This window comes from Pseudaminobacter soli (ex Li et al. 2025), assembly GCF_029892515.1.
Lineage (GTDB): Bacteria > Pseudomonadota > Alphaproteobacteria > Rhizobiales > Rhizobiaceae > Pseudaminobacter > Pseudaminobacter soli_A.
This window is the reverse complement of the sequence record NZ_JARXVF010000001.1, coordinates 1,806,597-1,863,635: the sequence shown is the minus strand read 5'-3', so window position 1 is coordinate 1,863,635 and position 57,039 is coordinate 1,806,597. Positions and strand designations below refer to the sequence as shown.

Genomic DNA, 57,039 nt, shown 5'->3' with positions numbered 1-57,039 from the left:
CCGCCGAGATGCGCTGAACGGCGCGCGCCGGGCGGTTGCCGGTCTTATCGAGGGTGCTGTAGAGCGACGGGCCCACGGCCTCGGGATCGGGAAGTGCTGCGAGGGAGATCGAGGCCCGCTCGATCGCCATCGGTGTTTCGTTGGCGATGCGCAAGCGGCTGACGCGCGCCACCAGTTCCTTCGCCGACAGGCCGAGGATCATGATCTCGTCAGGCGAGGGCGGGTAGATGCCCTTATCCAGCCAGATGGAACTGGCCGACATGCCGCGCCGGGCCATGTCGTCGGTGAACGAGGTGAGCCGCGAAAGGGACTGCTCGACGCGCTCCATGCGCGGCGCCACGAAGGTGCCCGAGCCGTGGCGCTGCACCAGTATGCCGTTCTTGACGAGGTCCTGCACCGCCTTGCGCACGGTCACGCGCGAAATGTCGGCTTTGATCGCGATGTCGCGTTCCGAAGGCAGCGCATCGCCTGGCCCGATGACGCCGCGCTGAACCGCATCCTCGATGTTCTTCTTGAGCTGCAAGTAGAGCGGCGCGCCGCCGTCGGACGCCTTGACGAGCGAGAAGATGCTTTCGGCCGCCTCAGACATGGGCCGGCGCCCTCACGGTGCCAAACAGCTTTGCCGCCATTGCGACTGCGCCGCCCAGCGCGTCCTGTTCGGGCGCATGCAGCATAGGCTGGTATCTTGCCGACAAATGCGGGCCGATCAGGCCGGCCAGGCCGCCCAGCAGGCAAAGCCACTGATCGGGCGAAAGTTTCAGCGCATCCAGCGCTTCCTCGATGTCGCGCGCGGCGCGCGCCAGAACCACCTTGGCCACCGCGTCGCCTTGTGCGGCGTAGTCGAAAACCATCGGCGCGAAAGTGCCGAAATCAGCCGGCTTGGAGGCGGCCGCGAATTTGACTATCTCGCGCGCGTCGCCGGCGAAGCGCTGCAGCACGGCCTGGGTCAGTTCCGAGCTGGGGTGGATGTCGTCATGGGCGAGCAGCGTCTCCTGAAGCAGGTCGCGCCCGATGCGCGCTCCGCCACCGAGATCGCCGAGCATGAAGCCCCAGCCGCCGATCGTCTGCATCGCCGAGCCCTTGCGCGACATGAAGATCGAGCCGGTGCCGATGATGGCGATGGCGCCGTCATGGTCGCCGAGCGCGCCGTTGAGGGCAATCAGCGCATCGCTTTCGACGAGGCTGCGGCGGAAGGGCAGGATGTCGAGAAGCTGCTGCTTGTAGCCGCCGACATTGGTGCCGGCGAGGCCGAGAACGGCATCGGTATCGGGGATGAGGGCCGGGTCGCGGCCGGCATCGACGAAAGCCAGCCGTGCCGCGTCGACGATGTTGTGACGCGCGCCCTCAAGGTCGGTCATGATGTTGGCCGGACCGCTCTTGCCGCGGCCGAGGACGACACCGGACGCGGTCGCCAATGCGGCCCTGCAGCTCGTGCCGCCGCCATCTATCCCAAGCACCAGATCCACTGTGAAATCTCCCTCGCGAGCAATGATACCAATAAAATACCAATAGCCAAGGGGTTAATTTTCCCAAGGCGGGTTCTGGTCGAAGACCCTTTGAATGCAAGGCATTTTAACGAGTTTTGGAGGGGCGCTCCGACAAAGTCGTTAACGCGGGTGGACAAGTGGTATTTTTTTGGTATCGTCACCGGCAAAGGGGGGATTTCAATGGCCGAAGCTGCGCGCTCATGCCTCGACTTGCGGGAAGCGCAGTCCTGCTCGGCCATGTTTCATCCTTTTGCAATGATCGAAAAAGCAGTCGTCCGCATGCGGGCGGCTGGAGCCGAATTGTCCGATGCCGCGGGGGAGCTTCCGGCGCGCGGCATCGGGAATCCGAGGGGGAGCGGGAGGGCGTCAGCCTGAACTCTCACCACAATCGAGCCTCAACGGTTCAACAGGGAGAAACGAAATGAAGACCCAGGCACTGACTGCGCTTCTGATGGCATCCAGCATCCTCGGCTCGGCGGGCATGGCCCTTGCCGACACCACGCTGACCATCGAAAGCTGGCGCAACGACGACCTCTCGATCTGGCAGGAAAAGCTGATCCCGGCCTTCGAAGCCAAGAATCCCGGCATCAAGGTCGTGTTCTCGCCCTCCGCGCCGACCGAATACAACGCCGCGCTGAACGCCAAGCTCGATGCGGGCTCCGCCGGCGATCTCATCACCTGCCGTCCGTTCGACGCCTCGCTGGAACTCTACAACAAGGGTCACCTGGCCGACCTGACGGGCCTCGCCGGCATGGAGAACTTCTCCGACGTCGCCAAGTCCGCCTGGACCACCGACGACGGCAAGGCCTCTTTCTGCGTGCCGATGGCTTCGGTCATCCATGGCTTCATCTACAACAAGGAAGCCTTCGAGAAGCTCGGCATCACGCCGCCCGCCACCGAGGCCGAGTTCTTCGCGGCCCTCGACAAGATCAAGGCCGACGGCACCTATGTCCCGATGGCCATGGGCACCAAGGATCTCTGGGAAGCCGCGACCATGGGCTACCAGAACATCGGCCCGACCTATTGGAAGGGCGAGGAAGGCCGCAATGCCCTCATCAAGGGCGAGCAGAAGCTGACCGACGCGCAGTGGGTCGAGCCCTTCGCCACGCTCGCCAAGTGGAAGGACTATCTGGGCGACGGCTTCGAAGCGCAGAGCTATCCGGACAGCCAGAACCTGTTCACGCTCGGCCGCGCCGCCATCTATCCGGCCGGCTCGTGGGAAATCTCGGTGTTCAACACCCAGGCCCAGTTCAAGATGGGCGCCTTCCCGCCGCCGGTTAAGAATGCCGGCGACACCTGCTACATCTCCGACCACAACGACATCGGCATCGGCCTCAACGCCAAGAGCAAGAACGCCGAAGCCGCCAAGACCTTCCTGTCCTGGGTCGCCTCGCCGGAATTCGCCACCATCTATGCGAACGCCCTGCCGGGCTTCTTCAGCCTGAACTCGGCTGCGGTGAAGATGGAAGATCCGCTGGCGCAGGAATTCGTCTCCTGGCGCGAGAAGTGCAAGCCGACCATCCGCTCGACCTACCAGATCCTGTCGCGCGGCACGCCGAACCTGGAGAACGAGACCTGGGTCGAGTCGGCCAATGTGATCAACGGCACCTCGACGCCCGAAGCTGCGGCCAAGAAGCTGCAGGAAGGCCTCGAGAGCTGGTACAAGCCGGCAAAATAAACGCATAGCATGCATATTCCGGGCCGCCATCGGCGGCCCGGTTCCTTTATCCGGGGACAAGACAGCGCATGGCGGTAGAAACTGAACGCAAACGGCGACGCTGGCACATTGCCGTGTTCCTGGCGCCGGCTGTCCTCGTCTACACTGCGATCATGATCCTGCCGCTGTTCGGCACGCTGCAGCTTTCACTGTTCACGTCAGACGGTCAGGCGCGCGTCTTTGCCGGACTTGCCAATTTCCGCCAGCTGTTCTTGGACCCGCGCTGGTCGGCGAGCTTCTGGAATGCGCTGGGCAACAATTTCTGGTTCTTCATCATCCATATGCTGGTGCAGAATCCGATCGGCATCCTGCTCGCCGCACTGCTTTCCAGTCCCAGGCTGCGTTTTTCGGCCTTCTATCGCACCGCGATCTTCATCCCGACCATCCTGTCATTCGTCATCGTCGGCTTCACCTGGAAGCTGATCCTGTCGCCGCTCTGGGGTGTGGCGCCCAACCTGCTCGACCTCGTCGGGCTGAAGAGCCTGTTCGTGCCGTGGCTGGGCAAGGAGCAATATGCGCTCACCACGCTCGGCCTGATTTCGGTGTGGCAGTTCATCGGCATCCCGATGATGCTGATCTACGCCGCGCTGCTGTCGATCCCCGACGAGGTGATCGAGGCGGCCGAATGCGACGGCATCACCGGCATGGCGCAGTTCTGGAAGATCAAACTGCCGCTGATCCTGCCCTCCATCGGCATCATTTCGGTGCTGACCTTCGTGGGTAATTTCAACGCCTTCGACCTGATCTATTCGGCGCAGGGCGCGCTCGCCGGACCGAACTATTCGACCGATATTCTCGGCACCTTCCTCTACCGCACCTTCTTCGGCTTTCAACTGCAGACGGGCGATCCCTATATGGGCTCGACCATCGCCTCGATGATGTTCTTCATCATCCTCGCCGGCGTGTGCGTCTATCTCTTCGCCATCCAGACGCGCCTGCGTCGCTACCAGTTCTGAGGCGCGCGATGAGCAAGGCGACCAATTCTCTGCCCCGCACCCTCGCGGCCCATGCGATCCTGCTGCTTTACACCCTCATCGCGCTGGCCCCGGTGGTGGTGATCGTCATCAACTCGTTCAAGTCGCGCAACGCCATCTTCCGCACGCCGCTGGCGCCGCCCACCGCCGAGACATTCGACCTGATCGGCTACCAGACTGTGCTCGGGCAGGGCGACTTCCTGCTTTATTTCCAGAACAGCTTCATCGTCACCGTCGGCTCGCTGTTCCTGGTGCTGCTGTTCGGCGCCATGGCGGCCTTTGCGCTGGCCGAATACCGCTTCAAGGGCAACACGCTGATGGGGCTCTATCTGGCGCTGGGCATCATGATCCCGATCCGCCTCGGCACGGTGGCGATCCTGCAGCTCATGGTGGCGAGCGGGCTGGTCAACACGCTCACCGCTCTGATCCTGGTCTATACGGCGCAAGGCCTGCCTCTTTGCATCTTCATCCTGTCGGAATTCATGAAGCAGGTTTCCGACGACCTGAAGGATGCCGGCCGCATCGACGGGCTTTCCGAATACCGCATCTTCTTCCGTCTCGTGCTGCCGCTGGTGCGGCCGGCCATGGCGACGGTGGCGGTGTTCACCATGATCCCGATCTGGAACGATCTCTGGTTCCCGCTGATCCTGGCGCCATCCGAGTCGACCAAGACCATCACGCTCGGCGCCCAGCTGTTCATCGGCCAGTATGTCACCAACTGGAACGCCGTGCTGGCGGCGCTGTCGCTCGCCATCCTGCCTGTGCTCGTCCTCTATGTGATCTTCTCGCGGCAATTGATCCGCGGCATTACCTCCGGAGCCGTCAAGTGAGTGGAAACAACGAAAAACCCCTGCGCGTTCTCGTGGCCGGCCTCGGCAATATGGGACGCAGCCATGCGCTGGCCTATCACCGCAATCCGGGCTTCGAGATCGCCTCGCTGGTCAACCGCTCGCAGGTTGAACTGCCGGAGGAGATGACCGGCTACGAGATCCGGCCGTCCTTCTTCGAGGCGCTGGCCGAGCTGAAGCCGGATGTCGCCTCCATCAATACCTATTCCGACAGCCACGCCGACTATGCAGTCGCCGCACTTGAGGCCGGCTGCCATGTGTTCGTGGAAAAGCCGTTGGCAACCACCGTTGCCGATGCGGAGCGCGTCGTCGCCGCCGCCAAGGCCAATGGCCGCAAGCTGGTCATCGGCTATATCCTGCGCCACCACCCCTCCTGGGTGCGCCTGATCGAGGAAGCGCGCAATCTCGGCGGGCCTTACGTGTTCCGCATGAACCTGAACCAGCAGTCGAGCGGCCACACCTGGGAGACGCACAAGCAGTTGATGAAGACGACCTCGCCGATCGTCGACTGCGGCGTGCATTATCTCGACGTCATGTGCCAGATCACCGACGCCAAGCCGGTCGAGGTGCGCGGCATGGGCCTGCGCCTGTCCGACGAGGTCGCGCCCGACATGTACAATTACGGCCATCTGCAGGTGCTGTTCGAAGACGGCTCGGTCGGCTGGTATGAAGCTGGCTGGGGCCCGATGATGTCGGAAACCGCCTTCTTCGTGAAGGACGTGATCTCGCCCAATGGCTGCGTCTCCATCGTCATGGACGAGAAGGCGAAGTCGGACGACGTCGATTCCCACACCAAGACCAATGTGATCTGCCTGCACCGCGCCGCGACCGGGCCGGACGGCCGCTTTGCCGCGCCCGACGAAAACCTTTCCATGACCGGCGAGCCGGGCCATCAGGAGCTGTGCGAGCTGGAGCAGGCCTTCCTGCTCAAGGCGATCCGCGAGGACATCGACCTCAATCGCCACATGAGCGATGCGGTGAAGTCGCTGGCCGTCTGCCTCGCCGCGGACGAAAGCGTGCGGACCGGCAAGGCGGTGCGGCTGTGATGCGCGAAAAAGCGGTCTTTTCTATCGGGAGTAGCGCATGGGCTCGCTGAAGATCGAGAACGTCAAAAAATCCTTCGGCAATGTCGATGTGCTGAAGGGGATCGACCTCGAGGTGAAGGACGGTGAGTTCGTCGTCTTCGTCGGCCCCTCGGGCTGCGGCAAGTCCACGCTGTTGCGTGTCATTGCGGGGCTTGAGGACGCGTCCTCGGGCAATGTGCTGATCGATGGCCGCAAGGTCGACGCGGTACCGCCGGCCGATCGCGGCATCGCCATGGTGTTCCAGACCTATGCGCTCTACCCGCACCTCACCGTGCGCAACAATATGAGCCTCGGCCTCAAGCAGGCGAAGACGCCGTCCGACGAGATCACGCGGCGCGTGACGACGGCTTCCACAATGCTGTCGCTCGATCCGTACCTGGAGCGCCGGCCGGCGGAACTGTCGGGCGGCCAGCGCCAGCGCGTCGCCATCGGCCGTGCGGTCGTGCGCGAGCCAAAACTCTTCCTGTTCGATGAGCCGCTGTCCAATCTCGACGCGGCATTGCGCGTCAACACGCGACTGGAGATCGCCCAGCTGCACCGGCGCCTGTCGGCGACGATGATCTATGTGACGCATGACCAGGTCGAGGCGATGACGCTGGCCGACAAGATCGTGGTGCTGAATGGCGGCCGCATCGAGCAGGTCGGCAGGCCGATGGAGCTCTACAACGCGCCGGCTAATGAATTCGTCGCCGGCTTCATCGGCTCGCCCAAGATGAACTTTATCGATGGCGCACGGCTGAATGAGACGAAGGCGAAGACCGTCGGCGTGCGGCCGGAGCATCTTACCGTGGATGCCAAGTCGGGAACCTGGAAGGGCACGGTGGTGCATGCCGAGCATCTCGGCGCCGACACCAACCTCTATCTTGACACAGAGCAGGCAGGCTTGCTGACCGCCCGCATCTTCGGTGTGTACGACGCCAAGCCGGGCGCGACGCTCTATGCCACGCCGCATCCGGAAAAGACCTATCGTTTTGGGGCGGATGGCCGGTCGATCTGAGGCCCGGAGCTTCCCGACGGAATTTTCGGGAAGCTGATACGGCTCAGCCCAAAAACCGCTTCAGCGTTTCGCGGGCGCCGATCCGCCACAGCGTCTTGAGATGGTCCGCAAAGGCTTCGGCAAAGAGCGGGCTGCGGCCGACCTCGCCATAGATGTCTTCCATGGCGAGCCAGGCGGAGGGATCGTCCTTGGCGGCGCGGGCGGTGGCCTGCATGCGGTCCCAATTCGGGTCGTTGGGCTCGATCACCGCGCCGGAATCGGTGGTGCCATGGCAATAGCGGCACCAGAGCGCGGATTCGAGTGCCAGGCCCGTGATGCTCTTGCCCGCTTTCAGCCGGTCGGCGATCGTCGGGATGATGAATTTCGGCTGGCGATTGGAGCCGTCGAGGCAAAGCCGGCGCACCGTGTCGCCGATCTTCGGATTTGAAAACCGCCGCTGGATCAGCGCGAGATAGTCCTCGAGCACGACGCCGGGCACCGGCGGCACGGTTGGGATGATCTCTTCGCGCTCCAGTTTTTCCAGGAATGCCGTGATCAGCGGCTCCTCCATCGCTTCGTGGACGAAATGGATGTCCATCAGCCCCGCCGGATAGGCGATCACCGCGTGGCCGCCATTGAGAATGCGGATCTTCATCTGCTCGAAGGGCGAGACGTCATCGACGAAGGTCACGCCGACCTTCTCCAGCGCCGGCCGCCCGGCTGGAAACTTGTCTTCCAGAACCCACTGGCGGAACGGCTCGCAGAACACCGGCCAGGCGTCCTCGATACCGAATTCCTCGGCGAGGAATTTTCTCTCGCGGTCGGTCGTGGCGGGCGTGATACGGTCGACCATGCCGTTCGGAAAGGCCACGTTGTGCTGGACCCAGTCGGCCAGTTCCAGATCGAACAGCCGCGCCAGCCCGATGACGGCGTCCGCAGTGACGCGGCCATTGTGAGGGATGTTGTCGCAGGACATCACGGTGAATGGCGGCGTGCCGGCTGCCCGCCGGCGAGCGAGCCCGGCAAGCACCAGTCCGAACACAGTCTTCGGCGCTGAGGGGTTCTTCGCGTCGGCGACGATCTCGGGGCTTTCCGGATTGAACTTGCCGGACGCCGGATCGATGAAATAGCCGCCCTCGGTGATCGTCATCGAGACGATGCGGATTTCGGGATCAGCCAGCCGTGCAAGAATTGCCTCGACATTTCCGGGCACCAGGTAATCCAACATCGCCGATGTCACCCGCGCCGCTACATGGCCACTGTCCTGCTCGACAACGGTGGTCAGCCAGTCCTGGGCCTTCAGTTTTTCACGCGCGTCAGCGTCGGCCGGCAGCACGCCCGCGCCGACGATGGCCCAATCATGATCGAGCCTGGCGTTGAACAGATCGTCGAGATAGACCGCCTGATGCGCTCGATGGAAATTGCCGACGCCGAAATGCACGATGCCCGGTTTGAGCTCGGCCTGGCGATAGCCGGGGCGCGCGACTTGCTCGGGGAGTTTTGCGAGATTGGCGGAGGAAAGTTTGACGCTCATGGGAAGTCATTCCTTGCGGATGTATGGCTGCCGGGCGCCTATGCCCGGCATGTCGGGCTCCAGCCCTCAGCTCATCCAGTTGCCGCCGTCGACATTGTAGGTCTGGGCGACGATGTAGTCGGCCTCGGGCGTGGCGAGGAAAATCGCCATGCCGGTCAGGTCTTCGGCCCGGCCCATGCGGCCAAAGGGCACTTCCTGCCCGACAAACCGCTTCTTCTCGCCGATCGGCCGGTTCTCGTATTTTGCGAACAGCGCGTCGACGCCGTCCCAGTGCTCGCCCTCCACCACGCCGGGGGCGATGGCGTTGACGTTGATGCCGTGCTTGATGAGATTGAGGCCCGCCGACTGGGCGAGGCTGATGACGGCCGCCTTCGTCGCGCAATAGATGGCCACCAGCGGCTCGCCGCGGCGGCCGGCCTGGCTTGCCATGTTGATGATCTTGCCGCCCTTGCCGCGCTTGATCATCGAGCGCGCCGCCGCCTGCAGCGTGAACAGCGTGCCCGCGACATTGATGGCAAAGAGCTTGTCATAGCTCTCGCGGGTGATCTCGACGATGGGGGCAAGATCGAACAACGCGGCATTGTTGATGAGGATATCGATGCCGCCGGTCTTCTCCTCCACCGCGAGGATGGCGGCGTCGATGGAGGCCTGGTCGGTCACGTCGAGCGGAACCGCATAGGCCGCAGGCCCGATCTCGGCGGCGGTCTTCTTCGCCGCCTCGAAATTGATGTCGCCGATGGCGACCGTCGCGCCCTCGCGAACATAGGCCTCGGCAAATGCACGGCCGATGCCACGCGCCGCGCCGGTGATGAGGGCGGATTTGCCCTTTAGTCTCTCAGTCAAAGTGCTCTCCCGTCGGCACCGAAACGGTGCAGCTTGGTTTGATCGGGGGTGAGGTAGACGGTCTCGCCATGGGCAAGCCCGACCTCGCCGTCGGCACGCACCGTCAGGGGGCCGATGCCGTCGGCCTGGACATGTAGGAACGTGTCGGAGCCCAAATGCTCGGCAACGCCCACCGTTCCCATCCAGTCGCCAGCAGTTTTCGAGACGGATATGTGCTCGGGGCGCACACCGATGGTCTGCGCCGCCTTGGCGTCGGCAGCCGGCCCCTCGATGAGGTTCATGCGCGGCGAGCCAATGAAGCCGGCGACGAACAGGTTGGCGGGCTTACGGTAGAGCTCCAGCGGCGAGCCGATCTGCTCGACATTGCCGCCGTTCAGCACCACGATCTTGTCGGCCAGCGTCATCGCCTCGACTTGGTCGTGGGTGACGTAGATCATGGTCGTCTTGAGCTGATGATGCAGCTCGCTGATCTCCAGCCGCATCGTGCCGCGCAGGGCGGCGTCGAGATTGGAAAGCGGCTCGTCGAACAGGAAGGCGGTGGGCTGGCGGACGATGGCGCGGCCGATGGCGACGCGCTGGCGCTGGCCACCGGAAAGCTGGCCGGGCCGCCGCTCGAGATAGTCGACAAGGTTCAGCACGCGGGCCGCGTCCCGCACTTTCTTGTCGATCGTCTCCCTGCCTTCGCCCGCCATCTTCAGCGGGAAGCCGATGTTGTTGTAGACGCTCATATGCGGATAGAGCGCATAGGACTGGAACACCATGGCAAGCCCGCGCTTGGCGGGCGCCACGTGTGTGACGTCGCGCCCGTCGATGGAGATCTTGCCGCCGCTCACATCCTCCAGCCCGGCGATGAGCCGCAGCAGCGTCGACTTGCCCGATCCCGATGGGCCGACGAAGACAACGAATTCCCCGTCCTCGATCTCCAGGTCCACCTTGGGGATGATGACTGTGGCGCCGAAGGATTTTGTCACGTCGTCGAGCTTGATGGTGCCCATGGGTCTTGGTCCCCTCTTATCTAACGCCCGCGCCGCGCATCACTTCACCGCCCCGAAGGTGAGGCCGCGCACGAGCTGCTTCTGGCTGAACCAGCCCATGATCAGGATCGGCGCGATGGCGAGCGTGGAAGCGGCGGACAATTTTGCCCAGAACAGCCCCTGCGGGCTCGAGAAGGAGGCGATGAAGGCCGTGAGCGGCGCGGCATTGGCCGCCGACAGCCGGATCGTCCAGAAGGATTCGTTCCAGGCGAGAATGATGTTCAAGAGCATGGTGGAGGCGATGCCCGGCACCGCCATCGGCGTCAGCACATAGACGATCTCCTTCAGCGTGGAGGCGCCGTCCATGCGAGCCGCTTCAAGGATTTCGCCCGGGATCTCGCGGAAATAGGTGTAGAGCATCCACACCACGATCGGCAGGTTCACCAGCGTCAGCACGATGGTAAGGCCGGTCCTCGTGTCGAGCAGGCCGGTGTCGCGGAAGATGAGATACATCGGCACCAGCACGCCCACGGCCGGCATCATCTTGGTGGAGAGCATCCACATCAGGATGTCCTTGGTGCGCTTGCCCGGCGAGAACGCCATCGACCAGGCGGCCGGCACCGAGATCAGAAGCGCGATCAGCGTCGAGCCGAGCGAGATCACCACCGAGTTCAGGAACGGCCTGAAATAGTCGCGCTGCGCCTGCACCTCGACATAGTTCTCGAATGTGCCCGACGGGATGAGGCTGATGCCGGCAATCGCCTCCGGCTCGGTCTTGAACGAGGTGATGATGGTGTAGAGGATCGGGAAGAAGATGATCAGGGCGACCAGCCAGGCCACCACGGTCGTCACGGTCTTCCTGCGTGTCGAAATTGCGCGCGCCATGATCGCCTCCTACCGTTCCAGGTTTCTGCCGACGGCGCGCATCAGGAAGATGGCGACGATGTTTGCCAGCACCACGGCGATGACGCCGCCGGCCGACGCCCCGCCGATGTCGTAGGACAGGAGCGCGGTGCGGTAGATGAGGAAGGCGAGGTTGGTCGTGGCGTAGCCCGGCCCGCCATTGGTGGTGACGAGGATCTCCGCATAGACCGCGAGCAGGAAGATGGTCTGGATCAGGATCACCACCGTGATCGCGCGCGCCAGATGCGGTAGCACCAGATAGCGGAAACGGTTGAAGAAATTGGCGCCGTCCATCTCGGCCGCCTCCTTCTGCTCCTCGTCGAGTGACTGCAGCGCGGTGAGCAGGATCAGCGTCGCGAAGGGTAGCCATTGCCAGGAGACGATGATGATGATCGACAGCAGCGGATATTGCGCGAACCAGTCGACGGGCTGCAGCCCGAGCGATCTCGCGACATCGGCCAGCACGCCGTAGCCGGGATGCATGATCATGTTCTTCCAGATCAGTGCGGCGACCGGCGGCATGACGAAGAAGGGCGAGATGACCAGGATGCGCACGATGCCCTGGCCGAAGATCGGCTGGTCGAGCAGCAAGGCCAGCAGGATGCCGCCGATGACGGTGATCAGCAGGACGCCCACCACGATGGCCAGCGTATTGGCGATCGACTCGAAGAAAGCGGGATCGGTGTAGAAATAACGGTAGTTATCGAAGCCGGCAAAGCTGCGCATGACCGGGTTCAAGAGATTGAAGTTCTGGAACGAATACCACAGCGTCATCGCCAGCGGCACGATCATCCAGATTAGAAGCAGGATGACCGAGGGCGTCAACATCAGGCGGGCCAGCGAGCGGGTCTGTCGTGTTGCCATGGCTGTCTCCGTGCCGTGCGCAGTCGACTTGCGGAAAAGGCGGCCGCCCGAAGGGGCAACGGGCAGCCGAGGCTCGGGAGGAAGCCTACTTGATGTAGCCGGCGCGGGTCATTTCGCGCACCGAGACCTTCTGGGCTTGGGCAAGCGCGTCATCGACCGACGACTGGCCCGCAACCACTGCCGAGAACAGCTGGCCGACCGTCGTGCCGAGGCCCTGGAACTCGGGGATCGCCACGAACTGGCCACCCGTATAGGGCACCGGCTTCACTGAAGGCTTGGTGATGTCGGCCGTATTCATCGCCTCGAGCGTCGGGGCGGCAAAGGGGGCTGCCTTCAGATAGTTCTCGTTCTTGTAGAGCGAGGTGCGGGTGCCCGGCGGCACGTTGGCCCAGCCCTCCTTCTCGGCGACCAGTTCGGTGTAGTGCTTGCTGGTCGCCCAGGCGATGAACTTCTGCGCGGCTTCCGCCTTCTGGCTGCCTGCCGGCACGCCAAGGTTCCACGACCATAGCCAGTTGCCGTGGTTGTCGACGCCTTCCTTGTTCGGGAAGATCGCATAGCCGACCTTGTCGGCGACGGTCGAATCCTTCGGGTTCGAGACGAAGGAGGCCGCGACGGTGGCATCGATCCACATGCCGCACTTGCCCTGCTGGAACAGCGTCAGGTTCTCGTTGAAGCCGTTGGAGGAGGCGCCGGAGGGGCCGGCATCCTTCATCAGGTCGGCATAGAACTGCAGCGCGTTCTTCCACTCAGGCTGGTCGAACTGCGGGTGCCACTTCTCGTCGAACCAGCGTCCGCCGAAGGAATTGTTCATGGCGGTCAGGAAGGCCATGTTCTCGCCCCAGCCGGCCTTGCCGCGCAGGCAGATGCCGCTGATGCCGGCATTGCGGTCAGTGATCTTGCGCGCGGCTTCGCCGATGAATTCCCAGGTCGGCTTTTCCGGCATCTTCAGCCCGGCCTTCTCGAACAGGTCGGTGCGATACATGATCATGGCGGATTCGCCGTAGAAGGGCGCGGCATAGAGCTTGCCGTCCATGGACAGGCCGCCGCGGATCGACGGCAGCAGGTCGTCGACATCATAGTCGGCGCCGAGATTGTTCAGCTCCAGCAGCCAGCCCTGCTTGGCCCAGATCGGCACCTCGTAGTTGCCGATGGTCATCACGTCGTACTGGCCGCCCTTGGTAGCGATGTCGGTGGTCACGCGCTCGCGCAGCACGTTTTCCTCGAGCGTCACCCACTGCAGCTGGATGTCCGGGTTCTTGGCGGTGAAATCGTCCGTCAGCTTCTGCATGCGGATCATGTCGCCATTGTTGACGGTGGCGATGGTCAGCGTTTCGGCATGCGCGGCAAAGGCGAGCGCGCTCGCCGAGCACAGCCCGATAAGGAGCGTGGTCAGTTTCATCAAATTCCTCCCATGACCAAGTTGAGCATTTGCCTTGGCTGTGAGCAATTATTCATTCAGGCGGAATTATGTCAAGCCGCAAACCTTGTTGCAGCGCGGCGCGCGCCACAGCCGTCCCGGCATGGAAACGCTCGGCGCCGGCATTTCGTTGCGAAGCCGGCACTCCGACAAAAGGTGTAAATGAGGGCTTATGCGCCCTGCGGGCCGAGCGAGGCGGCGAATGCGGCGAGGAGCCAGTCGCGGAAGGCGCGGATCTTGGGCACGTTGCGCCGTGCCTCGGGATAGACCAGCCAATAGGAGTTGCCGTCATTGGCGACGAGGTCGAAGGGCTGGATCAGCCGCCCGTCGGCGAGTTCGTTCGGGAACATTGCGGCGGTGAGGATGGCCACGCCATGCCCGGCCATGGCGGCATTGGCCTCATAGGCCTGGGCTCCCATGCTGCTGCGCGGCCGGGCGGCCAGCGCGTCGGTCGGCACGCCCACAGCGGCAAACCACTCCCGCCACCACGGATCTCCGGGGTCGAGGATCGGCAGCCGCAGAAGGTCGGCCGGCTCCTTCAGCCCGCCGATGCTTGCGGCCAGCTTGGGGCTCAGCATTGGGCTGAATTCGGTCTTGAAAAGGAAATGCCTGGCAAGGCCGGGCCAGTCGCCGCTGCCGGAACGGATGGCAACATCGACATCCTCGCGGGCGAAATCGATCAGCCGGCTCGACGTGTCGACCCGTACCGCAAGCGAGGGGTGCTGGACCTGGAATGCGCCGAGATTGCGCGCCAGCCAGCTGGAGGCGAAGGTCAGGATGGTGCTGACGCACAGGACGCCTTCGGCACCCGAACGGGCCTGGGCATAGGCCTCGCCGATCAGCGAAAAGGCTTCGGTGAAGGCTGGCGCCAGGCGCTGGCCGACTTCGGTGAGCGTCACCTGGCGCGGCTTGCGCAGAAACAGCGGCGCGCCGACGCGCTCTTCCAGAACCTTGATCTGGTAGCTGACGGCTGCCTGCGTCATGCCGAGCTCTTCCGCAGCCTTGGTGAAGCTGCCATGGCGGGCGGCTGCCTCAAAGGCGCGGACGGCGGGCAAGGGCGGCAAGGGCAGGGTCATTATGGATTAATACAGCTTATGCATCCCAATCGACGTTCGATTGGAAAATATAGCTTATCTGCCGCAATTAGAAGGCCAATCCATAAATCGGGAGCGGTTCTCTCCAGGAGAGGCCGATTGGTGCGATGGCATATGCTTGGCTTGCTTTGACCTCCAGCCGTGGGCGGCCGTCTCGCCGCCGCCCGTGGTTTGCATGGCTGCTTTCCCCGCGGCGGCCCTGCCTCGATGTTCGGACGCTGCCCCATCATCTCCAGCGCGACATCGGCTATCTGGACGGCCACGATCCCGCCGGCCGGCGCGAATAGCTTCTCCGGTCCCCGATTTTTCGCGTGAACTGCCTTCTGCCCGTGATTCCGAGCGCTATTTCAGGCCGCAACGCACAGCCTTCGACCCAAGGCCCGTGCGTTGCGGCTGTTTGGGGCCCCGCAAGGGGATAGCGCGGCTGCTTATCGATCAAACTTCAACCAGGGAGTTCGCAAGATGAGCATGATCACGACCAAGGACGGCACGATGATTTATTACAATGACTGGGGGAGCGGACAGCCCGTGGTGTTCAGCCATGGCTGGCCACTTTCCGCAGACGCCTTCGAAGACCAGATGTTCTATCTCGCCCAGCACGGCTATCGCTGCATCGCGCATGACCGCCGCGGCCACGGGCGCTCCAGCCAGCCGTGGCAGGGCAACGACATGGACACCTATGCCGACGATCTGGCTGCCTTGGTCGAGGCGCTCAACCTGAAGGACGCCATTCATGTCGGCCATTCCACTGGCGGCGGTGAGGTCGCTCGCTATATAGGCCGGCATGGCACCAAGCGGGTGGCCAAGGCGGTGCTGATCAGTGCGGTCCCGCCGGTGATGCTGAAATCCGACAAGAATCCCGGCGGCACGCCGATGGAGGCATTCAATCAGATCCGGGCCAATGTCCTGGCCGACCGGTCGAAATTCTGGATGGACCTTTCCATGCCGTTCTACGGCTACAACCGGCCCGGCGCGAAAGTGTCGGAAGGCGTCCGGGAGTCCTTCTGGATGCAGGGCATGATGGCGGGACTGCCGGCGAGCTATTTCAGCGTCAAGGCCTTCTCCGAAACCGATATGACGGAAGATCTGAAGAAGATCGACGTGCCGACGCTGGTCATGCATGGCGACGACGACCAGATCGTTCCCTTCGCCGACGCCGGCGCTCTGTCGGCCAAAATCGTCAAGGGAGCGGAATTGAAGGTCTACAAGGGCGCCCCGCATGGCATGTGCACCACGCTGAAGGACGAGATCAGCGAGGACCTGCTGGCCTTCATTCGCAAGTGACCGATCAATGCCGGCCGGCGCCCAACCGGCCGGCTAAAGCATTTTGCAGCCAGACGGGATCGTCTGGCGTCGCACAAATGCGGCTAAGAAAGCGGATAGAGCGGCGGAATAGCATTCGTTAGAATGCCCGTCGCTCTAGCGTTCGACGAAGGCGCGCAGCCGCGACAGCGCGTCGTCCCACTGCCGGGAGACGCTGTCGAGATAGGCCTTTGCCTCGGCAACGGCTTGCGGCTGGAACGCAAAGCGGCTTTCGCGGCCGGTGCGGCTGGACTTCACCAGCCCGACATTTTCCAGCACATGCAGATGCTTGGTTATGGCCTGCCGGGTCAGTTGCGTGTCGGCCGAAAGGCTGGCGATCGAGCGGCTTTGCCCATCGCTCAGCCTGGTCAGCAAGGACAGTCGCGTCGGGTCGCCAAGGGCGGCGAAAATCGGGGCGGGGTCTGCCCCGTGGAACTCAAGCAGCGACATGTTCCTCGATGTTCTTCATTTGCTCGGCCCAGCCGCCGTCATTCATGCGCAGCGCGTCCGACCTGCGATGCGGGGGCAGGGCGCCGAAGCCCGATTCGGTAACCGTCAGCCGCGTCCCGCTGCCAGTTGGCGCAAGCCTGAATTCGACCAACGTCGGCGTCTCGCCGGAATAGTCGACGTCGGGATCTACGGCATAGGGATGCCAGGTGAAGGAGAAGTAGTGCGGCTCGTCCATGCGCTTGACCGTGGCTTCCCAGCGCACATGCTCGTAGCCGGGGTAGGTGATGTGGCCGCGCGAAACCTCGCCCGGCACGAAGGGCCCGTCCAGCTTTACGCGAAACCACGTGCCGAATTCGTTGTGGTCGGTCAGCGCGGTCCAGACGCGCTCGACGGGGGCATTGAGTTCAACGCTTTTCTCGATGCGATCGGTCATGATGCAACCTCCTGGTTGCCTTTTACCATGCCAGCCTTGCGCCAAATGGGCAACCAAAAAGTTGCCGATTTGATAATGTGTGCCCCTCGGGGCGCTCTAGCGAGTTTCCAGCAGCGCCGCGGCTGTGCGCTCGTCGGTGATGAGCCCGTTGACCAGCCGGCGGGTGATCGCGGCCTGAATGGCGGGCAGCTTGCGCTCGCCCATGGCCAGCGCAATCACCAGCGATTTTTCGCGCGAGGGGATCGGGGCCGAGGCCACTCGCTCATTGGTTATGCCGTCGATCATGCGGCCGTCGCGGTCGAAGCTCCAGCCGACGATCTCGCCCGCCGCGCCTGCCTTCTGCAGCGCCTTGAGCTCGGCGTCGGTGATGAAGCCGTCCTCGTAAAGCGGGGCCCTGGGCCCAAGATCGCCGATGCCGACAAAGGTCACGTCGGCGCGCGCGGCCAGCGCCAGCGTCTGCTGGATCATCGGCTGGCCGAGCAGCATTTCACGCTCCTCGGGCGAGGAGGCGATGACCGGCAGCGGCATGGGAAAGCTGCGCGCCTTGATCCTGTCGGCCATGGTGAAGATGACGTTGTAGAAGGCGGCTGAGCCGTCCGGCGAGATATTGCCGGTCAGCGACACGACCTTGTGCTGCGGGCATTCCATGGGCGGCAGTTGCTCGATCGCCGCCTTCAGCGTGCGGCCGGTGCCGATGGCCATGACGATGGGATCGGTCGAGCGCAGCCGTCGCTCGATTTCCGCCGCCGCCGCTTCCGCAATGCCGATGGTGGTGGAGGTCGAATCGGGATCGCTCGGCACGACTTCGACGAGATCGAGCGCAAAGCGCGACTGCAGCCGCGCCGCAAGATCGAGGCAGTTGGCGATCGGATGATCGACCCGGACCCTTATCAGCCCTTCCGAAACCGCGAGCGACACCAGCCGCTGCGCCGTCTGGCGCGAGACGCCGAGCTTGCCGGCGATCTGGTCCTGGGTATTGCCGGCGACGTAATAGAGCCAGCCAGCGCGCGCCGCATCGTCGAGCCGTCCGCTGCCGTGTTCCTGCCGGGTATTCATCTTCGTCCGTTCTGCGAAAGCTGTTCAGGGGAGCACTGTCGCAGGCTTTTTTGTCATGCGCAATTGCTATCGCCGCAAGCAATTGTTCACAGAGTGGAACGGGCAAAGGTGCTTCGTGCGCAGGTGTAAAGCTGGAACAGCCGAATAAGATGGGTCAAACTTGTCGCTGGCAGTCACGCCGAGATTTCGCCGTTATGAAGACGCACTAGTTCTGGGTTATCGTCGCGGCCATTGACATCGGCCGCATCGTCCTCCACGTCAGGCGCAAATGTCTTTCGCTCTTTTGCAAAGAGGCTGCCGGCAATGACCGGGTACTTTTCCTCTCCCTTCTCCCGCCGCAAATCGGTCGGCGTCGATGTCGGCGGCGTGATCGTCGGCGGCGAAGCTCCGGTGGTCGTCCAGTCGATGACCAATACCGACACGGCCGATATCGACCAGACGGTGGCACAGGTCGCCGCCCTGCATCGCGCCGGCTCGGAGATCGTGCGCATCACGGTCGACCGCGACGAGAGCGCGGCGGCCGTGCCGAAGATCCGCGAGCGGCTGGAGCGGTTGGGCATCGATGTGCCGCTGGTGGGCGATTTCCACTATATCGGCCACAAGCTGCTGGCCGATCACCCGGCCTGTGCCGAGGCGCTGGCGAAGTATCGCATCAACCCAGGCAATGTCGGCTTCAAGGACAAGAAGGACAAGCAGTTCGCCGACATCGTCGAAATGGCGATCCGCTACAACAAGCCGGTGCGCATCGGCGTCAATTGGGGCTCGCTGGACCAGGAACTGCTGACGAGCCTGATGGACGAGAACCAGGCCAAGGGCTCGCCCCTGACCGCGCAGGAAGTCACCCGCGAGGCGATCGTGCAGTCTGCCTTAATCTCGGCAGACCTCGCAGAAGAGATCGGCCTCGCGCGGGACAGAATAATTTTGTCGGCCAAGGTCAGCCAGGTGCAGGACCTGATCGCCGTCTACACCATGCTGGCGTCGCGCTCCGACCATGCGCTGCATCTCGGCCTCACCGAGGCGGGCATGGGCACCAAGGGCATCGTGGCCTCTTCGGCTGCCATGGGCATCCTTCTGCAGCAGGGCATTGGCGACACGATCCGCATCTCGCTGACCCCGGAGCCCGGCGGCGACCGCACCCGAGAAGTGCAGGTGTCGCAGGAACTCCTGCAGACCATGGGTTTTCGGCAGTTCATCCCGATTGTGGCGGCGTGCCCCGGCTGTGGCCGCACGACGTCGACCGTGTTTCAGGAGCTCGCGCAGAACATTCAGGCCGATATCCGCAAGAACATGCCGGTGTGGCGCGAGAAATATCCGGGCGTCGAGGAACTGAAGATCGCGGTCATGGGCTGCATCGTCAACGGGCCGGGCGAGTCGAAACATGCCGACATCGGCATCTCGCTGCCCGGAACGGGCGAGACGCCGGCCGCCCCGGTCTTCATCGACGGGCGCAAGGCCACCACGCTGCGCGGACCGCACATCGCCGAGGACTTCGAGAAAATGGTCGCCGACTACGTCGAGCAGCGCTTCGGCCGTGGCGGCAAGCAAGCGGCCGAATAGACCGTGCGGGCCCTCGCCAAAGCGGCAGTGCTGCTTTGTGCGATGGTGTGGAGCGATGTTGCGTTAGCCGATCCGCCGGGGCGCTCGCTGCCGGTCACCATCGGCCGCATCTGCGACCTCATTGAGAAGGAAGCCGACCGCAACAGCGTGCCGCGCAATTTCTTCGCCCGGCTGATCTGGAAGGAAAGCCGTTTCGACGCCAATGCGCTCAGTCCCGTCGGGGCGGAGGGCATAGCCCAGTTCATGCCGGGCACGGCCAAGCTGCGCGGCCTCGACGACCCGTTCGATATCGACCAGGCCATTCCCGCATCGGCAAAATATCTGAGCGATCTCAAGCAGAATTTCGGCAATTTCGGCCTGGCCGCCGCGGCCTACAATGCTGGCGAGAACCGCGTCTCGCGCTGGCTGTCGGTTGGCGGCTTCCTGCCGCTCGAGACGGAAAGCTATGTGCTCGACATCATGGGCGAGCCGGCCGACACCTTTACCAATCGCGACTATGCCGGCAGCTTCCCGCCGCTGAAAGCAGGCAAGCCCTTTGCGGAGGCCTGCCGGATGCTGCCCATCATTCGGTCTGCCACCATCCCAATGGCCGCCATCGAGATAAAGCCCTGGGGCGTGCAGGTGGCCGGCAATTTCCGCCGTGCCGCGGCGGTCAACCAGTGGCAAAGAGTGCAGGCGCAGTTCCCGGCATTGCTGAAGTCCTATGAGCCGGTGGTAAGTCGGGTACGCACGCCGATCGGGCGCGCCGGTATCTACGCCGTGCGCATCGGCGCGGACAATCGTGGCGACGCCAACAACATCTGCAACAAGCTGCACACCGCTGGCGGTTTCTGCGTGGTTATGCGCAACCGCTAGCGCCTCCTCCAATCACGTCTCTCCAGGCCGGGCTTGCAAAGAGCGGCGTTTGGTATTAGATAGCGAGTAGATAATTAGCTTCCTACATATATGGCAACTACCTAATGACGGCAATTCCGGCACGTGACCTGCTTCTTGACGAACTCTCCAAGGTTGGCCGCAAGATGCGTACGCTTTTCGACGCCCGCGTTCGCGAACGCGGGCTGACCCTGGCGCGGGCGCGCACCCTGATGCGCATCTCAGATTGCCAGGCCGTCAACCAGAAGGAACTCGCCGAGGAACTGGAGATCGAGAACGCGACCCTCGTGCGCCTGATCGATGGCCTCGAAACGCAAGGCCTGATCGAGCGCCGCGCGGTCGACACCGATCGCCGTGCCAAGCAGGTCGCCATGACGCCGGCAGGCGAGGCCGCCGCCGATCTCGTCATGGAGATGGCTCGCGGGCTGAGGCGCGATCTCTTGGCCGGCATCGAAGATGCCGACCTCGATGTCACCCTCGATGTCCTCCGTAGGATGGCACAGAACATTGAGGGGTCAGGCATAGCCAGACCGTGAACGCATAGATGAACATGTCCGCGCAAATAGCAGCGACCGCTGACGCGCCGGCAGAGCCGGAAACACCACCCGCCCAACCTGCCGAACCCGCTCAACCAGCCCCTACGCCCGCACCCCAGTCGACGGTTCTAACCATGCCGCCCTTGCGGGCTGCAGCCTACATCACGGCCTCCTTCCTGCTCGCCATGACGCAGGGCCTCGGCATGAACATGCTGTCGGCAAACATTCCGCAGATCCAGGGTTCGCTCGGCGCCACCAATATGGAAGCAACCTGGCTGGTGGCGGCCTATATGGCGCCGAATGTCAGCATGTCATTGGCGCTGATCAGGATCCGCAACCAATACGGCCTGCGCAATTTCGCGGAGCTCAGCATTCTCGGCTTCGTGCTGGTCTGCGGGCTGCATTTTTTCGTCTCGGACCTCAACAGCGCGATCATTGTGCGCTTCTTCAGCGGCGTCGCCGCTTCGCCCATGTCGTCGCTGGCGTTCCTCTATATGCTCGAGCCGTTCGCGCCGGCCAAGAAGCTCAATTTCGGGCTCTGCCTGTCGCTCACCAACACGGCAATCGGGGCGCCTCTGGCGAGGCTGGTTTCGCCGGGCCTGCTGGATATCGGCCTCTGGCACGGGCTGTTCACCTTCGAATTGTCCTTCGCGCTGATGGCGTTCGGCGCCATCTACCTGCTTCCGCTGACGCCGCAGCCGCGCGCCAAGGTCATCACCAAGCTCGACATCGTGAGCTATCTGTTCATCGCTTTCGGCTTCGGGTCGGCGGCCGTGGTGCTGGTTATGGGGCGTCTTTACTGGTGGACCGAGGCCCCCTGGCTCGGCATGCTGCTGGCGTTCTCGATCGTCTGCCTGACCATCGCTGCGGTCATCGAACTCAATCGCCAGACGCCGCTCATCGATATTCGCTGGTTGGCCAGCCCCGAGATCGTCCACTTCACGGCTGCCTTGCTGACCTTCCGCATGGTCCTTTCAGAACAGTCGTCGGTGTCGACCGGCCTCTTCCAGGCGCTGGGGCTGCAAAATCAGCAGATGGCGATGCTCTACTGGATCATCATCGGCTCGTCCGTCGTGGCAGGATTTGCCTGCGCATTGGTCCTGAAGCCGGGACGGGAGCCGGCAATCCATGCCGTCGCGCTCGGCCTGCTGATGGTCGGCGCCTATATGGACAGCCATTCCACCAACCTCACGCGACCGGCGCAGATGTATCTCAGCCAGGCGATGATCGCGATGGCCGGCGCCCTGTTCCTGCCGACCGCGATGGCTGCGGGACTGACGAACGCGTTCAAGAAGGGACCGAACTATATCCTCTCCTTCATCATCGTGTTCCTGACCACGCAGAGCATAGGCGGGCTTCTCGGCTCGGCGGTGTTCACCAGCTTCGTCACGCTACGCGAAAAATACCATTCGAACATTCTGGTCGAGCGCATCAATCTCGGCGACCCCCTGGTTGCCCAGCGCGTCGCCCAGCTTGCCGGCGCCTATGGCAAGGTCCTCACCGACAAGACCCTGCTCAACGCCGAGGGCCTGGCCTTGCTCAACCAGCAGGCAACGCGTGAGGCCAATGTGCTGGCCTACAACGACGCCTTCCTGATGATTTCGATCATCTCGTTCATCGCCCTCGTGGCGCTGCTTATCCACATGGCTGCGATCCATCTTGCGCCGGCTTTCACAGCTCGCGCGCAGGAGGCTCCGCAGGCTGCCTGATTCACAATTGCCAAGATTGAAAGATGTTCAAGTTTATTCGTTCCACCGCCACCGTGCTTGCCGTTGTTCTAGGTATTGCTGGCCTAGTTCTGGTTCTTTACTCATGGCGGCTGCCTCCGTTCACCGGGGGCGCACAGGTCACCGAAAACGCCTATGTGCGTGGCTACGTGACGATCGTCAGCCCCCAGCTCAGCGGCTATGTCACCGAAGTTCCGGTGAGCGACTATGAGACGGTGAAGGCCGGGCAGCTGCTCGTCCAGCTCGACAAGCGCATTTTCGAGCAGAAGCTCGATCAGGCGCAGGCTACCGTCGCGAGCCAGAAAGCGGCACTCGCCGGCTCGACGCAGCAGGAGCTATCGGCCAGAGCCAGCATCCACGTCAGCGAAGCGCAGCTGGAAAGCAGCAAGGCGGCGCTTATTCGGGCGCAGGCCAACTGGAACCGCGTCGAGCCGCTGGTGAAAAAGGGCGTGTCGACCGTAAGCGATGCGGACCAGGCCCGCGCCGCGCTGGATCAAGCCCGCGCCGCCGTCAGCCAGGGGCAAGCCGCGCTTGAAGTTGCCCACCAACAGTTGGAGACGATCCTCGTGAACCGGGGCTCGTTGCAGGCGGCGGTCGCCAGCGCCGAGGCCGCAGTCAGGCTGGCGGACATCGACCTGCAGAACACGCGGATCGTGGCGCCGCGCGACGGCCGGCTCGGCGAGGTGGCGGTGCGGATCGGCCAGTACGTTGCGGCCGGAACCCAGCTGATGACCATCGTGCCTAGGGACGCTTGGGTGATCGCCAACTTCAAGGAAACGCAGATCCACGGCCTGACGATCGGTCAGCCGGTTACCTTCACCGTCGATGCGCTGCAGAACAGGACGATGCGCGGTCATGTTGAACGGCTGTCGCCCGCCGCCGGCTCCGAGTTCAGCGTGCTGAAGCCCGACAATGCGACCGGCAACTTCACCAAGGTGGCGCAGCGCATTTCCGTGCGCATATCGGTCGACCCCGACCAGGATCATGCTGCCGATCTGGTGCCGGGCATGTCGGTGGTGGTGAGCGCCGGCAGCTGACCCGCCTGGCGCCTAAGCCGTCTTCGCCAGTTCCGTCGTCTCGCTCAACCATGCACCGATCTTGCGGCCGAGCCGGTCGGGCGACACGGGCTTGGGCAGGTAATCGTCCATGCCGGCCTCGATGCATTTTTCGCGATCGCCCTTCAGTGCATGCGCGGTCACGCCGATGATCGGGGTGTGGGTGCCGTTCTTGGCCTCGATCTGGCGAATGGCCTGGGCCGCCTCATAGCCGTTCATCTCGGGCATCGAGACGTCCATCAGCATGAGGCGCGGCTTGAAGCTGCGATACATCTCCACCGCCGTGCGGCCGTTGCCGGCGATCTTGTAGCTGAGGCCGAGACCGTCGAGGATCTGGCCGAAAACGAGCTGGTTCACTTCATTGTCTTCGGCCACGAGAATGTCGAGTGGAGCGGCGGTAGCTGCCACATGCGGGGCTTCGCGCTCCGGGGCGGCCGTGCGCAGCAGCGTCAGGGTGGGGGCAAGCTCCTGCCGCTGGGCCGCCGGCTGGACCGGTTGTGCGGGCTGCGCCGGCTCGCGCACGAAGGCGGCCTTGCCGGCCTGCACGCGCGCCTTCTGGATGGCCCCGATGACGGTGCCGAGCAGCACGGCCGAGCGCGCCGGCTTGGTGAGATGGGCGGCGATGCCGAAGTCGATGACGAGGCGGCCGAAGTCGATCTGGTCGACCGAGGTCAGCAGAACGACAGGGATGGACGACAGCCGGCTGTCGGACGACATCGCCTTGGCGACGTCGGCGCCGTTCATGCCGGGCATCTGATAGTCGAGGATGACGCAGTCCACCCGCGCACCGAGCTGGAAGGCTCGGTCGAGGAAGGCGAGACCCACCGCGCCGCTCTCGGCCGCGGCGCAGTCGAAGCCCCAGCTGCGCAGCTGTTCGAGCAGGATCTCGCGGTTGACTGGATTGTCGTCGATGACGAGCACGCGGGCGCCGGTCACGTCGGTCGGCACGTTGTCGTTGCTGTCGGTCAAGGCATGGACCGGCAACGGCACGGCGAACCAGAACACCGAACCGCGACCGACCTCGCTTTCGAGGCCGATCTTACCGCCCATCAGGTCGACCAGGCGGGCCGCGATCGCGAGCCCGAGGCCGGTGCCTTCATGGCGGCGCGTCGAGGAGCCGTCGACCTGCGCGAACTTTTCGAACACGGTCTGGAGCTTGTCGGCGGGAATGCCGATGCCGGTATCTTCGACCCGCACCCGAAGCTGGACGACGTTGTGGACCGTCTCGCCGCTCACGTCGATCAGCACATGGCCCTTCTCGGTGAACTTCACCGCATTGCCCAGCATGTTGGTGATGATCTGGCGGAACCGCCCGACGTCGCCGACGACACCCGCCGGCAGGCGCGGGTCGATGCGCACGATAAGCTCGAGGTTCTTTTCAGCCACGCGCGCGGAGATCAGCGTGGCCACATCCTCCACCGCTTCCGCGATGTTGAAGGGCGCCGGATCGAGCGTTAGCTGGCCCGCATTGATCTTCGAGAAATCGAGGATGTCGTTGATGATCGTCAGCAGCGCATTGCCCGATTTCACGATCACGTCGGTGAAGGTCTTCTGGCGGGGCGTCAGCTCAGTACGGGCCAGCAGTTCGGCCATGCCGAGCACGCCGTTCATCGGGGTGCGGATTTCATGGCTCATATTGGCCAGGAATTCCGACTTGGCGCGGTCGGCCGCCTCGGCCTGCGTCAGCGCCCGTCTGGATTCGGCGAATGCGCGGCGGATCGCTTTTTCCATCGGCCGGAAGATCCAGAAGCCGACCAGCGCCAGCACCGCGATCATCAACACGCTGGCATAGGACAGGACCTGGTCGCTGCGCCGCTCGGCAAGTGCACGCTCCTGGTCGAGGGCTGCGCGGGCGCGGATGAGCATGGGCTGGACGAACAGATTGTTCTGGTTGCGGATCTCGCGGCCGCTCCACTCGTCGATCTTGCTGATGCCGGCGAGCAGGCCGAGGTTGCGCACCATGTCACGGGCCGACCAGAACAGGTCGCCGTTGACCGAGGCGCCTTCGAGGCTGTCGATGGTCGCGACCGAAAGGTCGGGCCGGATCACGGCCAGCGCATCGCTCAGGGCCTCGATCTGCGCGGTCAGCCGCGTGGCGTGGCCGCTGGCTGCGTTGCCGAGTTCCACCCGTGTGTTCTCGCGCCACGCGCTCGTCGTGGTCTCGGCGAACGCGGTGGCATTGTGCAGGTCGCGTGCCAGGCTGGCGAGGTCGCCGCTGATGCGGTCGATCTCGTTGCGGAAGGCGTTCATGCTGCTTATCGCGTAGAGGATAACTCCGACGGCCAGCGCGAAAACCAGCAAGCCCGACAGATACCGAACCCGAATCGAACGGATAAACGAGGAATAGTCGGGCACGCAGGAGCACTCCGAACACAAAGGTACAATTTTACCGTGCCGGATTACGCTCGATTTACATTAAAAATTCGTTCAGCCTCTGAGACTAAGGCGCCGAATCTCTTACTTGCTCCGCTCTGCGACGAAACTTGCCGCCTGCCTGAGCAGGTCGGCGCGCTCGCCATAGGGCTCGAGCAGCGCATGGGCCTGCGCGACCAGGCCTCGGAGCTGGGCGCGCGTCCAGTCGATGCCGTGAAGCGCTGCAAGGGTAGCCTTGCCTGCCGCGGCGTCCTTGCCGGTGGCCTTGCCCATGGTCTCAGTGTCGGCCGTCAGGTCGAGCAGGTCGTCGGCGAGCTGGAACGCAAGGCCGATCGCGGAGCCGAATTCAGCGAGCTTCTCGCGATCCTCTTCCTGAGCCCCGGCCAGGATCGCGCCCGCCTCGCAGGCGTAGCGGATCAGCGCGCCGGTCTTCATTGCCTGCAGCCGGATGATGCCGGCTTCGTCGGGTGAGCTGCGCTCGGCTTCAAGATCCAGCGCCTGGCCGCCGGCCATGCCGCCGGGGCCGGCCGCGCGGGCAAGCCCGAGGACCAGCGCCAGCTTGCGCTCGGCGGGCAGAGTGGTTGCCGTGTCGGCAAGGATGTCGAAGGCGTAGGTGAGCAGGCTGTCGCCCGCAAGGATGGCGCTGGCCTCGTCGAAGGCCTTGTGCACGGTGGGCTGGCCGCGACGCAGGTCGTCGTCGTCCATCGCCGGCAGGTCGTCATGGATCAGCGAATAGCAGTGCACGCATTCCAACGCTGCGGCCACGCGCAACGCAACTTCCGCGTCGGCCTCGAACAGCGCAGCGCTTTCGAGCACCAGGAACGGCCGCAGCCGCTTGCCGCCATTGAGTACACCGTGCCGCATCGCTGCAAACAGCTGCTGCGGCCGGGCAATCTCGCCGGGCAGCAGCCTGTCGTCGAGCAGGCGCCGCAACAGCGCCTCGACTTGCTCCGCATGAGCCTCGAGCCGGGCTTCGAAAGGTATGGTGTCAGGGTCCATCATGGGCGGCACGGTTTACGTCAAACGCGGGCGCGGTCAAGCACAGCCTTGCCAAAACTCGTTTGTGATGGGGCTTAGGGGCCGGATTGCCCCCTTCAGGCGTTGCGCATCCGGCCAAGCACTATTATGCCGAAAGGAGAGGGGACCACGGGGCAGACGGCTTGGACGAACCGATGATCGATCCAGAAGCGCAAGGGCTCGCAATGGCACCGAGGCGAAGAACGATATCGCTCGGCGACGCCCGTCTTTGGATTCGACGCGGCGTCGTAGCTTTCGTCTGCCTGGCGCTGGTGCCGGTTGTCCTGACCTTCCTCTATTTGCCTCCCTTCGTTCATCCGATTTCGACCCTGATGCTCAAGGACATCGCGATGCTGCAGGGCTACGACCGGCAGTGGATCGCAATCGACGACGTTTCGCCTGTCCTCGCCCACTCGGTGATCATGTCCGAGGACGGGCAGTTCTGCTCGCATCGCGGCATCGACTGGGGCGAGCTCAAGGGCGTGATCGACGATGCGCTGGCCGGCGAAGCGACGCGTGGCGCCTCGACGATCACCATGCAGACGGTCAAGAATCTCTTTTTGTGGCCGGGCCGTTCGATGATCCGAAAAGGGCTGGAAGTGCCGCTGGCGGTCTATTTCGACGCGGTATTGCCCAAGAAGCGGATCATGGAGATCTATCTCAACATCGCTGAATGGGGACCGGGCATCTATGGCATCGAGGCGGCGGCGCAGCACCATTTCGGAGTCTCCGCAAGTAAGCTGACCGCCCGCCAGGCGGCCTTGCTGACGGTGGCGCTGCCCAATCCCATCGGCCGCAACCCGGCCAAGGCCGGTCCGGGGCTGAAGCGTGTTGCCAATGTCGTCCAGCGCCGCGCATCGCGCGCGGGAGGCTATGTCGGCTGCGTGGAATAGCGCCCGGCGGCATGGGTTCTTGAGGTCAGGCCAAAGTTTACCGGCGGCGCCTTGAAAAAAAATCTCGGTGACGCTGGCCTTTTGCCGGATGGCCGTGTATAGCCACGCCCACTTATCTCAGATTCCGGCCCGAGACGTGCGGCCCTTTCACGAGGGCAGACGGGGTCTTTACGATGGATGGAGCACTTCCATGGCTGTGCCAAAACGAAAAACCTCGCCGTCCAAGCGCGGCATGCGCCGTTCGGCCGATGCGCTGAAAGCCCCGACCTATGTCGAGGACAAGAACTCGGGCGAAATGCGCCGCCCGCACCATATCGACCTGAAGACCGGCATGTATCGCGGCCGCCAAGTTCTGACGCCGAAGGAAGGCTGAGAAGCTTTCCGACGCGTTTAGCGAACAGAAAAAGGACCGGTCTCGCACCGGTCCTTTTTGTTTGTCCAAACTTCTCGAAGGTGGGTGGCTGCTCCTCAGCCGCCGTCGGCCTCGAAACCCGCCGCCACGATGCCGGCAATGGCCGCAAGCTCGTCATTGTCGGACGTATCGCCGGTGGTTCCGACGGCGCCGACGATCTGGCCGCCCGCGCGCACGAGCACGCCGCCGGGAACCGGCACCACCTTGCCGCCGGTCACGCCGGACAAGCCTTCCATGAAATGCGGGCGCTCCTTGGCGAAAGCCTCCAGCTTTCGCGACCCCATGCCGACCGCCAGCGCGCCGAAGGCCTTGCCGGAGGCGATTTCGAAACGCATCATCGAAGAGCCGTCCTGCTTCTGGAAGGCGGTCACATGGCCGCCGGCGTCAAGCACCACGACCGACAGCGGCTTGAGGCCGGCATCCTTCGCCTTGGCGAATGCGGCTTCGATGATTGCATTGGCTTTTGCGAGCGTAATTGAGGTCATGAAGTTCTCCAGTTGGCTTGCGTCGGCAGAATCGCTTGTCTGACGTAGCGATACACTGATCTGCGTTGAAATTGATTGCGAATTCGCGATCCAGTTGGTCGGCAAGCCATTGCTCGCGCGCCGCCGTTGCCTGACGCAACTGAGGAAAACGCTACCGAGATGTCAGCTTTTGATTGGGCGCGGGCCCTGCCGGGTCCCCGCTGCCTCCGGCAGCGCGTCTGGCGTTCGCGGTCCGTCCCCGCCCTCCGCTATGGCTGCGGGCGTTCGTCGTTCAAAAAGCCAAATCGTTGGCTTTTTGTGCGCTGACGCGCACCACTCCTCACCCCATCGAATCGATCTTGCGCTGCATGGCAGCGATCTGTTCCTTCAGTTCCTGAAGGTCGTCCGACTTTTCGGGCTTCTTCTCGCTCTCGGGCTGCGCGCCCTGCGGGAAGGCGGTGAACATGCGCATGGCGTTCTGGAACATTTCCATGTTGCGGCGCGTCTGCTCTTCCAGCGCCTGCATGGGGTTGAGTTTCATCATATCCATCGGCGTCTTGCCGAAGGCGACCTTCATCTGCTCGCGAAACCGCTCCTGCTCCTTGGCGAACGAGGCCATCGACTGCTCGAGGAAGCTCGGCACGATCATCTGCATCTGGTCGCCATAGAAAGCGATCAGCTGGCGCAGGAACGGGATGGGCAGCATGTTCTGCCCGTCCTTGTTCTCCAGCTCGAAGATGATCTGGGTAAGGACCGAATGAGTGATGTCCTCGCCGGTCTTGGCATCCTGCACGCTGAACTCTTCGCCCTTCTTGACCATCTCGGCCAGGTCTTCGAGCGTCACATAGGTGCTGGTCCCCGTATTGTAGAGGCGGCGGTTGGCGTATTTCTTGATCACCACCGGATCGTCCTTTGCGGGCATCGACTTCCTCCCCGGAAACCGGTGTGCCCTGAGAAGCAGCCGGTAACGTTTGTGCTTCGGGGCAGGATATGCGCAAAGCCGCTGCAATTCCAAGAAGTTTGTGCAGTGCGGGATCATTCCGGCGGGAAAGATCGGTTTCTGCAGCATTGGCAGCGGCGGCCGGCCGGGTTCGACCCATTTCCGATTTGACTCGGGTCTGGGAAAGGGCAAGAAAAGTCTACAGAGAGAACCGCGGCAACCCATTCTGGAGACGAAAATGTCCGCCTCGAACGCAATCGTAATTGCCAGCGCCGCCCGCACCCCGGTCGGCTCCTTCAACGGCGCCTTCGCCACCATGCCCGCCCATGAGCTGGGGGCTGTCGTGATCCGTGAAGTGCTTGGCCGTGCATCGGTCGAAGCTCAGGAAGTGAACGAGGTAATCCTCGGCCAGGTGCTGCAGGCAGGGCAGGGGCAGAATCCAGCCCGGCAGGCCTCCATGGGCGCCGGCCTGCCCAAGGAGACGACCGCCTGGAGCCTCAACCAGGTCTGCGGCTCGGGCCTGCGCGCCATCGCGCTCGGCATGCAGCAGATCGTGACGGGCGACGCCAAGATCATTGTTGCTGGCGGCCAGGAATCGATGTCGCTTTCGCCCCACTGCCAGTATCTGCGCGCGGGCGTGAAGATGGGCGACTATTCGATGATCGACACGATGATCAAGGACGGGCTGTGGGACGCCTTCAACGGCTATCACATGGGCATCACCGCCGAGAACGTGGCGCGCCAGCACCAGATCACCCGCGAGGATCAGGACGCGTTCGCGCTCGCCTCGCAGAACAAGGCCGAGGCCGCCCAGAAGGCCGGCCGGTTCAAGGACGAGATCGTTCCCGTCACGGTGAAGTCGCGCAAGGGCGACACGATCGTCGAGCACGACGAATATATCCGCCACGGCGCGACGATCGAGGCCATGCAGAAGCTCAAGCCCGCCTTCGACAAGGAAGGCACGGTGACGGCAGCAAACGCCTCCGGCATCAATGACGGCGCCGCGGCCGTATTGCTGATGAGCGAAGAAGAAGCCGTCCGTCGCGGTATCAGGCCGCTGGCACGCATCGTTTCCTGGGCGACGGCGGGTGTGGATCCGAGCGTCATGGGCACCGGGCCGATCCCGGCGTCGCGTAGGGCCTTGGAGAAGGCCGACTGGAAGCCGGAGGATCTCGATCTGGTCGAGGCCAACGAGGCCTTCGCCGCACAGGCCTGCGCCGTCAACAGGGGCATGGGCTGGAACCCGGATTTGGTCAACGTCAATGGCGGTGCGATCGCCATCGGCCACCCGATCGGCGCTTCGGGCGCACGCATCTTCAACACGCTGGTCTACGAGATGGGCCGGCGAGGGGCCAAGAAGGGGCTCGCCACCCTGTGCATAGGCGGCGGCATGGGCGTCGCCATGTGCGTGGAGGCGCTTTGATAGAAAGTTTGACGGGCGGCTGAGGCCGCCCGTTTCATTTTGGGCCCCAGGGAACGGGCTGTGACTGTCAACTAAAACAATGGGAAGGCAACGTCATGACCAGAACTGCAATCGTCACAGGTGGCTCGCGCGGCATCGGCGCGTCAATCTCAGTCGCCTTGAAGAAGGCCGGCTACAATGTTGCGGCCAACTATGCCGGTAATGATGAAGCGGCGGCGAAGTTCAGTCATGAGACCGGCATTCCGGTCTACAAATGGTCGGTCGGCGATTACGACGCCTGCGCGGCAGGGCTCTCCAAGGTCGAGGCCGATCTCGGCCCCATCGACATTCTGGTCAACAATGCCGGCATCACCCGCGATTCCATGTTCCACAAGATGACCCGCGAGCAGTGGAATGAGGTGATCAACACCAATCTCAACGGCGTCTTCAACATGACCCATCCCTTGTGGAGCGGCATGCGTGACCGCAGGTTCGGCCGGGTTATCACCATCTCTTCCATTAACGGGCAGAAGGGTCAGGCCGGCCAGGCGAATTATTCCGCCTCCAAGGCGGGCGATATCGGCTTCACAAAAGCGCTGGCGCAGGAGGGCGCGCGGGCAGGCATCACCGTAAACGTCATCTGCCCGGGCTATATCGCCACCGACATGGTGATGGCGGTGCCGGAGAAGGTGCGCGAGGGGATCATCGCGCAGATCCCGGTGGGGCGGCTCGGCGAGCCGGACGAGATCGCGCGCTGTGTTCTGTTCCTCGCCTCCGACGAGGCCGGCTTCATCACGGGATCTACTATCACCGCCAATGGCGGCCAGTATCTTGCCTGAGCCGGGCTGAGACGAGCTAGGCTCAAAGAGAAACGGCGCCCGGGGGCGCCGTTTTTGTTTCTAGGGTTCGGGCGCTCAATCGTCGCCGAACAGCGTCTTGTGCGCGATGCCTGCCAGGAGGGCGCCGACCATCGGAGCGACCCAGAACAGCCAGAGCTGCTGCAATGCCCAGCCGCCGACGAACAAGGCCGGCCCGGTCGACCGTGCCGGATTGACCGAGGTGTTGGTTACCGGGATCGAGATCAGGTGGATCAGTGTCAGCGCCAGGCCGATGGCAATGCCGGCAAAACCGGCCGGGACGCGGCCGTGGGTGGCGCCGAGAATGATCATCACGAACAGGAAGGTCAGCACCGTCTCGATCAGCAGCGCCGAACTCAGTGGATAGCCGGCCGGCGAGTGCTCGCCATAGCCGTTCGCCGCAAAGCCATCGGCCAACGTGAAGTCCGCCTTGCCGCTGGCGATGAGGTAAAGAATGGTCGAAGCAATGATCGCGCCGACCACCTGCGCGATGATGTAGGGAACCAGGTCCCGGGCCGGCAGGCGGCCGGCGACCGTCAGCCCGACCGAAACGGCCGGATTGAAATGGCCGCCGGAAATGCCGCCGACCGCATAGACCATCGTCAAAACTGTCAAACCGAACGCCAAAGCAACGCCAGTGAACCCGATGCCGAGACCGGGGTATGCCGCGGCGAGAACGGCGCTGCCGCAACCGCCGAATACAAGCCAGAAAGTGCCGAGGAGCTCGGCCAACAAACGTTTGGACATTGTCTAGCCTCCTGATGCCAAGCCTTGAAAAGGAGTCATGAAATCGTCACGAAGACAATGCGGTCCAGGCCAATGCCCATCTGCTCGGAGCGATTGTCACAATTATTTCGTGTCAAAGGCTCGTGATCTTGCCGATCTTTCGTTCTGCTGTGCCGAAATGAGGCGTTCTTGTTAATGCGGCGCGACTCAGCCGTCGGTCGCGGCACGGCGGGTCGGCGTTGCCTGGTGTGTGGTTTTGCTCCTGCCGCAAGATGTAGCGGTGAACAAAGCGGGAAAGCGCTCCCATCAGCGATTCGTCGCTGCTTCGTTCTGCCTTTGGCCGAAACGTTAACGCGGGAAGCGATAGGCGCCGCTTGTCGCGGCAATGTCTGCTTAATCTCCGTAAAGGATTTACTTGCGTCAGCTTGCCGCCAGCAGCCCCGTGAACCCGGTCGGGCCAAAGGTTAATACCTGCGGCGAAAAAGCGGCAAAAAGGACTATTCCACGATTCAGCATATGGGCGCGCAAAGCCTGTCAAGGCGCACATCTAGTGGTGAACAAAACGGGAAAATATGTGAATCAGCGATTCGTCGCCGATTCGTTCCTCCTTTGGCCGATCCGTTAACGGGATAAGCGCCGCGTCTCTATGCGCGCGGCAGAAAAATGTGTTATTTCAATCAGTTGATGCGTTTCCATGCTGGTGTTGCAACGAACGACTGATGCCGCTGCCAGCGCGCCGCCACAGGTGATTCAGCATGTGGTACGGTGAGACTCGATTCCGCCTAGATGTGGCCGTGAACAAAAGCTGAATCTGATGGAGTCAGCGATTCGTCGCCGATTCGTTCCAGAGTCGTTCCGGCCGTCAACTTGCCGAAGATTTAGGGCTTTTGTTTCCAGGCCCAAGCCACTATCTGTCGTTATCAAAGCGACCCGATCATGAGTTCATCGTCCTCGCCTCAAGAAAGCCGCCTGTCCTGCTCCGCCGGATGCCAGCTTAACGTCGAGCCAGAAAGGCCGCCCAGCTCCTGATGAATATGCATCCGAAGCAGAATGCCCCGCTCGTCCTTTCCGGGCGTGACGTGACGGCCGTGCTGGGGCCGACCAACACGGGCAAGACGCATCTGGCGATCGAGCGCATGGTGGCGCATGAAAGCGGCGTCATCGGCCTGCCGCTCAGGCTTCTGGCGCGCGAGGTCTACACCCGCGTCTGCGAGAAGGTCGGTGCGCATAATGTGGCGCTGGTCACCGGCGAGGAGAAGATCATCCCGCCCACGGCCCGCTACTCGGTCTGTACGGTCGAGGCCATGCCGCGTGAAACCAACGCAGCTTTCGTCGCCATCGACGAAGTGCAATTGGCCAACGATCTCGAGCGCGGCCACATCTTCACAGACCGCATCCTGCATCTGCGCGGCAAGCAGGAAACGCTTCTGCTGGGCGCCGCCACGATGCGCGGCATACTGGAAAAGCTGCTGAAGGGCATCTCGGTGGTGACGAGGCCGCGCTTGTCGCATCTGGCCTATGCCGGCTCCAAGAAGCTGACGCGCCTGCCGGCACGCTCGGCCATCGTCGCCTTCTCGGCCGACGAGGTCTATGCCATCGCCGAGCTCATCCGCCGCCAGCGCGGCGGGGCCGCTGTCGTGCTCGGCGCGCTCAGCCCGCGCACCCGCAACGCGCAGGTGGCGCTCTATCAGTCCGGCGACGTCGACTATCTGGTCGCCACCGACGCCATCGGCATGGGTCTCAACCTAGATGTCGACCATGTCGCCTTCGCCCAGAACCGCAAGTTCGACGGTTTTCAGTTCCGCAACCTGACTGCTGCGGAACTCGGCCAGATCGCTGGCCGCGCCGGCCGCCACATGCGGGACGGCACTTTCGGCGTCACCGGCCAGGTCGATCCCTTGGACGACGAGCTGGTCGAGAAGATCGAGGCGCATGATTTCGATCCGGTGAAGGTGCTGCAGTGGCGCACCGCCCAGTTCGACTTCGCCAGCATCGATGCGCTGAAACGCTCCATCGAGACGATTGCGCCCGTCGAGGGGCTGACGCGGGCGCTGCCGGCGGTCGATGCCCAGGCGCTCGAACACCTGTCGCGCGATTCCGACATCACGCGGCGTGCGGTTGGCCGCGATCGGGTAGCCCTGCTGTGGGACGTCTGTGCGCTGCCGGACTACCGCCGCATCGCGCCGGCGCAGCATGCCGACCTCGTCGCCTCGATCTTCGTCGATATTGCCGATCGCGGTCATGTCGATGAAAATTACATGGCCGAACAGGTCCGCCGCGCCGATACCACGGACGGCGATATCGATACGCTGTCACATCGCATTGCCCAAATCCGTACCTGGACCTATGTGTCAAACCGCCCTGGCTGGTTGGCCGATCCGCTACATTGGCAGGAAAAGACACGGGAAATCGAAGACAGATTGTCCGATGCACTGCATGAACGGTTGACGAAACGCTTCGTAGATCGCAGGACTTCCGTCCTCATGCGCCGCCTTAGAGAAAATACAATGCTAGAAGCCGAAATCAGCTCAACCGGAACCGTCCTCGTCGAAGGTCATCACGTCGGGGAATTGCAAGGATTCCGTTTCACGGCCGACCAGAGTGCGGGCGGCGAGGACGGCAAGGCCATCCGGGCCGCCGCGCAGAAGGCGCTTGGCGTCGAGTTCGAGACGCGCGCTGAGCGTTTCTCGGCCTGCGCCAATGGCGACATTGCGCTCGGCTCCGACGGAACGCTGCGCTGGATCGGCGCGCCCATCGGCACGCTGGTGTCGACCGAGGATGCGCTGCGTCCCCGCGTCATCCTGCTTGCCGACGAACAGCTGACCGGCCCCGCCCGCGATAAGGTCGCAGCGCGCGCCGAGCGCTTCGTCAATTTCCAGATCGAAACGGCGCTGAAGCCGCTGTTCGACATGCGCGGCGCCGAGCAGCTGACCGGCATTGCGCGCGGCATCGCCTTCCAGCTCGTCGAGAATTTCGGCCTGATCAATCGCCGCGACATCGCCGAGGAGATCAAGTCGCTCGACCAGGAGGGCCGCGCCAGCCTGCGTCGTCTGGGTGTGCGCTTCGGTGCCTACCACATTTTCGTGCCGACCCTGCTCAAGCCCAGCCCGGCCAGCCTCATCACGCTGCTGTGGGCGCTGAAGAACGACGGCAAGGACAAGCCCGGCTTTGGCGATGTGGTGCATGCACTGGCCGCCGGCCGCACCTCGGTGGTGGTCGATCCGGCCTTCGACAAGGCATTCTACAAGCTTGCCGGCTTCCGCATGCTCGGTCGCCGCGCCGTGCGCGTCGATATCCTCGAACGTCTGGCCGACCTCATCCGCCCGGCGCTGGCCTGGAAGGCCGGCATCGGCTCGCGTCCGGAAGGCGCCTATGACGGCAGCGTCTTCCTGGTGACGCCGGCCATGATGTCGATCCTCGGCGCCACCGCCGACGACATGGAAGAAATCCTGAAGGGCCTGGGCTATCGCGCCGACGCCAAGCCTGCAGCCGAAGTGAAGGCCAAGCTCGAGTCGCTCGACGAGGCCGTCCGTCAGGCGGCTGCCGCGGAAGCGGCGCGGAAGGTGGCTGCCGAACAGGCTGCCGCTGCTCCGGAAGGCGAGACGCCTGCTGTGGAAGGCGAGGCGCCTTTGGCGGAAGCTGTTGAAGCGGCTGTGGCTGATGCTGAACCCGCCGAGCAAGCTGCCGAGGCGAATGAGGCCGAGAGCGATGAACCGGCTGCTGCAACGGCTTCCGAGCCGGTTGCCGAGGTAGCTCCCGCTGCTGAAGCGACCGAAGTTGCCGAGGCTGAGCCAGTTGCCGAAGCTGAGCCGGCCGCAGCTACGTCCGAAGCAGCGGAAGAGCCCAAGCCGGTCCTGCTGTGGCGCGTTGCCCGCTTCGAGCAGCGTCCCCGTCACCGCCACGACAATCGTCCGCGCGGCGGCCAGGCAGAAGCTCGCGGCGACAACGCCAACCGCCGCCAGGAGCCGCGTGGCGACGGCCAGACGCGCGAGGGCGGCAAGGAACGCTTCGAGCGTAAGTTCAAGGGCAAGCCGGGCGGCAGGCCGAATGGTGAAGGTGGTCGTCCCGACCGGCGCGAAGATCGCGGCGGCAAGGGTGGCTTCCAGGGCAAGGGCGGTTTCCAGCAGAAGCCGCGCGAGGAACGCCCCGTCCGCATCGATCCGGATTCCCCCTTCGCCAAGCTGGCTGCGCTGCGCGACCAGCTCAAGAAGTAGGTGCTGACGTCGATGGCTGCCGAAGGTCGTCAGCGCATCGACAAATGGCTGTTCTTCTCGCGCGTGGTAAAGTCGCGGTCCCTGGGCGCCAAGCTCGCCCAGATGGGCCGCGTCCGCATCAATGGCGAGAAGACGGACCAGGCGGCGGATTCCGTTAAGCCAGGTGATGTCCTGACCATCACGCTCGACCGGCGCATCCTGGTCTACAAGGTGCTGCTGCCGGGCGCCCGGCGCGGCCCGGCCGAAGAGGCGCGGCTGCTCTATGAGGATCTGTCGCCGCCGCCTGCGGCCCGCGATCCGGCCTTGCCGGACGCTCTGGTGCCCGTGCGCGACGCCGGCAGCGGCCGCCCGACCAAGCGTCAACGGCGGCAGACCGACCGTTTGCGCGACCACTGAGGGTCACCTGCACGCGCCCTGGCGGGTTTGTGGAAAGACATTCCCCGATGTCGCCGCTCTGTGACATGGGCGCCCTTGCAAGACCTTCGCAAAGCGGTTACCTGACCCCCATATTATCAGGAGTGGACCAGAGTCCCGGAGCAGTACCATGACCTATGTCGTGACCGACAATTGCATCAAGTGCAAATACATGGACTGCGTCGAGGTGTGTCCGGTCGACTGCTTCTACGAAGGCGAGAACATGCTCGTCATCCACCCGGACGAGTGCATCGATTGCGGCGTCTGCGAACCCGAATGCCCCGCCGACGCCATCAAGCCAGATACCGAGCCCGGGCTCGAGAAGTGGCTTGAGGTCAACACCGAATACGCTTCGAAGTGGCCGAACATCACGTCCAAGAAGGACGCGCCGGCAGACGCCAAGGAATTCGACGGGGTCGAGGGCAAGTTCGAGAAATTCTTCTCGCCGGAGCCCGGCGAAGGTAACTGACAACTTGCCTGCAGCGCGCTTGCCCATCGCAATCCGCGCACTAGATCACAAGTCGACATGACGGCCCTGCATCGCGGGGCTGTACCCGCGCATGCGGCAAAATCTTGATTCTTTCAACTTTTTGTGGTAGGAAGGGGTCAACATGCCGCTGACACGCTGTCGATTTATGGCGCAACGCCCTAATCACTGAAAGGTGAACACGAACTTCGGACCAAGGTGACTTGGGCCGGGCAGACGCAATGCATGTCGTTTGCCGGTCCCCGGCTTCTTCCCGGAGCGTGTTTGCCTGTTTTGTCTTGCGGTATCCCGACTACACGGCCGTTCGGCCGTGCAACAGGTGTGCCGGCCTGGGCCGGCGCCACAAAAGGAGTTCAGGGCGTAATGGCAACCGCAACCACGCAGAAGAAATCCGCAGCAGGCCGTCACGGCTTCAAGACCGGCGAGTACATCGTCTATCCGGCACACGGCGTTGGCCAGATCATGGCGATCGACGAGCAGGAAGTGGCCGGCCACAAGCTGGAGCTCTTCGTCATCGACTTCCAGAAGGACAAGATGCGCCTGAAGGTGCCGGTCGCGAAGGCGACGTCGATCGGCATGCGCAAGCTGTCGGAGACGGACTATGTCGATCGTGCGCTGAAGGTTCTGCAGGGCCGCGCCCGCGTGAAGCGCACCATGTGGTCGCGCCGCGCGCAGGAATACGATGCCAAGATCAATTCGGGCGACCTGATCTCGATCTCCGAGGTCGTGCGCGATCTCTACCGCGCCGAGAACCAGCCGGAGCAGTCCTATTCCGAGCGCCAGCTCTATGAAGCTGCGCTGGACCGCATGGCTCGCGAGATCGCGGCCGTCAACCGTCTGTCGGAGACGGAAGCCGTGCGCTTGATCGAGACCAACCTTGCCAAGGGCCCCAAGCGCGGCTCCAAGGCTGAGGCCGACAACGAAGAGACCGAGACCGAGCAGGAAGAAGCGGCATAAGCCGCACCTGCGAAGCTTTCACGGCTTGAAAAACCCGGCAGCGACGCCGGGTTTTTTGTTGGTCTCTTTGCCGGCGACGACTCTTTCCTAATAGCCGCTTCGGAAAGCGGTAGCTTGGGTGCCTTCTTTGCCTCTCGACTGCATCGGCCTAGAATTGCGGACTTCCGCAAGACAGGAGGCCGACCATGGACGAAGATGTCTTCAACATGTCGATCCGCAAATTCCTGAAGCAGGTCGGCGTCACCTCCCAGCGCGCCATCGAAATGGCGGTGCGGGACGGCAAGATAAAGAGCGGCAATCTGCGTGTGCGCATGACGCTGACGGCGGAAGGTGTCGATCTTCACCACGTCGTGGATGGCGAGATCAGGCTGGATTGAGCCTTCGGGGCTGGGCAGTAGAGGCCGGCGGTTCCGTCAGAACCACTCCGGCTTCATCGTCAGCGTGGTGTCGTCGAGATTGTCCAGCAGCGCGCGCTGGGTTCGCGCCTTCGGCAATTCATAGAGGAAGAAATAGCGGCATGTGGCCAGCTTGCCGTCGATAAAGTCGGCGTTGGCGTCTTCGCCGCCCCGTTTGCGCAGCGCAGCCGTCGCCTGGCGCAGCCACATCCAGGCTATGACGACATGACCCATCATGTCGAGATAGAGGCTCGCATTGGCAAGGCCGAGCCGCGGGTCGATGCCGACCATCCCGGCAAGCTTGCCGGTAGTGGCCACTGCCTCGCCAAGATGTGCTGCCAGTTCCTCGGCATGGCCGGCAAGCTCGGGATGGGTATGTGCCTGCGTTACGTCCGCCATAACCCGTGCTGCCAGCACCTTCATGCCGGCGCCGTTTTCCTGCATCACCTTGCGCCCGAGCAGGTCGATGGCCTGGATGCCGTGCGTGCCCTCATGGATGGAGTTGGCGCGGTTGTCGCGGTAGAGGCGCTCGACGGGGTAGTCGAGCGTGTAGCCATAGCCGCCCAGCACCTGGATGGCGTGCTTATTTGCTTCGAGGCAGAATTCCGAAGGCCATGACTTGGCGATGGGGGTGAGCAGGTCGAGCAGCAGCCGGCTGTCGTGGCTGGCTTCGGCGCTGGGGGCCGCCTTGATGGCGTCGACCAGGAAGGCTGCATAGAGCAGCAGCGCCAGCGCGCCCTCCGCCGCCGCCTTCTGCGCCAGCAGCATGCGCTTGACGTCGGCATGCTCGATGATCGGCACGGGCGAGCTGTCCGGGTTCCAGTTGCCGGGCAGGTGGCCCTGCGGCCGCTCCTTCGCATAGAGCAGCGAGGCGCGGTAGCCGGCAGCGCCGAGCGCCGTGGCGCCCAGCCCGACGCTGATGCGCGCCTCGTTCATCATCTGGAACATGTAGCTCAGCCCCTTGTCGGGCTCCCCAACCAGATAGCCGATGCAAGGCGTGTTCTCGCCGAGATTGAGTGCTGCGTTGGTGGTGCCGCGATAGCCCATCTTGCGGTTCAGCCCGGCAAGCGCCACGCCGTTGCGCGCACCGAGAGCGCCGCCAACGCCGACCAGGATCTTCGGCACGATGAAAAGCGATATGCCCTTCACTCCGGCCGGACTGTCGGGGATCTTGGCCAGCACCATGTGGATGATGTTTTCCGACATTTCGTGGTCGCCGCCGGAGATCCACATCTTGTTGCCGGTTAGACCGTAACTGCCGTCGGCGCGCGGCTCGGCCCTGGTCGTCAGTTCGGCCAGCGATGATCCGGCCTGCGGTTCCGACAGACACATGGTGCCGAAGAAGCGTCCTTCGATCATCGGCTTCATGAACCGATCCTTCTGCTCATCGCTGCCGAAGCTTGCGATGAGATGGGCAGCGCCCGCCGTCAGCAGCGGGTAGGCCGCGGTCGAAGTATTGGCCATGGAGAAGATGAAATTGACGGCACCGCGCAGCGTCTCGGGCATCTGCGCGCCGCCCCATTCGCGGTCGAAGCCGGCGCCGAAGAAGCCGGCTTCCCGGTAAACCGCAAGCGCGGCACCGACCTGCGGATCCATGACGACCTTGCCGTTTTCGAAGCGCGGCTCATTGAGATCGAGCGCCGCCGCATGCGGCAAAAAATGCTCCATGGCGATGCGCTCGGCGGTGTCGAGCACCTCGTTCATCGCGGTTCGATCGTAGTCGGAAAAGCGCGGCAGCGCCCCCAGGCTTGCGGTCGGCAAAGCATCGAAAAGCTGGAAAGCAAGGTCGGCGCGGTCGACGGATATCATGGAACATTCCTTCGATCTGGACGTTGCAAAGCTTGTAGGGCGGGTAGTTGTCACTTCAATCCCACGCCGGAAACGGCAGCGTAAAAGAGTAGAAGCGTAACTGCGCCAGAGTTTGGGAGCGCACAGCATGACCGAAGATAAGGCTAGGCGTACCATGATCCGGGCGGCCATGCGTGCCCCCTATCTCGAGCGCAGTGAGGAGCATGAACTTGCCCTGCGCTGGAAGGAGCATCAGGATCAGGCGGCGATGCACCGCATAACTACTGCCCACATGCGACTGGTCATCTCGATGGCGGCTAAGTTTCGCCATTTCGGCCTGCCGATGGGCGACCTCATACAGGAAGGCCATGTCGGCCTCCTGGAAGCGGCGGCTCGTTTCGAGCCCGGCCGTGACGTGCGTTTCTCCACCTATGCGACCTGGTGGATAAGAGCCTCCATGCAGGACTACATCCTCAAGAACTGGTCGATCGTGCGCGGAGGCACCAGCTCGGCGCAGAAGGCACTGTTCTTCAATCTTCGCCGCCTGCGTGCGCGCTTGGCGCGCGGACAGGACGTGCTGTCGAGCAGCGACCTCTACAAGGAGATCTCGACCGCGCTCGGCGTTTCGGAAGCGGATGTGGCGATGATGGATGCGCGGCTTTCCGGCCCGGACGCCTCGCTCAATGCGCCTCTGATCGATGATAGCGGCGGCTCGGCCGATCGCATGGACTTCCTGGTTTCGGAAGACCCCTTGCCCGACGAGATTGTCGGCGAGGCAATCGACGTGGAGCGTCGCCTGGATTGGCTCAAGAAGGCGCTGGGCGTGCTCAACGAGCGCGAGCTGCGCATCATCGAGGAGCGCCGGCTGCAGGATGAGGGCGCAACGCTGGAGGCACTGGGCGCTACGCTCGGCATCTCCAAGGAGCGCGTTCGGCAGATTGAAAGCCGGGCCCTGGAAAAGCTGAAGACGGCGTTGGTAAAGGAAAGCCCGGCGTTCCTGTCAGCCTGACTACGCGAACAGATCCGGGAGGCTGGACAAGCCTTCCCTGCCTCGATATTCGGCGCCCCTCGCGGGCGCCGAATTCATTTGTCCGTGACGATCTTGACCTTGTCGCCGGCGGATACGGTCGCGCCGGGCGCAAGGCCGTTCAGCACGCGGAACAGGTCGAGCTTGCGGTCCACGCCCACCATGTTGGCGGCCAGCGTGCCGATGGTCTGTCCCGGCTGCACGGTGACTATCCGGACGCGCAGCGGCTTCAGCGCCGCTTTCTCATCGGGCGTCAGTACGTGGAAACTATCGCCGACGGAGCGCGACACGGAAGTGAGCGAGGTGCTGGCGAGCGGAGCTGCCGTCAGCAGGCGGTAGACCTGGTCGCCGGCGCGGATGACGGTGATGCCGAACTGCCAGCCGTCGGCGCGCGCCGTGGCGGTGGCAGCCTCATTGCCGTTGATCGTCTCGGGGCGCACGCTGTTGCCGTCCAGGCCGGCCACCCAGCCGCTGCGCAGATAGTCGGGCAGCGACATCTTGCGGTCGATGCTGACGCCGTCGAAACGGATCGCCATGTCGCCGGGACCGGTGGCGGTGACAGCCGCTGCCGTATTGTCGATGACGAAGCCGGTCGGCACCGAGAAGGAGACGCCAAGGCGCGGATGCAGGAAGGTGGTGCCCCGCACATAGCCTTCTTCCGGCGTATCGCCGTAGAGCATGCCGTCGAGGCCCGTGAGGAAGGAGTCGCGGTCGCGCACGCCGGTGCCGGGCGGGCCGATCAGCCGGGCATGGCGCTGGGCCAGCTCGATGCGCTGGGGCGTGTTGGGGTGGCTCGCCAGGAAGTCGAGACTCGGGTCGGTGGCGCCACTGACCGAGCGGAAGTCGCTGTAGGCGGCCATGGATTGCAGGAAGCGGCCGGCGGCATAGGGGTCGAAGCCGGCCTGGCCGCTGGCCTTGATGCCAATGGCGTCGGCCTCCAGTTCCTGGTTGCGCGAGAACTGCGCGAGACGCAGCTTGCCGCGGATCAGCGCCACCCTGGCCGACTGGCTTTCGCCGAGCACGTCGGTCACCACCTTGTTGGCCAGGACTTCCTCGGCTTCCTTCTGCTGGCGCTGGATGCCGTGATTGGCGGTCACGTGGCCCATTTCATGGGCGATGACGGCGGCAAGCTCGGAGGAATCGTTGGCAAGCGCCAGAAGGCCGCGCGTGACATAGAGATAGCCGCCAGGCAGCGCGAAGGCATTCACGTTGGGCGAATTCAGGATGGTGATGCGATAGGTCTGGGTCGGGTTGCCTGACACGGTGGTCAGGTTGCCCACCACCTTGGCGACCATGCGTTCCAGCTTGGGGTCGGAATATTCGCCGCCATAGGTGGCGAGGATGCGCGGGTGCTGCGCCTTGGCGAGCTCGGCCATCCGGTCGTTGCGCGAGACGCTGTCGACCGTGATCGGATTGTTCGAAGGCTGGAACCCGGATTCCTTGAGATCGCCGCCGCTCAGCACCTGGCAACCGGCGACCAGCGAAAGCAGGCCGACAGCGACCGCGCGGCGCGCGTTCACGCGCACCGGCGAGAGAGTTTCTCCGGCAGGGATCAGGCAGATCGACAGAGCCGCATTCCTTTCGTCACGCCGCGGATCGCAAAGCATAGCGAACCGCTACAACAGGGACCTAGACATACTCCTCTTGGCAAGACAAGAATCCATGTCAGTCCCTTTGGCTGCTCTGGCCAAAAATTATGTCGGCTTCCGGGCGAATTCTTGGCTTTGTGACGCAGCGTTGCCGGTTCCGATGTAGTTTCTGAAGGCTTCCGGGCCGTTTTTGCCGAAAAATTCCTCGGTTTTGCCCGCAGCGATGACCTTTCCCTGTTCGAGAAACAGCAGGTTTCCGCCGATTCGCCTGGCGTCCTCGGGCTGGTGTGTCACGAAAACAACAGTCATGCCTCGTTCCCTATGAACGGACATAACGAGATCGACCATGTCCTCCCGCAATGCGGGGCCGAGCGAGGCGAAAGGCTCGTCCAGCAGCAGCACCGGCCGGTCGCGCACCAGCACGCGGGCAAGCGCCACGCGCTGGCGCTCGCCGCCGGACAATTCTCTTGGAAGCCGCCTTTCCTTGCCGGCCAGCCCGGTGCGGGCAAGCGCATCGGTCACCGCCGCGCGGTCGGCGTCGGTCAGGCGCAAAGCCGGCGACCGGCCGAGCCCGACATTCTGCTCGACCGTCAGGTGGGCAAAGAGGTTGTTTTCCTGGAACACCATCGACACGGGCCGCGCCGAAGGCGGCGCGCCGGTGATATCGACGCCGCCGATCAGCACGCGGCCGGAGGTTGGCGTCTCGAAGCCGGCGATGAGATTGAGGAAAGTCGACTTGCCGGCGCCGCTCGATCCCATCACCGAGGTGATGTGGCCTGCCTCGATCGTTGCGTCGAAGCGCATCAGCATGTCTTCATAGGTGAAGGCCAGGTCCTCCAGCCTGATGTCGACGCCTCCGGGCCGCATGGGCGAGATCATTGCGCGGTGTCCTTTCCAAGCCGGTCGGCAAGCGCCATCAGCGCCAGGCAGATGAGGCCGAGCAGCAGGGCAAGGCCTGCGGCGTCGGCGGTGCGATAGCTGCCCATGCGGGCAAGCAACAGATAGGGCAGGGTCTGCACCTGATCGCTGCCGAACAGGGCGATGACTCCGAGATCGCCGAGCGACAGGGCCATGGCAAAGGCAAAGGCGGTGGAGAGCGGCCGGCGCAGCACCGGCCAGTCGATCAGCCTGAGCCGGCTCCAGCCGGCAATGCCGAGTTGGGCGCAGAGGCGCTCGTGCCGTTCGCTGGCGGCGTCATAGACCGGGCGCACGGCGCGCAGCGCAAAAGGCATCGCCATCACCGCGTTGACCGTCACCACCATGACCGGTGCCAGCGCAAAAACATCGCCGGCATGGCGCAAGAGCACGAACCAGCCAGCGCCGATGACGATGGGCGGCACGACCAGCACGAAGCCCGCGCCAGTGTCGGTCATATGCTCCAGGAAGCTTTTCTTGCCGATGCCTCGCCGCTGCAACTGCATGGCACGCCGTGCCATGGCGAGCGCCAGCGTCAGCACCACGCAGAGCAGGGCCGCCAGGCCGGCGAGGATGAGGCTGGTGGCGGCGGCGCGCTGCACAGTCGCCTCGCCGGCGAGGCGCATAAGATCGGCCTCCAGCCCGGACAGAACGGTGGCGAGCATCGGCCCGGCGACGAAGGCCAGCGCAAGTGCGATCAGGGCAACATCGAGCATGGTTTCGCCCCGGCGCGATGAAATGTAGCGCCGCGGCGCGACCGAAAGGTTCGCGTCGCCCGTCACATTGGCGCCGAGCCGCATCAGCATGGCGACCACGGCCAAGGTGAGCAGGATCTGCAGCAGCGTCAGCGCCACCGCACGCGCCGGGTCGAAGTCGAAGCGCAGCGACTGGTAGATCGCCACCTCCAGCGTCGAGGCGCGCGGGCCGCCGCCCAGCGTCAGCACGATGGTGAAGGAGGTGATGCAGAGCATGAAGACGAGGCCTGCCACGCCCGGCAGGCTGGCGCGCAACGCCGGCCATTCGATCAGCCGGAAGCTGGCGCGCGCGCCCATGCCGAGCTGGCTCGCCAGCCGCCACTGGTCGGTCGGCACCGCGTTCAGCGCTTCGAGAAATAGCCGCGTTGCAAGCGGCAGATTGAAGAAGACATGCGCCACGAGGATGCCCGACAGGCCGTAGATGCCCGGCCAATCCCCGCCGGAGATTTTTGACAGCAGGCCGGCCAGATAGCCGGCGCGGCCATAGAGCGCGAGCACCCCGAGCGCGGCGACGATGGCCGGCAGCGCCAGCGGCACGGCGAAGAGCCGTAGGATCAGTCCGCGCCCCGGAAACTGCGGATGTCGTGACAGCGCACGGGCAACGAACAGCGCCGGTACCACCGAGAACAAGGTCGACAGCGCCGCCTGCCACAAAGTGAAGCGCGCGACCCGGAACAGGTAGCCGTCGAAGGCGGCAATCGCGCCAGTGAGATCGTTGACGCCTTCGAGGATCAGCCCGGCAAATGCGCCGCCGATGAGGATCGCGATTGCCGCCAGCGCAATGACGCCCGCGGTGATGCGCGAGTCGCGCGCCTCGTTCCCCCTTGAGGGAAGGGTCCGGCCAAAGGCCGGGGGCGTTGCGATCACATTCGACATTGCATCAAGCCCCGCGCTGCCTCCAGCTCCGTCGCCTGTGGCGACACCTCCCCCTCAAGGGGGGAGGATATGCCGCGGCTCCCGCTCACTTGCTCATCACGCCGAGCCACTCGTCCACCCAGGCCTTGCGGTTGGCGGCGATGTCCTCGGCGCTGATGGCCAACGTCTTGGTGGGCTTGACCAGTTTGTCGAATGCCGGATCGAGCGGCTTTTCGGTCTTGCCGGCCGGGAACATCCAGTTGGTCTCGGGGATCGTATCCTGGAAGCCTGGGCTGACCATGAATTCCATGAATTTCTTCGCCAGCGGGTTTTCCGCGCCGGTGGTGGTGATGCCCGCGACCTCGACCTGCAGATAGTGGCCTTCCTCGAAGGGCGCGGCCTGGTACTTGTCGGTCTTCTCCGCGACCATGTGGTAGGCGGGCGAGGTGGTGTAGGACAGCACCATCGGCGCCTCGCCCTTGGTGAACAGGCCGTAGGACTCGCTCCAGCCGGGCGTCACTGTCAGCACGCGGTTCTTCAGCTTGGCCCAGGCCTCCGGCGCCTTGTCGCCATAGACGGACTTGACCCAGAGCAGCAGGCCAAGGCCCGGCGTCGAGGTGCGCGGATCCTGGATGGCGATCTTTTCGTTCGCGTCGCCGTCCACCAGCTCCTTCAGGCTTTTCGGCGGGTTCTTCAGCGTCTCGGTGTTGTAGATGACGGCGAAATAGCCGTAGTCGAAGGGCACGAACGTGTCGTCGCTCCAGCCGCCCGGCACCTTCACGTCGGCAAGACCGACGCCAGAGGGCGCGAACAGGCCGGATTGCTTGGCTTCGGCCGTCAGGTTGGTGTCTAGGCCGAGCACGATGTCGGCCTTGGTCGACTTGCCTTCGAGCTTGACGCGGTTGAGCAGGGCGACGCCATCGGCCACCGAGACGAAATCGACCTCGCAGCCGCATTCGGCCTCGAAGGCCTTCTTCACCTGCGGTCCAGGGCCCCATTCGGAGGTGAAGCTTTCATAGGTGTAGATGGTGAGCTTGTCGGCGGCGAACGCCGGCAAAGCGGCCGCAACGGCCAGGGTCGAGACAAGCGAGAAAAGTAACGAGCGCATCGGCGCCTCCTTCATTCAAATATTGAAAGGGAATTGAAGCGCCGGGCAACCGATGCATCTAATCCCTCCGCCGGTACAAACCGGATCAGGTTCAGCGGGTTGGCCGGGTGTCCCCCTTTGCCTCTCAGCCGGTTCGCGAAATTCGCGGCCGGCACCCCGTTAGAGCTCTGTGAAACTAGGGCGAAGCGGGCGCGGGTGCAAGCGGGTGCCGAACGCAACTCAACGCAAAGGCGCAACGCGCGCCTTCCGTTCGGGGGGCGGGGCGTGATAGGAGGCGAGCCACCATGAGCCGATTTCTCATCCTGCTTGGCGGCGACCTCGTCCGCACCGCGCGCCTCGACGCCCAGATCGCCGGCGCGCGCGTGATCGCGGCCGATTCCGGCATCCGCCATGCCGAGACGCTGGGCGTGACGCCGGAGCTCTGGGTCGGCGATTTCGATTCAGCCGACGAAGAGCTTTCGAAGCGCTTTGAGAGCGTCGAAAGGCTGACCTTCCCGGCCGATAAGGACAAGACCGACGGAGAGCTTGCGATAGCCGTGGCGCTCGAACGCGGCGCGACTTCGCTTGTGCTCGCCGGCGCTTTCGGCGGCTCGCGCGGCGACCATGCCTTCCTGCATCTGGCGCTGGCGCTCAAGCTGGCCGAGGCCGGCACGCCGACGCTTTTGACCAGCGGCACGCAGGAAGGGCACCCGCTGCTGCCGGGCACGACGGATTTCGACTACGCCGACGGAACGCTGTTTTCCGTGCTCGGCTTCTCCGAACTTTCGGGCCTCACCGAAGAGGGCGCCAAATGGCCGCTCGACCGGGTCGAGGTGCCGTTCGGCTCCTCTCTCACCCTTTCCAACGAGGTACGGGGCGCCTTGCGCATCTCGCTCGAGCGCGGCCGCGCGATCCTCGTTGCCCATCCCGATCCACTTTCTCAGCATTGAAGACGACATGGCGCCACCGCTTCTAAATCTCGACGGCATCAAGCTGACTTTTGGCGGCACGCCGCTGCTCGACGGAGCCGCGCTGGCGGCCTCCGCCGGCGACCGCATCGCGCTGGTCGGCCGCAACGGCTCGGGCAAGTCGACCTTGCTCAAGATCGCCGCCGGCATGGTCGAGCCGCAGGACGGCGAGGTGTTCCGCCAGCCCACGGCGACCATTCGCTACCTGCCGCAGATGCCCGACATGGACGGCTATGCCAATGTGCGCGCCTATGTCGAGGCAGGCCTCGGGCCAGCAGATGACCCCTATCGCGCGACCTATCTCCTTGAGCATCTCGGCCTTACCGGTGACGAGCGCCCCGATGACCTGTCCGGCGGCGAGGCGAGGCGCGCAGCACTCGCGCGGGTCATGGCGCCGGAGCCCGATATCCTGCTCCTCGATGAGCCGACGAACCATCTCGACCTCAAGACCATCGAGTGGCTGGAAGACGAACTCGTTCGCTCCTCCTCGGCACTGATCCTGATTTCGCACGACCGCCGCTTCCTCGAGCGCGTCTCGAAGGCTACCGTCTGGCTAGACCGTGGCCAGACGCGGCGGCTTGAAAGGGGTTTTGCGCATTTCGAGGAATGGCGCGACGCGGTGCTGGAAGAGGAAGAGCGCGATCAGCACAAGCTCGGCCGCCAGATCGCGCGCGAGGAGCATTGGCTGCGCTATGGCGTCACCGCGCGGCGCAAGCGCAACATGCGCCGGCTGGGCGAGCTGCAGGACATGCGCCAGCGCCACCGCAGCCATCGCGGCGCCGAGGGCACGGCCACGATGGTGGCCGCCGACGCGGCCGAATCCGGCAAGCTGGTGATCGAGGCCAAGAACATCACGAAAAGCTTCGGCGACCTGACGGTCGTGAAGGATTTTTCCACGCGCATCCAGCGCGGTGATCGCATCGGCCTGGTGGGGCCGAACGGCGCCGGCAAGACGACGCTGCTGAAGATGCTGACCGGCGAGCTTGCGCCTGATACGGGCAGCGTTCGGCTTGGCACCAATCTGGAGATCGCTACGCTCGACCAGAAGCGCGAGTCTGTCGACCCGCAGGAAACGCTGGCGCACTACCTGACCGATGGGCGCGGCGAAAACCTCGTCATCAATGGCGAGCAGCGCCACGTCGTCTCCTACATGAAGGATTTTTTGTTCAAGCCCGAGCAGGCGCGCACGCCGGTGCGCGAGCTTTCGGGCGGAGAGCGGGCGCGGCTGCTTCTCGCACGTGTGCTGGCGCGGCCGGCGAACCTTCTGGTGCTCGACGAGCCGACCAACGATCTCGACATGGAAACGCTGGAACTGCTGCAGGAGCTGGTGGCGGGCTTTGCCGGCACGGTCATCCTCGTCAGCCACGACCGCGACTTCCTCGACCGCACCGTCACCAGCGTGATTGCGCCGGAAGGGGACGGGCGCTGGCTGGAATATGCCGGCGGCTATGCCGACATGCTGGCCCAGCGCGGCGGCACCCATCTGAACGATCGCCGCAATGCGCAGAAGCAGGCGGCGGAGACGCCGCGTGCCGAAGCCGCATCGACGGCCCCGAAGGGGCCTGCCAAAAAACTGTCCTTCAAGCAGAAATTCGCGCTGGAGAACCTGCCCACCAAGATGGCGGCGGTGTCTACCTCCATCGCCGATCTCGAAAACCGCATCGCTGACCCCGGGTATTACGAGCGTGACCCCAAGGGCTTCCAGCAGACGATTGCCGCCCTCGACAAGGAGCGCGCCTCGCTTGCCGCCATGGAAGAGGAATGGCTGGAGCTCGAAATGCTGCGCGAGGAGCTGGAGGGGTGAGGAGCGGTCGGCCGTAGGCCGATCAATCGACAACGATTTGTCGATTGAAGCGACGAACGCCCGGAGCCCTAGCGGAGGGCCGGGAGGCGGTGCCAACTCGTTGGCGCAGGCCCAACCGGAGCACCGCCGAACTGATCCCAGACAAAAAAACGGCCCCTTTCGGGGCCGCTTTCAATTCATGTATCAGCCTCAGCCGTTGCCGGCGGCCTGCCAGGCCTTGATCGCCTCGTCGAACACCTTCTGGCCGGGAATGCCCTTTTCCATGGTGAAGAGGGCGCGACGGCCGGACTTGTAGATGATCGGCACGTCGATCCAGCTCTGGCTGCGCAGCAGGCCCAGATTGGCTTCCATCTCCGGCTTGCCGTCGTTGAGCGCGATCAGGAAGAAGCCGTCGGCGATCTTGGCCGGAATGCCGATCAGCGGGTTGCCGGCTTCCTGCTCCGATCCCTTCATCGATACGCGAAGCACGTTTTCGATGCCGCCGCCCTCAAAACCTTGCGGCGTCAGGAAGATCACCTCGACGATATGGCTGGCCGGCAGGGTCTGGTCTGCGTTGCGGCGAATGGTCATGCGCAGCTGCAGGTCCTTCCCGGGAATAACCGCCTCGGCGCGGATGGCCGGCTCGGGCGGCAGGTCGCCGCCGGGGGATTCCTTCACCACCGACCAGACGATGCTGCCTGGCTCGGCCGAGCCCTGCGCCACGTTGGTGCGCTCCTCATAGAAGATGGCGCGCTGGCCGACGGCGACCGCAGGCTGCGCGGCAGGCGCACCTGTCTGAGCCGGCGGCGTCTGGCCGCCCGACGCGGCTGCACCCGTTTGGGTCACCGGCGGCTGCGTTGCTGCTGCGACGGAAGTGCCTTCGCCGATCGAGGCGCCGCCGCTGGCCGGACCGGGATCGACCTCGGTGCCGTCAGTGTTCAGCCGCTGGGTGAGCTTCGGCTCGCCCGCCGGTGTCGACGCTGCCGGCTGCTGGGCGTGCTCAGGCGTGGCCGGGGCAGCTGCAGTCTTCGTCTCGGGTGTGGCGTCGGAAGCAGCAGGCGCTTCGGCATGCTTGCCGGAGCCGCTGAACAGATTGGCAAGGGCGCCCTTGCTTGCCCACACGCCATAGCCGCCGCCTGCGACCACTACGAGGGCGATCGCGGCCGCGATCAGGCCGCCATAGCTACGCTTGCCCTGGCGCGGTTCATGGAATTCCTGCGGCGCTGCGCTGTCCTCGTCATCATCGTGGTCGTTGGCGGCGTCGAAGAAATCGTCCTTGACCGGTTCGATTGCCGGCTGCGGCTTGCGCGCGGCAGGCGCCGGATTCCAGTTATCCACTTCGGCTGCCGGATCGGTCTTGGGCCTGTCATTCGCCCGGGGCTGATCTGCAGGCTTGGGTGCCGGTGCGGCAGCCGGGGTCGCCGGCTTGTAAGCAGCAGCTTCAGGCTTTGCCGGGGCGCTTGCCGTGGCCGTCGGCATGGTCTTGGGAGCCGTGTCGAGCCACGACGCGAAGTCAGATTTCGACGCCGGCGCTGGTGCCGGGGCGGGTGCGGGAGCAGGCTTGGCGACAGGCTCGGGACGCGCCGCGGGCGCTACAGGCTTGGGCGGCGCGCTCTTCTGGCGTTCGATGGAGGCAAAGACGTCCTCCAGCTCCTGCAGCGGGTCGACGCTCGCCTTCGGACGTTCCTTGTCGGCATATTCCTTTTCGAGCGACGCGATAGCGTCTTCGAGCGACTTCCGCTGGCGATCGGCGACAGCCTGCGGCGGCGGCGGGTTGATCGCCGCCAGTTTAGCCTCGATGGTCGCACGGGCCTTGTCGTACACTTTCTGGCGTAGCGGAGGCGTTGCCTCGCTAAGCCCGTCCAGCGCCTTTTTCAAAACCGCAACGAAATCTGCCATGCTTTTGTCGACCTGTGGTTTCTCTCCCGGCCGGCCTTAGGCCGGCCGTGGGAAGGCGCAAGAATTAATCTTCAAAGGGATCGGTCACAAGTATGGTGTCGTCCCGCTCGGGACTGGTGGAGAGCAGCGCGACTGGCGCACCGATCAGCTCCTCGATGTGACGCACATATTTGACCGCCTGGGCAGGCAGGTCGTTCCAGCTGCGAGCGCCCTGGGTCGAGCCCTTCCAGCCTTCGAGCGTCTCGTAGACCGGCTCGACGCGCGCCTGCGCCCCCTGGCTCGCCGGCAGGTAGTCGATCAGCTCGCCGTCGAGCATGTAGCCGGTGCAGACCTTGATCTCGTCGAGCCCGTCGAGCACGTCGAGCTTGGTGAGCGCAATGCCCTTGATGCCGTTGACGGCCACGGCCTGGCGCACCAGCACCGCGTCGAACCAGCCGCAGCGGCGCTTGCGCCCGGTGACGACGCCGAACTCATGGCCCTTGGTGCCGAGGAATTCGCCGATCTCGTTCTTCTGCTCGGTCGGGAAGGGGCCTTCGCCGACGCGGGTGGTGTAGGCCTTGGTGATGCCGAGCACGTAGTTGATCGCGTTCGGTCCCATGCCCGAGCCGGGCGCAGCCTGGCCGGCCACGGTGTTGGACGAGGTGACGAAGGGATAGGTGCCGTGGTCGATGTCGAGCAGCGTGCCCTGCGCGCCTTCGAACAGGATGCGCTCGCCGGCGCGGCGGCGGTCATCCAGGACTTTCCACACCCGGTCCATGTAGGGCAGGATTTTGTCGGCCACGGAGGTCAGTTCCTCCATGATCGTCTCGTGAGCAACTTCCGGATGACCAAGGCCACGGCGCAGCGCATTGTGGTGCGTCAGCAGTCGGTCCACCTTCACCGGCAGTGTGCTCAGATCTGCCAAATCCATCACCCGAACGGCGCGGCGCCCAACCTTGTCTTCATAGGCGGGGCCGATGCCCCGGCGGGTGGTGCCGATCTTGGTGCCGGAATTGGAGGCTGCATCTTCACGGAATCCGTCGAGCTCCCGGTGGAGCGACAGGATAAGCGCGGTGTTTTCGGCAATTTTCAGGCGTTCCGGGGACACTTCGACGCCCTGGTCGCGCAGCTTCTGGGCCTCGGCGACGAAGGCATGCGGGTCGAAGACCACGCCGTTGCCGATGACGGACAGCTTGCCATCACGCACGATGCCGGACGGGAGAAGCGACAGCTTATAGACCTTGCCGTCGACGACCAGCGTATGGCCGGCATTGTGCCCGCCCTGGAACCGCACCACCACATCGGCGCGCTCCGACAGCCAGTCAACGATTTTGCCCTTGCCTTCGTCGCCCCACTGCGAGCCGACGACAACCACATTGGCCATGATTTCTTCCCTTCCATGCCGCGCAAGGCGGCGCAAACCTATAGGACGACAGGCCTCTATAACGGCAAGATTCCCGAAACGCGACCATTCTTTGGGGCCAAGGGCACGACATTTTCGCCGCGCCGCAACCCCCGTTGCTCGGCCGACGGCTGTCCTGAGCCGCGCACCGAAGCGCCTGCGACCCTCCTGCTGGAAGGCCTTTGCCAGCCACAGTATCGCATAGATATGCAAACAAGAAGGCGCCGGTTGCCCGGCGCCTTCTCAAAATGAGCCTGATCTATCAGTCTCAGATGCTGTTTACGTCGAAATGCAGCGGCTTGGCCGAGTCGATCGACTGGTGCGCGCGCACCTTGGCCAGGACGTCCTCGGGGAACGGCGCATCGAGATAGAGCAGCGCGATCGCGTCGCCGCCCGGCCGGTCGCGGCCGAGCGAGAAGTTGGCGATGTTGACGCCGTTCTCGCCGCAGACCGTGCCCAGCAGGCCGATGATGCCCGGCGCGTCGGCATTGGTGGTGTAGAGCATGTGCTGGCCCACCTCGGCGTCGAGATTGATGCCCTTGATCTGGATGAAGCGCGGCTTGTGGTCGGAGAAGCAGGTGCCGGCAATCGAGCGGGTCTGCTTCTCGGACTTGACCGTCAGCTTGATATAGCCGTCGAACACGCCCGACTTGTCGCGCTTGACCTCGGCAACGATGATGCCGCGCTCCTTCACCATGATCGGCGCCGACACCATGTTCACGTCAGCCACCTGCGGGCGGATCAGGCCGGCAAGTGCTGCGCTGATCAGCGCCTTGGTGTTCATGCCGGCGGTCGAGCCGTCGAACAGGATCTCGACTTCCTTGATCGGCTCTTCGGTGACCTGGCCGACGAAGGCGCCGAGCACTTCGGCGAGCTTGACGAACGGTTTTAGCCGCGGCGCTTCCTCGGCGGTGATCGAGGGCATGTTGATGGCGTTGGAGACCGCGCCCTTGATGAGGTAGTCCGCCATCTGCTCGGCGATCTGCAGCGCCACGTTCTCCTGCGCTTCCGTGGTGGAGGCACCCAGATGCGGCGTGGTGACGACATTTTCCATGCCGAACAGCGCGTTCTCGTTCGCCGGTTCGACCTCGAACACGTCGATGCCGGCGCCGGCCACCTTGCCGCTCTTCAGTGCGGCGATGAGGTCGGCCTCGACGATCAGGCCGCCGCGAGCGCAGTTGATGATGCGCACGCCGTTCTTCATCTTGGCGATCGCATCGGCATTGATGATGTTGCGCGTCTTGTCGGTCAGCGGCGTGTGCAGCGTGATGAAGTCGGCGCGCGCCAGCAGCGTGTCGAGGTCGACCTTCTCGACGCCGAGTTCCGAAGCGCGGTCTTCCGACAGGAACGGGTCGAAGGCGATGACATGCATCTTCAGGCCGACGCCGCGCGCGGCCACGATGGAACCGATGTTGCCGCAGCCGATCACGCCCAGCGTCTTGCCGGTGATCTCGACACCCATGAAGCGGTTCTTCTCCCACTTGCCGGCCTGGGTGGAGGTGTTCGCCTCCGGAATCTGGCGGGCTAGCGCGAACATCAGCGCAATTGCGTGCTCGGCGGTGGTGATGGAATTGCCGAAAGGCGTGTTCATCACGATGATACCGCGGCGGCTGGCGGCGGGGATGTCGACATTGTCGACGCCGATACCGGCGCGGCCGATGACCTTGAGGTTGGTCGCGGCGGCGATCAGCTTCTCGGTGGCCTTGGTGGCCGAGCGGATGGCGAGACCATCATACTGGCCGATGATTTCGAGCAGCTTTTCCTTGTCCTTGCCGACATCGGGCAGATAGTCGACTTCGACGCCGCGGTCCTTGAAGATCTGCACGGCGGTGGGGGAGAGTTTGTCGGATACGAGTACGCGAGGTGCCATAAAGGCCTCCATCAGGTGAAATTCAGACTTGGGGGAAGCAGGCGACCGTCCCAACCCGGTCGCCTTGATACCTTGAACTCAGGCCGCCTTTTTCAGCGCGGCCTTCTGGTTCTGGAACGCCCATTCGAGCCAGCGCGTCAGCGCCTCGAGGTCGGATGCCTCGACGGTCGCGCCGGCCCAGATGCGCAGGCCCGACGGCGCGTCGCGATAGGCACCGATGTCATAGGCGACGCCTTCCCTGTCCAGCGCCGAGACGATGCCCTTGGCAAAGGCGGCCTGTGCCTCGGCGTCGAGCGCGGTCACTTCCGGATCGACGATGGTGAGGCAGACCGAGGTGTTCGAGCGCGTCGCCGGATCGGTCGCCAGATTGGCAAGCCAGGGCGTTTTTGCGACGAAGACGTCAAGCACCGCAAAATTGCGGTCGGCACGGTCGGTCAGGGCTTCGAGGCCACCGATCGACTTCGCCCAATTGAGTGCGTCGAGATAATCTTCCACCGCCAGCATGGACGGCGTGTTGATGGTCTCGCCCTTGAAGATGCCTTCGATCAGCTTGCCGCCCTTGGTGAGGCGGAAGATTTTCGGCAGCGGCCAGGCCGGCTTGTAGCTCTCCAGCCGCTCGACTGCGCGGGGCGACAGGATGAGCATGCCATGCGCGCCTTCGCCGCCCAGTACCTTCTGCCAGGAGAAGGTGACGACATCGAGCTTGGCGAAATCAAGGTTCTGCGCGAAGGCGGCCGAGGTCGCGTCGCAGATGGTCAGGCCCTGGCGGTCGGCCGGGATGAAATCGGCGTTCGGCACGCGCACGCCGGAGGTCGTGCCGTTCCAGGTGAAGACCACGTCGCGGTCAAAATCGACCTTGGCGAAGTCGACGAGTTCGCCATAGGGGGCTTCGAAGGTGCGGACATCCGGCAGCTTCAGCTGCTTGACGACGTCGGTGACCCAGCCCGCGCCAAAGCTTTCCCAGGCGACCATGTCGACGCCGCGTGCGCCGAGCAGCGACCAGAGCGCCATTTCGACGGCGCCAGTGTCGGACGCAGGCACGATGCCGATGCGATAGTCGGCCGGAACCTGCAGGACTTCTCGGGTCAGGTCGATCGCCTGCTGGAGCTTGGTCTTGCCGATCTTGGCACGGTGGGAGCGTCCGAGGGCTGCGTCTGCGAGAGCTTGGAGGGACCAGCCGGGGCGCTTTGCGCAGGGGCCGGACGAGAAATTGGGATTGGCCGGACGCAAGTCCGGCTTCGGCAGTACAGTCATGTTGATCCTATCCTTCCAGATAGCACGCCCCTCGTTGGGGAGGGGTGGCCCACTGGCGGAGATAGCGGAACGCCTCGAAGACGGCAAGTGGCAATATTGCGACAGTTGCTTGCCTGTCAGCGACTGCAGCCGGCGTTTCAGGAAAACCTGTCAGAAAAATCAAGTGGCTGTGGCATCCGCGGGCGGACTGGATGCTCGTCAAATTTGTGATCGGGTCAGTTAGCAAGCGGCACGGTGAAGGTGCAGTCCAGGCCTTGGGCGAGCCAGTGGTACTCGATCTCGCCGGCAAGATCGTTGCGGATCATCCGGCTGATCAGGCGGCTTCCGAAGCCGGCCTTCGTCGGCGACGTGACCGGGGGGCCGCCGCGCTCGCGCCACAGCACCAACAGGCGAGGGCCGCCGCCATTGGTGCGCGTGGACCAGCTTACCGAAACGGCACCGTTGCGATGTGATAGTGAGCCGTACTTGGCGGCGTTTGTCGTCAGCTCATGAAGGACGAGCCCAAGCGGCGTGATCATCTCCGACGGCAGCATCAAGTCCGGCCCGTCGAGGGTGATTCGGCTGGCGGCAATCGACTCGAAGGGAGCCGTCTCGGTCTTCACCAACTCGGTC

General features: G+C 63.9%; 50 protein-coding genes and 1 riboswitch (2 of these 51 running past the window's edge). Of the genes, 23 read left to right on the top strand and 27 right to left on the bottom strand.

The annotated features are described in order from the left end of the window. Both M2281_RS08910 and M2281_RS08905 read right to left on the bottom strand, forming a co-directional pair. A protein-coding gene (locus M2281_RS08910; protein ID WP_280820700.1) for a GntR family transcriptional regulator crosses the window boundary here: on the bottom strand, positions 1–589 show its 5' portion. It extends 197 nt beyond the left edge of the window; 589 of the gene's 786 nt are visible here — the first part of the coding sequence; it begins with the start codon at positions 587–589; the stop codon falls past the left edge of the window. Continuing rightward, positions 582–1,466 (bottom strand): BadF/BadG/BcrA/BcrD ATPase family protein, encoded by an 885-nt coding sequence (locus M2281_RS08905; RefSeq protein ID WP_280820699.1) that lies wholly within the window; start codon positions 1,464–1,466, stop codon positions 582–584. Before M2281_RS08905 ends, M2281_RS08910 begins: the two co-directional genes overlap by 8 nt. Positions 1,467–1,908: 442 nt before the next feature. On the opposite strand from M2281_RS08905, the gene M2281_RS08900 reads away from it, so the two are divergent. From M2281_RS08900 to M2281_RS08880, 5 genes are all read left to right on the top strand, one after another. Further along, positions 1,909–3,165 (top strand): ABC transporter substrate-binding protein, encoded by a 1,257-nt coding sequence (locus M2281_RS08900; RefSeq protein WP_280820698.1) that lies wholly within the window; start codon positions 1,909–1,911, stop codon positions 3,163–3,165. A 68-nt stretch (positions 3,166–3,233) separates the two neighbouring features. Beyond that, complete coding sequence (locus M2281_RS08895; RefSeq protein WP_280820697.1) at positions 3,234–4,160, top strand: carbohydrate ABC transporter permease; 927 nt, start codon at positions 3,234–3,236, stop codon at positions 4,158–4,160. Between the two features lie 8 nt (positions 4,161–4,168). Next, positions 4,169–5,008, top strand: coding sequence for a carbohydrate ABC transporter permease (locus M2281_RS08890; RefSeq protein ID WP_280820696.1), 840 nt, complete (start codon positions 4,169–4,171; stop codon positions 5,006–5,008). After that, the gene (locus M2281_RS08885; RefSeq protein WP_280820695.1) at positions 5,005–6,072 is read left to right on the top strand and encodes a Gfo/Idh/MocA family protein; all 1,068 of its coding nucleotides are present in this window, start codon (positions 5,005–5,007) and stop codon (positions 6,070–6,072) included. The genes M2281_RS08890 and M2281_RS08885 overlap by 4 nt, the downstream gene beginning before the upstream one ends. Positions 6,073–6,109: 37 nt before the next feature. Then, positions 6,110–7,108, top strand: coding sequence for an ABC transporter ATP-binding protein (locus M2281_RS08880; protein WP_280820694.1), 999 nt, complete (start codon positions 6,110–6,112; stop codon positions 7,106–7,108). Between the two features lie 43 nt (positions 7,109–7,151). Here M2281_RS08880 and M2281_RS08875 read toward each other — a convergent pair whose 3' ends face one another. The 7 genes from M2281_RS08875 to M2281_RS08845 all read right to left on the bottom strand — a co-directional run bounded on the left by M2281_RS08875 (position 7,152) and on the right by M2281_RS08845 (position 14,698). Continuing rightward, entirely contained in the window at positions 7,152–8,621 is a 1,470-nt protein-coding gene (locus M2281_RS08875) for a mannitol dehydrogenase family protein (RefSeq protein WP_280820693.1), read from the bottom strand. A 66-nt stretch (positions 8,622–8,687) separates the two neighbouring features. Then, positions 8,688–9,464, bottom strand: coding sequence for an L-iditol 2-dehydrogenase (locus tag M2281_RS08870; protein WP_280820692.1), 777 nt, complete (start codon positions 9,462–9,464; stop codon positions 8,688–8,690). Then, positions 9,461–10,459, bottom strand: a complete 999-nt coding sequence (locus M2281_RS08865) for an ABC transporter ATP-binding protein (RefSeq protein WP_280820691.1) — start codon at positions 10,457–10,459, stop codon at positions 9,461–9,463. Before M2281_RS08865 ends, M2281_RS08870 begins: the two co-directional genes overlap by 4 nt. 39 nt (positions 10,460–10,498) lie before the next feature. After that, the gene (locus M2281_RS08860; RefSeq protein ID WP_280820690.1) at positions 10,499–11,323 is read right to left on the bottom strand and encodes a carbohydrate ABC transporter permease; all 825 of its coding nucleotides are present in this window, start codon (positions 11,321–11,323) and stop codon (positions 10,499–10,501) included. A gap of 9 nt (positions 11,324–11,332) precedes the next feature. Next, positions 11,333–12,205, bottom strand: coding sequence for a carbohydrate ABC transporter permease (locus M2281_RS08855; RefSeq protein WP_280820688.1), 873 nt, complete (start codon positions 12,203–12,205; stop codon positions 11,333–11,335). 85 nt (positions 12,206–12,290) lie between these two features. Further along, on the bottom strand, positions 12,291–13,604 hold the full coding sequence (locus M2281_RS08850; RefSeq protein WP_280820687.1) for an ABC transporter substrate-binding protein: 1,314 nt from the start codon (positions 13,602–13,604) through the stop codon (positions 12,291–12,293). A 188-nt stretch (positions 13,605–13,792) separates the two neighbouring features. After that, positions 13,793–14,698, bottom strand: a complete 906-nt coding sequence (locus M2281_RS08845; RefSeq protein ID WP_280820686.1) for a LysR substrate-binding domain-containing protein — start codon at positions 14,696–14,698, stop codon at positions 13,793–13,795. A 480-nt stretch (positions 14,699–15,178) separates the two neighbouring features. On the opposite strand from M2281_RS08845, the gene M2281_RS08840 reads away from it, so the two are divergent. Continuing rightward, entirely contained in the window at positions 15,179–16,000 is an 822-nt protein-coding gene (locus M2281_RS08840) for an alpha/beta fold hydrolase (protein WP_280820685.1), read from the top strand. Positions 16,001–16,135: 135 nt separating this feature from the next. On the opposite strand, the gene M2281_RS08835 is transcribed toward M2281_RS08840, so the two are convergent. The 3 genes from M2281_RS08835 to M2281_RS08825 all read right to left on the bottom strand — a co-directional run bounded on the left by M2281_RS08835 (position 16,136) and on the right by M2281_RS08825 (position 17,957). After that, entirely contained in the window at positions 16,136–16,468 is a 333-nt protein-coding gene (locus M2281_RS08835) for an ArsR/SmtB family transcription factor (RefSeq protein WP_280820684.1), read from the bottom strand. Continuing rightward, on the bottom strand, positions 16,455–16,901 hold the full coding sequence (locus tag M2281_RS08830; protein ID WP_280820683.1) for an SRPBCC family protein: 447 nt from the start codon (positions 16,899–16,901) through the stop codon (positions 16,455–16,457). Before M2281_RS08830 ends, M2281_RS08835 begins: the two co-directional genes overlap by 14 nt. Before the next feature lie 96 nt (positions 16,902–16,997). Then, entirely contained in the window at positions 16,998–17,957 is a 960-nt protein-coding gene (locus tag M2281_RS08825) for a sugar-binding transcriptional regulator (protein WP_280820682.1), read from the bottom strand. Positions 17,958–18,260: 303 nt separating this feature from the next. Between M2281_RS08825 and ispG the strand changes: the two genes are divergently transcribed. The 5 genes from ispG (at position 18,261) to M2281_RS08800 (ending at position 23,687) form a co-directional block, all read left to right on the top strand. Next, on the top strand, positions 18,261–19,514 hold the full coding sequence (ispG, locus tag M2281_RS08820) for a flavodoxin-dependent (E)-4-hydroxy-3-methylbut-2-enyl-diphosphate synthase (protein ID WP_280820681.1): 1,254 nt from the start codon (positions 18,261–18,263) through the stop codon (positions 19,512–19,514). A 42-nt stretch (positions 19,515–19,556) separates the two neighbouring features. Next, positions 19,557–20,369 (top strand): lytic transglycosylase domain-containing protein, encoded by an 813-nt coding sequence (locus M2281_RS08815; RefSeq protein WP_280821159.1) that lies wholly within the window; start codon positions 19,557–19,559, stop codon positions 20,367–20,369. Between the two features lie 104 nt (positions 20,370–20,473). Continuing rightward, on the top strand, positions 20,474–20,923 hold the full coding sequence (locus M2281_RS08810; RefSeq protein WP_280820680.1) for a MarR family winged helix-turn-helix transcriptional regulator: 450 nt from the start codon (positions 20,474–20,476) through the stop codon (positions 20,921–20,923). A 134-nt stretch (positions 20,924–21,057) separates the two neighbouring features. Then, positions 21,058–22,632, top strand: a complete 1,575-nt coding sequence (locus tag M2281_RS08805; RefSeq protein WP_280820679.1) for an MFS transporter — start codon at positions 21,058–21,060, stop codon at positions 22,630–22,632. 23 nt (positions 22,633–22,655) lie between these two features. After that, entirely contained in the window at positions 22,656–23,687 is a 1,032-nt protein-coding gene (locus M2281_RS08800) for an HlyD family secretion protein (protein WP_280820678.1), read from the top strand. A 12-nt stretch (positions 23,688–23,699) separates the two neighbouring features. Here M2281_RS08800 and M2281_RS08795 read toward each other — a convergent pair whose 3' ends face one another. Both M2281_RS08795 and M2281_RS08790 read right to left on the bottom strand, forming a co-directional pair. Further along, positions 23,700–26,060 (bottom strand): response regulator, encoded by a 2,361-nt coding sequence (locus M2281_RS08795; protein ID WP_280820677.1) that lies wholly within the window; start codon positions 26,058–26,060, stop codon positions 23,700–23,702. A gap of 102 nt (positions 26,061–26,162) precedes the next feature. Beyond that, on the bottom strand, positions 26,163–27,080 hold the full coding sequence (locus M2281_RS08790; RefSeq protein WP_280820676.1) for a polyprenyl synthetase family protein: 918 nt from the start codon (positions 27,078–27,080) through the stop codon (positions 26,163–26,165). A 170-nt stretch (positions 27,081–27,250) separates the two neighbouring features. Here M2281_RS08790 and mtgA point away from each other — a divergent pair, with 170 nt between their 5' ends. Both mtgA and rpmF read left to right on the top strand, forming a co-directional pair. Continuing rightward, positions 27,251–27,988: a monofunctional biosynthetic peptidoglycan transglycosylase gene (gene mtgA / locus M2281_RS08785; protein WP_280820675.1), complete on the top strand. Its 738-nt coding sequence runs from the start codon at positions 27,251–27,253 to the stop codon at positions 27,986–27,988. Positions 27,989–28,178: 190 nt separating this feature from the next. Further along, complete coding sequence (gene rpmF, locus M2281_RS08780) at positions 28,179–28,361, top strand: 50S ribosomal protein L32 (RefSeq protein WP_008873867.1); 183 nt, start codon at positions 28,179–28,181, stop codon at positions 28,359–28,361. Between the two features lie 95 nt (positions 28,362–28,456). Here the strand turns inward: rpmF and M2281_RS08775 are convergent, their stop codons facing one another. Together M2281_RS08775 and phaR are read right to left on the bottom strand one after the other, a co-directional pair. Further along, positions 28,457–28,885, bottom strand: a complete 429-nt coding sequence (locus M2281_RS08775; protein WP_280820674.1) for a GlcG/HbpS family heme-binding protein — start codon at positions 28,883–28,885, stop codon at positions 28,457–28,459. Positions 28,886–29,204: 319 nt separating this feature from the next. Next, positions 29,205–29,786: a polyhydroxyalkanoate synthesis repressor PhaR gene (phaR, locus tag M2281_RS08770; RefSeq protein ID WP_280820673.1), complete on the bottom strand. Its 582-nt coding sequence runs from the start codon at positions 29,784–29,786 to the stop codon at positions 29,205–29,207. 256 nt (positions 29,787–30,042) lie between these two features. On the opposite strand from phaR, the gene M2281_RS08765 reads away from it, so the two are divergent. Further along, the gene (locus M2281_RS08765) at positions 30,043–31,227 is read left to right on the top strand and encodes an acetyl-CoA C-acetyltransferase (RefSeq protein WP_280820672.1); all 1,185 of its coding nucleotides are present in this window, start codon (positions 30,043–30,045) and stop codon (positions 31,225–31,227) included. Between the two features lie 95 nt (positions 31,228–31,322). Next, positions 31,323–32,045, top strand: coding sequence for a beta-ketoacyl-ACP reductase (locus M2281_RS08760; protein ID WP_280820671.1), 723 nt, complete (start codon positions 31,323–31,325; stop codon positions 32,043–32,045). A gap of 75 nt (positions 32,046–32,120) precedes the next feature. On the opposite strand, the gene aqpZ is transcribed toward M2281_RS08760, so the two are convergent. Beyond that, entirely contained in the window at positions 32,121–32,810 is a 690-nt protein-coding gene (gene aqpZ / locus M2281_RS08755) for an aquaporin Z (RefSeq protein ID WP_280820670.1), read from the bottom strand. Between the two features lie 1,007 nt (positions 32,811–33,817). Between aqpZ and M2281_RS08750 the strand changes: the two genes are divergently transcribed. From M2281_RS08750 to M2281_RS08730, 5 genes are all read left to right on the top strand, one after another. Next, positions 33,818–37,003, top strand: coding sequence for a helicase-related protein (locus M2281_RS08750; protein ID WP_280820669.1), 3,186 nt, complete (start codon positions 33,818–33,820; stop codon positions 37,001–37,003). A gap of 12 nt (positions 37,004–37,015) precedes the next feature. Then, positions 37,016–37,399, top strand: coding sequence for an RNA-binding S4 domain-containing protein (locus M2281_RS08745; protein ID WP_280820668.1), 384 nt, complete (start codon positions 37,016–37,018; stop codon positions 37,397–37,399). 148 nt (positions 37,400–37,547) lie between these two features. Continuing rightward, entirely contained in the window at positions 37,548–37,886 is a 339-nt protein-coding gene (gene fdxA / locus M2281_RS08740) for a ferredoxin FdxA (protein WP_106723482.1), read from the top strand. A gap of 381 nt (positions 37,887–38,267) precedes the next feature. Next, positions 38,268–38,861, top strand: a complete 594-nt coding sequence (locus M2281_RS08735) for a CarD family transcriptional regulator (RefSeq protein ID WP_280820667.1) — start codon at positions 38,268–38,270, stop codon at positions 38,859–38,861. 185 nt (positions 38,862–39,046) lie between these two features. After that, positions 39,047–39,238, top strand: a complete 192-nt coding sequence (locus M2281_RS08730; protein WP_280820666.1) for a DUF6494 family protein — start codon at positions 39,047–39,049, stop codon at positions 39,236–39,238. 36 nt (positions 39,239–39,274) lie between these two features. Here M2281_RS08730 and M2281_RS08725 read toward each other — a convergent pair whose 3' ends face one another. Further along, positions 39,275–41,065, bottom strand: coding sequence for an acyl-CoA dehydrogenase (locus M2281_RS08725; RefSeq protein ID WP_280820665.1), 1,791 nt, complete (start codon positions 41,063–41,065; stop codon positions 39,275–39,277). Between the two features lie 127 nt (positions 41,066–41,192). On the opposite strand from M2281_RS08725, the gene M2281_RS08720 reads away from it, so the two are divergent. Further along, positions 41,193–42,053, top strand: coding sequence for an RNA polymerase factor sigma-32 (locus tag M2281_RS08720; protein ID WP_280820664.1), 861 nt, complete (start codon positions 41,193–41,195; stop codon positions 42,051–42,053). A gap of 74 nt (positions 42,054–42,127) precedes the next feature. On the opposite strand, the gene M2281_RS08715 is transcribed toward M2281_RS08720, so the two are convergent. From M2281_RS08715 to thiB, 4 genes are all read right to left on the bottom strand, one after another. Continuing rightward, the gene (locus tag M2281_RS08715) at positions 42,128–43,678 is read right to left on the bottom strand and encodes a M48 family metalloprotease (RefSeq protein ID WP_280820663.1); all 1,551 of its coding nucleotides are present in this window, start codon (positions 43,676–43,678) and stop codon (positions 42,128–42,130) included. Between the two features lie 87 nt (positions 43,679–43,765). Then, a complete protein-coding gene (gene thiQ / locus M2281_RS08710) occupies positions 43,766–44,539 on the bottom strand; it encodes a thiamine ABC transporter ATP-binding protein (RefSeq protein WP_280820662.1) in 774 nt (257 codons plus the stop codon). Further along, on the bottom strand, positions 44,536–46,206 hold the full coding sequence (thiP, locus tag M2281_RS08705) for a thiamine/thiamine pyrophosphate ABC transporter permease (RefSeq protein ID WP_280820661.1): 1,671 nt from the start codon (positions 46,204–46,206) through the stop codon (positions 44,536–44,538). Before thiP ends, thiQ begins: the two co-directional genes overlap by 4 nt. Positions 46,207–46,291: 85 nt before the next feature. Further along, positions 46,292–47,293 carry a thiamine ABC transporter substrate binding subunit gene (gene thiB / locus M2281_RS08700; RefSeq protein WP_280820660.1) on the bottom strand — a complete coding sequence of 334 codons (1,002 nt, stop codon included), beginning with the start codon at positions 47,291–47,293 and terminating at the stop codon, positions 46,292–46,294. Between the two features lie 45 nt (positions 47,294–47,338). Next, a riboswitch (TPP riboswitch) is annotated at positions 47,339–47,462 on the bottom strand. Between the two features lie 115 nt (positions 47,463–47,577). Here thiB and M2281_RS08695 point away from each other — a divergent pair. After that, complete coding sequence (locus M2281_RS08695; RefSeq protein WP_280820659.1) at positions 47,578–48,222, top strand: thiamine diphosphokinase; 645 nt, start codon at positions 47,578–47,580, stop codon at positions 48,220–48,222. A 7-nt stretch (positions 48,223–48,229) separates the two neighbouring features. Beyond that, a complete protein-coding gene (locus tag M2281_RS08690) occupies positions 48,230–50,044 on the top strand; it encodes an ABC-F family ATP-binding cassette domain-containing protein (protein WP_280820658.1) in 1,815 nt (604 codons plus the stop codon). Positions 50,045–50,233: 189 nt separating this feature from the next. On the opposite strand, the gene M2281_RS08685 is transcribed toward M2281_RS08690, so the two are convergent. The 5 genes from M2281_RS08685 to M2281_RS08665 form a co-directional block, all read right to left on the bottom strand. After that, positions 50,234–51,922 carry a hypothetical protein gene (locus tag M2281_RS08685; RefSeq protein ID WP_280820657.1) on the bottom strand — a complete coding sequence of 563 codons (1,689 nt, stop codon included), beginning with the start codon at positions 51,920–51,922 and terminating at the stop codon, positions 50,234–50,236. A 64-nt stretch (positions 51,923–51,986) separates the two neighbouring features. Beyond that, positions 51,987–53,285 carry an adenylosuccinate synthase gene (locus tag M2281_RS08680; protein WP_280820656.1) on the bottom strand — a complete coding sequence of 433 codons (1,299 nt, stop codon included), beginning with the start codon at positions 53,283–53,285 and terminating at the stop codon, positions 51,987–51,989. Positions 53,286–53,571: 286 nt separating this feature from the next. Then, complete coding sequence (gene serA / locus M2281_RS08675; RefSeq protein WP_280820655.1) at positions 53,572–55,173, bottom strand: phosphoglycerate dehydrogenase; 1,602 nt, start codon at positions 55,171–55,173, stop codon at positions 53,572–53,574. A gap of 78 nt (positions 55,174–55,251) precedes the next feature. Then, positions 55,252–56,427 carry a phosphoserine transaminase gene (locus tag M2281_RS08670; protein ID WP_280820654.1) on the bottom strand — a complete coding sequence of 392 codons (1,176 nt, stop codon included), beginning with the start codon at positions 56,425–56,427 and terminating at the stop codon, positions 55,252–55,254. 215 nt (positions 56,428–56,642) lie between these two features. Continuing rightward, on the bottom strand, positions 56,643–57,039 hold the 3' portion of the coding sequence (locus M2281_RS08665; RefSeq protein WP_280820653.1) for a sensor histidine kinase. The gene runs 959 nt beyond the window's last position; the window shows 397 of its 1,356 coding nt (coding positions 960–1,356); the start codon falls outside the window, past its right edge — the gene reads right to left on this strand; it ends in the stop codon at positions 56,643–56,645.

Coding starts and splice junctions, on each gene's coding strand:
- M2281_RS08900 (WP_280820698.1), top strand. CDS start 1,909: ATGAAGACCCAGGCACTGACTGCGCTTCTGATGGCATCCAGCATCCTC.
- M2281_RS08895 (WP_280820697.1), top strand. CDS start 3,234: ATGGCGGTAGAAACTGAACGCAAACGGCGACGCTGGCACATTGCCGTG.
- M2281_RS08890 (WP_280820696.1), top strand. CDS start 4,169: ATGAGCAAGGCGACCAATTCTCTGCCCCGCACCCTCGCGGCCCATGCG.
- M2281_RS08880 (WP_280820694.1), top strand. CDS start 6,110: ATGGGCTCGCTGAAGATCGAGAACGTCAAAAAATCCTTCGGCAATGTC.
- M2281_RS08875 (WP_280820693.1), bottom strand. CDS start 8,621: ATGAGCGTCAAACTTTCCTCCGCCAATCTCGCAAAACTCCCCGAGCAA.
- M2281_RS08865 (WP_280820691.1), bottom strand. CDS start 10,459: ATGGGCACCATCAAGCTCGACGACGTGACAAAATCCTTCGGCGCCACA.
- M2281_RS08860 (WP_280820690.1), bottom strand. CDS start 11,323: ATGGCGCGCGCAATTTCGACACGCAGGAAGACCGTGACGACCGTGGTG.
- M2281_RS08855 (WP_280820688.1), bottom strand. CDS start 12,205: ATGGCAACACGACAGACCCGCTCGCTGGCCCGCCTGATGTTGACGCCC.
- M2281_RS08850 (WP_280820687.1), bottom strand. CDS start 13,604: ATGAAACTGACCACGCTCCTTATCGGGCTGTGCTCGGCGAGCGCGCTC.
- M2281_RS08845 (WP_280820686.1), bottom strand. CDS start 14,698: ATGACCCTGCCCTTGCCGCCCTTGCCCGCCGTCCGCGCCTTTGAGGCA.
- M2281_RS08840 (WP_280820685.1), top strand. CDS start 15,179: ATGAGCATGATCACGACCAAGGACGGCACGATGATTTATTACAATGAC.
- M2281_RS08835 (WP_280820684.1), bottom strand. CDS start 16,468: ATGTCGCTGCTTGAGTTCCACGGGGCAGACCCCGCCCCGATTTTCGCC.
- M2281_RS08830 (WP_280820683.1), bottom strand. CDS start 16,901: ATGACCGATCGCATCGAGAAAAGCGTTGAACTCAATGCCCCCGTCGAG.
- M2281_RS08825 (WP_280820682.1), bottom strand. CDS start 17,957: ATGAATACCCGGCAGGAACACGGCAGCGGACGGCTCGACGATGCGGCG.
- ispG (WP_280820681.1), top strand. CDS start 18,261: ATGACCGGGTACTTTTCCTCTCCCTTCTCCCGCCGCAAATCGGTCGGC.
- M2281_RS08815 (WP_280821159.1), top strand. CDS start 19,557: ATGGTGTGGAGCGATGTTGCGTTAGCCGATCCGCCGGGGCGCTCGCTG.
- M2281_RS08810 (WP_280820680.1), top strand. CDS start 20,474: ATGACGGCAATTCCGGCACGTGACCTGCTTCTTGACGAACTCTCCAAG.
- M2281_RS08805 (WP_280820679.1), top strand. CDS start 21,058: ATGCCGCCCTTGCGGGCTGCAGCCTACATCACGGCCTCCTTCCTGCTC.
- M2281_RS08800 (WP_280820678.1), top strand. CDS start 22,656: ATGTTCAAGTTTATTCGTTCCACCGCCACCGTGCTTGCCGTTGTTCTA.
- M2281_RS08790 (WP_280820676.1), bottom strand. CDS start 27,080: ATGATGGACCCTGACACCATACCTTTCGAAGCCCGGCTCGAGGCTCAT.
- mtgA (WP_280820675.1), top strand. CDS start 27,251: ATGATCGATCCAGAAGCGCAAGGGCTCGCAATGGCACCGAGGCGAAGA.
- rpmF (WP_008873867.1), top strand. CDS start 28,179: ATGGCTGTGCCAAAACGAAAAACCTCGCCGTCCAAGCGCGGCATGCGC.
- M2281_RS08775 (WP_280820674.1), bottom strand. CDS start 28,885: ATGACCTCAATTACGCTCGCAAAAGCCAATGCAATCATCGAAGCCGCA.
- phaR (WP_280820673.1), bottom strand. CDS start 29,786: ATGCCCGCAAAGGACGATCCGGTGGTGATCAAGAAATACGCCAACCGC.
- M2281_RS08765 (WP_280820672.1), top strand. CDS start 30,043: ATGTCCGCCTCGAACGCAATCGTAATTGCCAGCGCCGCCCGCACCCCG.
- M2281_RS08760 (WP_280820671.1), top strand. CDS start 31,323: ATGACCAGAACTGCAATCGTCACAGGTGGCTCGCGCGGCATCGGCGCG.
- aqpZ (WP_280820670.1), bottom strand. CDS start 32,810: ATGTCCAAACGTTTGTTGGCCGAGCTCCTCGGCACTTTCTGGCTTGTA.
- M2281_RS08750 (WP_280820669.1), top strand. CDS start 33,818: ATGAATATGCATCCGAAGCAGAATGCCCCGCTCGTCCTTTCCGGGCGT.
- M2281_RS08745 (WP_280820668.1), top strand. CDS start 37,016: ATGGCTGCCGAAGGTCGTCAGCGCATCGACAAATGGCTGTTCTTCTCG.
- fdxA (WP_106723482.1), top strand. CDS start 37,548: ATGACCTATGTCGTGACCGACAATTGCATCAAGTGCAAATACATGGAC.
- M2281_RS08735 (WP_280820667.1), top strand. CDS start 38,268: ATGGCAACCGCAACCACGCAGAAGAAATCCGCAGCAGGCCGTCACGGC.
- M2281_RS08730 (WP_280820666.1), top strand. CDS start 39,047: ATGGACGAAGATGTCTTCAACATGTCGATCCGCAAATTCCTGAAGCAG.
- M2281_RS08725 (WP_280820665.1), bottom strand. CDS start 41,065: ATGATATCCGTCGACCGCGCCGACCTTGCTTTCCAGCTTTTCGATGCT.
- M2281_RS08720 (WP_280820664.1), top strand. CDS start 41,193: ATGACCGAAGATAAGGCTAGGCGTACCATGATCCGGGCGGCCATGCGT.
- M2281_RS08715 (WP_280820663.1), bottom strand. CDS start 43,678: ATGCTTTGCGATCCGCGGCGTGACGAAAGGAATGCGGCTCTGTCGATC.
- thiQ (WP_280820662.1), bottom strand. CDS start 44,539: ATGATCTCGCCCATGCGGCCCGGAGGCGTCGACATCAGGCTGGAGGAC.
- thiP (WP_280820661.1), bottom strand. CDS start 46,206: ATGTCGAATGTGATCGCAACGCCCCCGGCCTTTGGCCGGACCCTTCCC.
- thiB (WP_280820660.1), bottom strand. CDS start 47,293: ATGCGCTCGTTACTTTTCTCGCTTGTCTCGACCCTGGCCGTTGCGGCC.
- M2281_RS08695 (WP_280820659.1), top strand. CDS start 47,578: ATGAGCCGATTTCTCATCCTGCTTGGCGGCGACCTCGTCCGCACCGCG.
- M2281_RS08690 (WP_280820658.1), top strand. CDS start 48,230: ATGGCGCCACCGCTTCTAAATCTCGACGGCATCAAGCTGACTTTTGGC.
- M2281_RS08685 (WP_280820657.1), bottom strand. CDS start 51,922: ATGGCAGATTTCGTTGCGGTTTTGAAAAAGGCGCTGGACGGGCTTAGC.
- M2281_RS08680 (WP_280820656.1), bottom strand. CDS start 53,285: ATGGCCAATGTGGTTGTCGTCGGCTCGCAGTGGGGCGACGAAGGCAAG.
- serA (WP_280820655.1), bottom strand. CDS start 55,173: ATGGCACCTCGCGTACTCGTATCCGACAAACTCTCCCCCACCGCCGTG.
- M2281_RS08670 (WP_280820654.1), bottom strand. CDS start 56,427: ATGACTGTACTGCCGAAGCCGGACTTGCGTCCGGCCAATCCCAATTTC.